This window comes from Streptomyces sp. SID13726, assembly GCF_010548375.1.
In the GTDB taxonomy this organism is placed as follows: Bacteria; Actinomycetota; Actinomycetes; order Streptomycetales; family Streptomycetaceae; genus Streptomyces.
On the sequence record NZ_JAAGLY010000019.1, the window covers coordinates 113,888 to 170,702 of the forward strand.

A 56,815-nucleotide genomic window follows, 5' to 3' on the forward strand; every position below is an offset into this window, starting at 1 on the left:
ACGGCGGCAAGCTCTACCAGCAGTCCTTCCTCGACAAGGGCAACTGGAAGCTCCCGTTCGGCTGGGGCTTCATCGGCACGGCCGAGCCGACCGTGGCCAAGGTGACCGTCTCCTACGGCGGCGCCGACAGCGAGGCGGTCCTGGACCACGGCTGGTTCGTGGCCACGGGCACGCTGACCGAGCAGGTCACCAAGGCGCCGCGCGTCAAGGGGTACGACGCGGGCGGCAAGCTCGTCTACGACTCCGCCGAGGACAAGGCGTACGAGCAGACACTGCCGTAACGGACCCGGGGAAGGGGGCGCCGTACAGGGGTCGGCGCCCCCTCACCCCGCACCCTTCACCCCGCGCCCGCGCCCGCACGCTCACCCGACTCCCCGGGACGCCTGCCGGGCCCGTGCCTCGATGCCCCGGAAGTGCACGCTCATCGCCCGCGCCGCCCCCTCAACGTCCCGCTCCCGCAGGGCGCCCACGATGTCCCGGTGGCGCTGGACGGTGATCTCGGGCGAGGGGTCCTCGGTCCACCCCCGCGCTCCGCCGACCCGCCGGAACACGGTCCAGAACGCGCTCAGCAACTGCGGCACCAGGGCGTTGTCCAGCGAGGCGTACAGCAGCTCGTGGAACTCCCGGTCCAGCTCGGGGAACGGCTCGCCCGCCGTCCCCGCCGCCGCCATCCGGCCCACGACCGCGTCCAGCCGGTCCAGCTCCGCCTCGCCGATCCCGGCGGCGACCCGCCTGACCAGGCCCTCCTCCAGCACCTCGCGCACCTGGAGCAGTTCCCGCAGCGCCCGGGTGTCGTCGTCCGACCGCGCCACCAGGGTGCGGAAGGTGAGCCCGTCGACCAGCGGGGTCAGCGAGGCCTGGCCCACATAGGTGCCGTAGCCGTGCCGGATCTCCACGATGTCCAGGGCCTGGAGCGCCTTCAGCGCCTCGCGTACGGAGTTCCGGCTGACGCCGAGGACTTGCATCAGCTCGGTCTCGGTGGGCAGCGGCGCCCCCGCGCTGAGTCCGCGGTCGAGTATCAGCTGGACGACCGCTCGCCTGACCCGACTGGTCGTAGACATGCGCCGCATAGTACGCGAAGTCAACTCCCGTTCATTTTGCCGTCATTGGTCCGACCTCTGGCAGTTACGCCATTCGTGTGGATTCCCTTGACCCCGCCTTCCCCCATGGTCACGCTGGCCGACAGGACGTAGGACGTCGTACCTCTTGGAGGGAACCGTGCACGACGTGACCCGCGACGCGCCGGACCGCCGGTCGTTCCTGAAGTACTCCGGCGCGCTGGGCGCCGCCGCGGCACTGTCGTCGTCGCTGGCCGCCTGTTCGTCCGGGCCGGAGTCGACCAACGACACCGGCGGCACCGGCGCGGACCGCACCCTGACCGCGGTCATCGGCTACGGCAACGACGGCAGCTGGGACCCCACGCAGACGGCGTCGGCGTTCTGCATGGCCGCCAACAACCATGTCTACGAGGGGCTGCTGGACACCGACCCCATCACCCGCGAGCCCTACCCGGCGCTCGCCACCGCCGTACCGGCGAACCCGAGCGCCACCACCTGGAGGTTCGGGCTGCGCGCGGGCGCGAAGTTCCACGACGGCAAGCCCGTCACCGCCGACGACGTGGTCTTCGTCTTCGACCGGATCCTCGACCCGAAGACCCAGACCCTCGCCAAGGGCTTCTTCGCGAGCTGGCTGAAGGAGGTCCGCAAGGTCGACGCCCGACAGGTGGAGCTGGTCCTGAAGTTCCCCTTCCCCGAGGGGCTCTCGCGGCTCACCCTCGCGAAGATCATGCCGAAGCACGTCTTCTCCAGGCCCGGAGGCTGGGACGACGCGATCAAGGGGCTCGCGGTGGGGTCGGGGCCGTACCGCCAGACCGCCCACCATCCGAAGTCGAACACCACCTTCGCCGCCTTCGACGACTACAACGGCCCCCGCAGGCCCACCTTCCGGAAGATGAACTGGCTGACGATCGTGGACGCCGCCCCGCGCGTCGCCCGGATCTCCGGGGCCGGCGCGGGCGCGCAGATCGCCGACAACATCCCGTACGCCAACATCGGCCGGCTGGAGAGCGACGGGCTGTCGGTCGGCGGCGGGGCCGGGATGAACAACCTGTTCCTGATGTTCAACACCAGGCACAAGCCCTTCGACGACGTCCGGGTGCGGCAGGCGCTGCACTACGCCATCGACACCGGGAAGATGGTCGAGGTGGCGCTGAAGGGCCACGGCAAGCCGTCGTCGTCCTTCCTCAACGAGGGCAATCCGGCTCACCGGCGCGCGAAGACGGTCTACGACTACGACCCCGACAAGGCGAAGGCCCTGCTGAAGGCGGCCGGGGTCAGCGGGCTGCGGATCAACATCCTGTCCGTCAACGTGAGTTGGATCGTCGACTGCCTGCCGACCATCAAGGCGTCCTGGGACGCGATCGGGGTGCGCACGACCCTGGACCCGCAGGAGACGACCGCCGTCTTCACCAAGATGGACCAGAAGCAGGACTACCAGGTCGTCGCCGCCGCCTCGAACCCCAACCAGTTCGGCCTCGACGCCGACCTGATCATGCACTACAACTACGGGCCCGCCAACCTCTGGATGGGCTACACCCGTTGGGCCGACAACGCGGTCGCGAAGAAGCTCTTCAAGGACATGGACCGGGCCACCCGGGAGCCGGACGCCGTCCGGAAGAAGGCGATGATCCAGGACTACATCGACGTGGTCGCCGAACAGGCCGTGCTCTACCCGGTCGTGCACAACGAACTGATGACCGCCTGGGACCCGAGGAAGCTCTCGGGGATAAGGGCGCAGCCGTATCCCGGCATCAACCTCCTCCAGGCCAGGTGGGTCTGACGGCATGACAGCTGTCGTACGGATCCTCGCCCGCCGTCTCGTGCTGCTCGTCCCGCTGGTGCTCGGGATCGTGCTGTTCGTGTTCCTGGTGATGCGCTTCTCGGACGTCGACCCGGCGTCCGCGTTCTTCCAGGGCGCCAACCCCACCCCGCGGCAACTGCACGACTTCCGCGAGCGGAACGGCCTGCTGGACCCGCTGCCGGTGCGCTACGTCGACTTCGTGGGCGACCTCCTGCACGGCGACATGGGCACCAGCGCCCTGACCCGCTCACCGGTGGTCGACCAGGTCGCCACCGCCCTGCCGCTCACCCTCCAGCTGACCTTCCTGGGCCTCGGCATCGCGGTCGTGCTGTCGCTGCTCGGCGGGGTCACCGCGGCGATCTACCGGGACCGGCTGCCCGACCAGGTCATCCGGGTCGTCTCGCTGACCGGCGTCGCGGCCCCCGGCTTCTGGCTGGCGCTGCTGATGATCCAGTACCTGGCGGTGGACCTGGGCTGGTTCCCGGCCGGCGGCTACATCAACCCGGCGGACTCCTTCACCGGCTGGCTGCGGACCATGGCGCTCCCGGCGCTCGCGCTGTCCCTGCCGGTGGCGGCCCAACTCACCCGGATCGTACGGACGTCGGTGGTCGAGGAGCTCGACAAGGACTACGTCCGCACGGCGATCGGCAGCGGGCTGCCGCCGCGCGTGGTGGTGGGCCGCAACGTGCTGCGCAACGCCCTCATCAACCCGCTCACCGTCCTCGGGCTGCGCGTCGGCTATCTCCTCGGCGGCGCGGTCGTCATCGAGACGATCTTCTCGCTGCCCGGCATGGGCAAGCTGATGATCGACGCCGTGCGGAACGGCGACCCGGCCGTCGTCCAGGGTGTCGTCCTGACGACGGCGTTCGGCTTCGTCGTCGTCAACCTCGTGATCGACGTGCTCTATCTGCTGGTCAACCCGCGACTGAGGGAAGCCGCCTGATGTTCACCCGCAAGGGGCTCGCGCGGGCCCTCTCCCGGCCCGGCGTCCGGCTGCGCGGCTGGCGCCGGCTGCCGCTGCTGTCGAAGGTCGCCCTCTGCTTCCTGGCGGTCGTGGTCCTCGTCGCCCTGCTGGCCCCGCTGATCGCCCCCGACGACCCGCTCGACCAGCAGGACCCGGTCGTCGGCACCGGCGCGCCCTCCGCCGCGCACTGGATGGGCCAGGACAGCCTCGGCCGGGACATCCTCAGCCGGCTGATGTACGGGGCGCGCTGGTCGCTGGCGATCGGGCTCGGCGCGACCGCGCTGGCGCTGGTCGTGGGCGCGGTGATCGGTGCCGTCGCGGCGACCTCCCGCAAGGCCGTCGACGAGACGCTGATGCGCTGCCTGGACGTGGTGATGGCGTTCCCGGGGATCGCGCTGGCCGCGGTGCTGGTCGCCGTGTTCGGCGGCGGGATCACCGTGCTGATCTGCGCCATCGCGTTCCTGTTCACCCCGCCGGTGGCCCGGGTGGTCCGGGCGAACGTCCTCGACCAGTACGGCGAGGACTATGTGACGGCCGAGCGGGTGATCGGCGCGCGCACCCCGCACATCGTCTGGCGGCACGTGGCGATCAACTGCGCCGCTCCCGTCCTGGTGTTCTGCACGGTGCAGGTCGCCGAGGCGATCGTGTTCGAGGCGTCGCTGTCCTTCATCGGGGCGGGTGTGCGTCCCCCGGACCCGTCCTGGGGCAGTGTCATCGCCGACGGCAAGAACATGGTGCTGACCGGGGGCTGGTGGGCGACGGTCTTTCCCGGGCTGCTGATGCTGGTGACCGTGCTGTCGCTGAACGTCCTGTCGGAGGGCGTGTCGGACGCGTGGGCCGCGCCGGCGGGACGGGACGTCGAGGTGCGGGGCGAGGACGACCCGGTGGAGGCGCCGGAGCCGGGGAGCGGAGAGGTGCTCCAGCTGCCCGGGCTGACGGCGGCCGCCGCCCGGCTGCGTTTCCGGGCCCGCCCCCGCCCCTCGGAGCACCGGCCGGTACTGGCGGTCGAGAACCTCGCCATCGGCTTCGACGACCGGCACGGCGGTGTCGACATCGTCGACGGGATCAGCTTCGAGGTGCGGGCCGGTGAAGTGGTCGGCCTGGTGGGCGAGTCGGGCTGCGGCAAGTCGCTGACCGCGCTCACCGTGATGGGGCTGCAACCCCGTGGCGCCCGCGTCCGGGGCCAAGTGCGCTTCGACCAGCGCGACTTGACCAACGAGCCCGCCCGCGTCCGGCGCCGGCTCCTCGGGCACGAGATGGCGATGGTCTACCAGGACGCCCTGTCCTCGCTGAACCCGGCGATGACGATCCGCGCCCAGCTGAAGCAGCTCGTACGGCGCGGAGGCCACCGTAGCCCCGCCGACCTGCTGACGATGGTCGGCCTCGACCCCGACCGCACCCTGCGCAGCTATCCGCACGAGCTCTCCGGCGGGCAGCGGCAGCGGGTGCTGATCGCGATGGCGCTCTCCCGGGACCCGAAGCTGATCGTCGCCGACGAGCCGACGACCGCGCTGGACGTGACCGTGCAGGCGCAGGTCATAGAGCTGCTGCTGCGGCTGCGCGAGGAGTTGGGCTTCGCGCTGATCCTCGTCTCGCACGACCTCGCCCTCGTCGCGGACGTCACCGACCGGGTCGTGGTGATGTACGGCGGCCAGATCGTGGAGACCGGCGTGACCGCGGACCTCGTGGAGTCGCCGGCCCACCACTACACGCGCGGGCTGCTCGGCAGTGTGCTGTCGCTGGAGTCCGCCGAGGAGCGGATGACCCAGATCAAGGGGGTCGTCCCGGCGCCCGCGGACTTCCCGGCGGGCTGCCGGTTCGCCGACCGGTGCCCGCTGGCGAGCGAGGTGTGCCGGAGCACCGCCCCGGTCCTCACCGGCCCGCCGACGCACACCGCGGCCTGCCATCACCCGGCGATCGAGCTCGCGACGGCGGAGGTGGCGCGGTGAAGCCCTACACCGACGGGGCGGCCGGCGCGACCGCGGGCGGTGCGGCGGCCCCGGTCGTCGAGGTGTCCGGCGCCCATGTCGTGCACAAGGCCCGCAGCGGCGGCCTGTTCACCCGGGACCGGGTCCACGCCCTGACCGGCGCCGACCTCGTGATCGCCCCCGGTGAGACGGTCGGCGTGGTCGGCGAGTCCGGGTGCGGGAAGTCGACGCTGGCGAAGGTGCTGGTGGGGGTGGAGCGGCCGACCTCGGGGACGGTGACCTTCCAGGGCCGCGACCTGTGGTCGATGCCGGCCGCCGAGCGCCGGACGACCGTGGGAGCGGGCACCGGCATGATCTTCCAGGACCCGTCGACCGCGCTCAACCGCCGGCTTCCCGTACGGCAGATCCTGCGCGACCCGCTGGACGTGCACGACCGGGGTACGAAGGCGCAACGCGAGGACCGGGTAAGGGAGTTGATGTCCCTGGTCGGTCTGCCCCGCGCACTGGCCGACGCGCTGCCGGGCCGGCTCTCCGGCGGCCAGCGCCAACGCGTGGCGATCGCACGGGCGTTGGCGCTGGAGCCCCGGCTGGTGGTGGCCGACGAACCGACGAGCGCCCTGGACGTGTCGGTGCGCGCGCAGATCCTGAACCTGCTGCTCGACCTGAAGGAACGCCTGGGCCTGGCCCTGGTGTTCGTCTCGCACGACATCCAGACGGTACGGCGGATGAGCGACCGGGTGATCACCATGTACCTGGGCCGGATCGTCGAGGAGTCCCCGGCCGGCATCGTCACGGACCGGGCCCGGCACCCGTACACCCGGGCCCTGTTCTCCGCGACCCCGGGACTGCTGCACCCGATCGACCCGATCCCGCTGGTGGGCCCGGTCCCGTCGGCGACCCGGCCGCCGAGTGGCTGTCCCTTCCGCACCCGCTGCTGGAAGGCGGACGAGGTCTGCGCGTCGGACATGCCGGACTTTTCGGCCGCGTCGGCCCCAGGACACCGTTTCCGGTGTCACCATCCGGTGCAGGAGGACCAGTCGACGGGCGATCTCGTCCGTCAGAGCCACCGCACCACCGAGGAGCCCCGATGACCCTGCCCACCCCGCTGACCGGTGTCGTCCCGCCCGTCTGCACGCCCCTGACACCGGACCGCGAGGTGGACGTCCCCTCACTGCTCAGGCTCGTCGACCATCTGGTCACCGGCGGGGTGCACGGACTGTTCGTGCTCGGCACGACGTCCGAGGTGGCGTTCCTGACCGACGCCCAGCGCAGACTGGTCGTCGAGACGGTGGCCGGGCACGTCGGAGGCCAGCTCCCGGTGCTGGCCGGGGTGATCGACATGACGACGGCCCGGGTCCTGGACCATGTCCGGGCGGTCGCGGCGGCGAGGGCCGACGCGGTGGTCGTCACCGCGCCCTTCTACACGAGCACCCACCCGGCGGAGATCGCCCGCCACTACCGTGTCGTCGCGGCAGGCAGCCCGGTCCCGGTCATCGCCTACGACCTGCCGAGCGGCGTCCACAGCAAGCTCCCCGGCGATGTCGTGCTGGACCTGGCCGCCGAGGGCGTCCTGGCCGGCCTCAAGGACTCCAGCGGCGACCTCGCCGGCTTCCGCACGGTGGTCTCCGGCGCCCGCACCCGCCCCGACATCAGCGGCTTCAGCGTCCTGACCGGCTCCGAGCTCATCATCGACGCGGCCCTCGCGGTGGGCGCGGACGGCGCGGTGCCCGGCCTCGCCAACGTCGACCCCGAGGGCTACGTCCGCCTCGACCGGCTGTGCCGCGCGGGCGACTGGGACGCGGCCCGCGCCGAACAGGAGCGGCTGTGCACCCTGTTCGGCATGGTCCGGGTGGGCGACCCGGCCCGCATGGGCGGCTCCTCCTCGGCCCTCGGCGCCTTCAAGGCGGCCCTGCACCTGCGAGGTGTGATCGCCTGCCCGGCCACGGCCGAGCCGCAGGTGCCGCTGTCGGAGGCGGAGGTGGAGCAGGTGGGCAAGTTCCTGGCGGGGGCGGGGCTGCTGTAGGGCATGTCCGGCGTCGCGGGGCGTGGCACGTGCTCAACTGGCTGAAACCGCCGGGGAGTTGGACCTAGAGCGCGTCCACCGGGACCCGCCGGAACTCGACGGTCTCGTACGTCCCCGTCACGCCCGTCTCGTAGAGGATGCCGACCTGTCGGAGCCCGACCGGCACCAGATCGGAGTACCCGGCGCGCTGCTCCGACAGGGTCAGCGCCTTCCGGAAGGTCGCTCCGCCGTCCCGGCTGCTCCAGATCGCCATCGCGTAGCGGGCCGTCGGCACGGAGGGTCCGGAGAAGAGCAACGGGGCTTTATCTGCGGCGAGTTGGAGGACGCTCCCCTGCACCACGGGCACGTCGTTCAGCGTGGGCTGGACGGCGTAGGGGCGGTCGAGGGTCTCGGCTCCGTCGCTGGAGTAGCTGTCCAGCCGGTTGCCGGGGCTCGTGCCGTTCTGGTCACGGGAGCTGAAGTAGAGGCGGCCGTCGGGGAGTTGGGCCGCCGTCGACTCGTTGGCGTTGTCCAGGCCGTCGTAGGAGTCGTCGACGAGGCCGAGCCGCCAGCTGCGGCCCCCGTCGTCGCTGAGCAGTGCGTGGGCGCCGTAGTACCGGGCCTCCTGGCCGGTGTCCGGGGAGCCGGGCGGCGGGGCGGCGGAGTGGTTCGCGGGGACGACGAGGCGTCCGGCGTGCGGGCCGTGGGTGAGGGCGACCGCGTGTCCGGGCCCGGTGGCGTACCAGCGCCAGTCCGCGGGCTTCACCTCGGCGGTGATGTCCCGCGGGGCCGTGAAGCTCACCCCGTCGTCCCGGCTGCGCTGCACGAACACCCTGCGGCTCCGCTCGGCACTCACCTCGCCCCGCATGATCTGCGCCTCGGTCACCGCCCCGCTGTTGTACGAGGTCAGCAGCACGACCGTGCCGGTGCGCGGGTCCACCACCGGCGCCGGGTTCCCCCGTGTGTCACCGTCCCCGGCGGCGACGACCTCCAGCGGCCCCCAGGTACAGCCACCGTCGCCGGAACGCCGGAGCACGACATCGATGTTCCCGGTGTCCCCGGCCCCGTCCCGACGCCCCTCGGCGAAGGCGAGAACCGTGCCCCGGCGCGTGGTGACGGCGGCCGGGACGCGGTAGGCGGAGTAGCCGCCGTCGCCGGAGACGTACGGCACGGAGGACGGGCAGTCGGCTGCGGCGGAGGCGGGCGTGGTGGCGGAGGCGGACGTGGTGGCGGTGAGCGCGGTGAGCAGGACGGCGGCGGTGAGGAGGGCGCGGCGGAGGTGGGTGCGGCTGAAGAGGATGCGGCAGGGAAAGGTGAGCGTCACCGTCCCATGGTTCCCGGTGTCCCCGTCCCGGACCCGTACGCCACGACGACCAATGGGACCCGGTCCCGCGCCACCAGCGTGAGCCCCGACTGTCCGGGCAGGTTCCGGTCCTCCGGTGGGAAGAGGCGGAGTCGTCGGGTGGCAGGGCGAGTTACGGGATACTTCCAGGGGTGGCACGGGGGGTGTTTTACTCCCGGTGGAGTACGGGGGAAGCGCCGGGGGCGTGCAGCGTCTCCCGGCGCCATGAGCGCTTCCGGGTCGCCCCGCCGGGACACGAAGGGGCACACGCGTGACAAGGCGTCGCAGATTCGACGAGGTCGAGAGGGGCCTCGTCGCCGACATCGTGACGGTGCTCGACGAGTCCGCCGACGGGCTGACGGACGAGGCGGGGCGCCGGCTGTGGCGCCGGCAGGTGAACGCGCAGGTCGAAGGGGTGCCGCAGGAGATCTACGCCGTGCCCCGCCAGGAGTTCGTCGGCGTCGTCAGCGCCTGTGCCGCACAGGACGAGGGGCTGGCGGAACTGGTCGACGTGACCAGGACCCTCGCTCCGGCACTCGGACTCCGGCTCCAGCCGTTGGTCGACGAATGGCGGGCCCATCGGGTCTACGCGGGCCGCGACTGGCACGCCCTTCGCGACGCGCTCCACCGGCCCTTGGCGGAACCGGGCGACCTGGCAGGCCTGTTCGCCCTGTCGACGGGTGGCCGGCGGATGCTGCCCGCGCACAGCACGACACCCTGGCAGGCCTTCGTGAACCTCGCCGACCTCAACTCCGGGCCCGGTGAGCTGCCATCGAGCATGGTCTTCCTCGAACACCTCGCCCAGCGCCCCGAACTCGCCTCCGCCGTCACCGAGATACGCGCCTGGAACGATCATTTCGCCGCCGAGTGGGAACTGCTGGACGACTCCGGTCTGTCCGGCCTGCGCAAGAGCATGGAGTCGACCGGCCGCGCCGCCCGCTCCGGCCCGGTCAGCGGTGCGACGGGCCGTCAGGAGCCCCGGCCGCCGATCCGCCTCTACATCTGTGTGAGCCCCGACCGCACGCCCCAGCCCGGGGGTACGCGTCGCCGCACCCCGCGCTACCACGTCTCGGCCCGCCTGAACTTCCCGGACTCCGCCACCCTGCACCCGGAGCAGGAACCCGAGGCCCGGGCGCCGGTGACCCGCAGACAACTCAACGCCCGGGTGGCCGAGTTGCTGACGCGGGTCGCGGAGCTGTGCCACCACCGCTCGGACCCTGTCGCGCTGGACTTCTTCCTCCCGCTGGAGCTGCTCGACGAGCCAGTGGAATGGTGGAATCGCGATCCGACACTCGACTACGGCAACCCGCTGTTCCACGCCTACGAGGTGACGGTGCACAGTCTGGAGCGGATGCAGCGGTCGCGGTTCCACAACGCCTGGCGCCGGCGCTGGGCCCGCTGGCAGGAGAACAGGACGAACGGCCGGAGCGTCCCGCACCCGAACGGCGAGGTCCATGTGTGCCTCCCCGATCCCTCGCTCACCGGCGCGAAACACCTGAGCCGCCTGGGCGCGACGGTCGGCGGCAACAACGACGTGGTCGGCCTGCTGCTGTGCGAACCACCTTGGAGACGCGGCACGTTGGGCGAGCGGGAGGTCGGCCTCGCACTGGATCTCGGGCTCGCCGTCCTGATGTACCACCGCCCGGGCGGAGCGGCCGCGCCCTGGCGGGACGCCCTGGCCGAGGCCGGCCTGGCCGGTCTGCCCCGGCTCGCCAACCAGTGGCGGTTCGCCGCCGACATGGAGAAGACCGGTGCGTACGACCCGGCGGTCATCCGCGCGATGGCCATGGTCTACGACGATCCGGAGCAACTGCTCGACGGGGGCCCGACCGCTCCCGTGACCTTCGTGGGGGGAACCGAGTGAACGACTCGACGGACAGCGAAGCGCTCCTCTACCGGGGCACAGGCGTACCGGTGCCCAAGGCGCCCTACGGGAAGCGGAGTTGGCCCGCCGGACCGCCGTGGCGCACCTTCTCCACTCCGGCGACGATGCCGGAGCCGCCTGACGACGAGGAGGCCGACCGCAGACTCGGCCGGCCGGGCGGGACGCGCACCCCGCTGCCGGAAGAGGTGCGCATGGTCAACGCGGCCCTGCTGCTGCGCCGCCCGTTGCTGGTGACCGGGCGTCCGGGCGTCGGCAAGTCGGGCCTCGCCTACCGGATCGCACGCGAGCTACGGCTGGGACGCGTCCTGCACTGGTCCGTCACCAGCCGCACCACCCTCCTGTCGGGGCTCTACGAGTACGACGCGATCGGGCGGGCCCAGGCGGTGCGGGACACCGACCGTCCCGGCACGGGCGCCTTCGTGCAGCTGGGCCCGCTGGGCACCGCCCTGCTGCCCTACCGGCTGCCGCGGGTGCTCCTGATCGACGAACTCGACAAGTGCGACGTCGATCTCCCCAACGACCTGCTCACCCTCTTCGAGGACGGCCACTACGAGATCCCTCCCCTGGTCCGGGTGAAGCCTCAGGAACCCGCGGTGACCGTCCACACGGCGGATCCGGGCGGCACGGCCGAGATCACGGCGGGCGTCGTACGCTGCCACGCGTTTCCCGTCATCGTGATGACCTCGAACGGCGAACGCGAGTTCCCCGAGGCGTTCATGCGCCGGTGCCTCCGCCTGGACGTCCCCGATCCCGGCGCGGCGGCGCTCGGGGAGATGGTCTCCGCCCACTTCGGCGACCGGCTGGGCCCGCCTCAGGAGGCGCTGATCCGCGACTTCCTCCGCAGGAGCGAACAGGTGGGCGGTCTCGCCGCCGACCAACTCCTCAACGCCGTACACCTGGTGACGTCCGGGCACTACGCGCACCAGCCCGAGGAGTGGTCCGAACTCCTGGAAGCCATCTGGCACCGACTGGGCGGTGAAGAGGCGGGCACGGGGTGACGCCCGGCCGGGACACGGCGAGCACGGCCCGCTCGGAGCGGCACCTGCATCCCCGGGAGATCGCGGACGCACTGTGGCTCGCGAGCGAACACGCCTGGCTGGCCGGGGCGTCGGACGGCCCCGACCCCGACTCGGTGGCCGAGAGCGGCAGTTCGGCGTCGGAGGCAGCCCCGGACGAACGTACGACCGACCGCGCGTCCGCCACCGAGGGCAGGGGCCCGGAGCCCGACCTCCCCGAGCCCGCTCCCGTCGGGACCGGCGAGACCGCGCAGCACCGTGCGGACGGGGTGGCCCCGGGGCCCGAGCGGGTCGGCGCGCGGGCGTACGAGGTGGTGTCCCGGACGTCCTCGCCACCCGGCGACCGCGCCCTGGGCCGGGCGCTGCGCGCCTTCCGTACGACCGTCGCGTCGGCGCACACGAGTGAGCTGGACGAGGAGGCCACCGCCGAACTCCTCGCGCCCGCCCCGTTCCTGCCGCCCGTGCTGCGGCCCACGCCGGAGCGGCGCTGGCGGGCTGTGCTGCTGGTGGACTCCGCGCCTCGCATGGCGCTGTGGCAGGACACCGCGGCGCGCTTCGCGCGGATCGTCCGCGCCTTCGGCGGATTCCGCGACGTCACGGAACTCTCGCTGGACACGGCACAGGCCGGACAGGCCACCGTACGGCTGCCCGGCTCCGCCACCGGGTCCCGCTCCGCCGCGCCCCGCGGACTCGTCGATCCGACGGGCCGGTCGGTCGTCTTCGTGCTGACCGACGGGCTGGCCCCCGCCTGGCGTTCGGGCGCCGCCCAGCGGCTGCTGGCCCTGTGGGGACGGCGGCAACCGGTGGCGGTGCTGCACATGCTCCCGCAGCGCCTGTGGCACCGTACGGGCCTGCATCCGTCGCGAGTGGCGCTGCGGGCGTCGGGGCCGTGGACGCCGGGCCGACAGCCCGCCTGGGAGCCCGCCGAGGCGCTCTCCGCGCTGCTGGGCCGTCGCGCGGCGCGGGGCGCGGCCGTACCGGTCCCGGTGCTCGAAGGGCGCCCGGAGTGGCTGGAGCCATGGGCCCGGTTCGTGGGCGGGGAGCAGCCGCGCGAGGTGGAGCTGGCCGCCGTGTTCGCCTCGCCGACCGGACCCGAGCCGGTCCCGTCGGCGCCGCGATCCGACTCCGGAAGCGAGCCCGAACCCGCTGTCCGGGTCGCGACGTTCAGAGGCTGGGCCTCACCCGACGCGTTCCGGCTGGCCACCCGCCTCGCGGCGGTCCCCCTCGGCCTGGGCGGCGTGACCGAGGTCCAGCAGTGTGTGCTGCCCGGCTCCGACCCCCAGCACCTGGCGGAACTCCTGCTCAGCGACCTGCTCACGCTCCGACCACCGGGCTCCCGCGGCCGGTTGGCCTACGCCTTCGTCGACGGGGTGCGGGAGGAACTGCTGGCCTACGGCTCGCGGACCGCCACCGAGCGGGTGATCGAGCGGGCGGCGGAGATCCTCGCCCCGACGAACTCGGCGGCGCGGAGCCTGCTGTCGTATCTGCGGGGCGAGGCGGCGACCGTCGCCCCCGCTCCGGACACGGACCAGGAGTTCAGAAGCGTCGAACGCGCCGTCCTGCACGCGTTGAGCGGCCCTCACGCCCGCCGGGCACGGCAGTTGGACGCTCTGGAGAACACCGGCTCCGTACGCACCGCCGGCCGGACCGCGGTGGCGGCCGAACCGGACGAAGCCGACGACCACCCGTACGACACCGCACGATCGAGACTGGTGTACTCGATCGGACCACTGGAACAGCACACCGTCGTCGCGGCCGACACCGCGCGCGCGGATCCAGGAGAGAACCACATGTCAGTGACTGTGCCCCACGGCCGGCCCGCCGAGAGCGACCGGAACCGGACCAGGCCCATGGTCTGGGGGAACGTCCCGCCCCGCAACGCCAGTTTCACCGGCCGGGAGGAGCTGCTCGAAGCGCTTGAGGAGTCGCTGCTCGCCAACCCGGTGACGGCCGCGCTGCCGCAGGCCCTGCACGGCATGGGCGGCATCGGCAAGTCGCAGCTGGCCCTGGAGTACGTCTACCGGTACGCCACCAACTACGACCTGGTGTGGTGGATCCCGGCGGAACAGCCGGCCCTGATCCGCCAGGCGTTCGTCGAACTCGCCGAGCGACTTCAGGTCTCGGTCTCCTCCATGGCCTCGACGGCGATTCCCGCGGTGCTGGAAGCGCTCCGGACCGGAATCCCCTACGGCAACTGGCTCCTGGTCTTCGACAACGCGGACAGCCCCGAAGCCATCCAGGACTGCTTCCCGAGCCGCTTCGAGGGCGGCCCCGCGGGGGCGGTGCTCGTGACCTCGCGCAACCCTCAATGGAACGCTCTGGCCCATCCGTTGGAGGTCGGCGTCTTCGAACGGCACGAGAGCGTGGCGCTCCTGAGGCGACGCAATCCCGATGTGACCGACGACGAGGCCGAGTTGCTGGCCGAGACCTTGGGAGACCTGCCTCTGGCGGTGGAACAGGCATCGGCCTGGCGCGCCGAGACGGGAATGTCACCGAAGGAATATGTGCGGCTGTTCGAGGAGATCAGCGCGGAGCTGATGCACACCTCCTCAGCGACGCAGTACGGGGACACCATCGCGAGCGCTTGGGGTGTCTCCCTCGGGCGTCTTGAGGAACGGAGCCCGGCGGCCCTGCGCCTGCTGGAGCTGTGCTCCTACCTCGCGCCGAAGCCCGTGCCACGCCATCTCTTCGCCCAGCGCACCGGCGAGCGCATCGACCCGGATCTCGACCGCGTCCTCGGCGACCCCCTCCAGTTCGCCAGGGCTCTCCGGGAGATCAACCGCTACTCCCTCGCCCGGATCGACCACCGCACCGACACGATCACACTGCACCGGCTGGTCCAGGCTCTGTTGCGGTCCCGTATGTCCGAAGAGCAGCGCGTGCGTTATCGGCACGGAGCCCATCTGCTGCTCGCCGGCAGCTGGACCGGCGAACTGCACGACCCGCGCAACTGGCCGCGTTTCGCCCAGCTGTATCCGCACGTCCTCGCCTCGCAGGCGGTGGAGTCCGACCATCGCGCGACGCGCCGGCTGGTGCTGTCGGTGATCTCGTACCTGCTCGCACGGGAGGATCACACGAGCGCTCGGGATCTCGCCGAACGCACCTACGCGCTCTGGCGGGAGAGGTTCGGCGACGGTGATCCGCAGACCCTGACACTCGGCGTCCTCCTGCACATGGCGCTGCGGCGGACGGGACGCTACTCGGAGGCGTCGGCGCTCGGCGATCGGCTGCTCAGCATGGCGGAGGCGGCCGGGCTCCAGGAAGAGGACGAGGAGGTCTATCTGAGCCTCAGGATGCAAGTCGCCGGAGACATCAGGTCCCGCGGCGACTTCCGTGGTGCGCTGGAGGTCAACGAGGACATCCACGCCCGTGCACTGCGGCAGTTCGGACCGGAAGATCCCCTCACTCTGGGGTGCGCGGCCGACCTCGCGATGTGCCTGCGCCTGAACGGGGACTACCGACGGGCCCTGAAGCTGGACGAGGAAACCCTGCGGCGGCGGGAGGAACTGCTCGGTCAGGGCGACCCGCTCTGCCTGTCCGCACGGTCCGCGATCGCGGCGGGCCACCGGGAGCTGGGCCGCCACCGGAAGGCCGTGCATCTGTACGTGGACCTCCTGGAGCAGACCAGGGATCTCTACGGCGCGGACCATCCGAAGACACTGATGTGCCTCGCCAGGCTGGCCGCCGCACAGCGCAGAGCCGGTCTCCACGACGAAGCGGCGGCCAACTCGCGCACCGCCCTGACCGCCCTGACCGCCCGGTACGGCAATCGGGACCCGGAGGTGCTGCGCGCCGCCCTGACCCGCTCGCTCACCCTGCGGGACAACGGGGAGCTCGACGCCGCTCGCTCACTGGGCGAGCGCGTCCGTGAGCAGTATGCGCAACAGCTGGGCGAGCACCATCCGGTCACCCTGTCCGCCGGGGTCGATCTCGCCGTGACGCTCAGGTGGCTGGGCGAGATCGACGCCGCGCGGCAGATCGACGAAGCCGCGCTGGAGCGGTTCAGGGAGACGCTGGGCGACACTCATCCGCGCACCCTGGTCGCCTCCATGACCCTGGCCAACGACCTGTTCGCACAGGAGGACGTGGGCGGCGCGCACACGCTGGACGACTGGGCCCTCGACGCGATGCGGGAGACCCTGGGCGGCTCCCATCCCACCACGCTGGTCCTGCGCACCCATATCGCGATGGACCTGCGCGCCCTGGGGCAGGACGACGAGGCCGCGGCGCTGCACTCGGTGGCCCTCGGAGAGCTGAGGGAACGACTCGGCCCCGACCACTCGACGTACGTGAAAGCTGCGGCCTGGCGCCGCGTCGACTGCGACCTGGGCCCAATGCCCATCTGACCCCGAGTCTGACCCCGAGTCTGACGCCGAGCGGGCACCGGTCCCTCATCCGTCCCAGGACGGCGCCCGTGCCGCCCTAGGACGGCGTCCGTGCCGCTCTAGGACGGCGTCCGCGCCGCCGCCAGCAACCTGGTCACATCGTCCGCGCAGATCGTCAGCGCCGTCCCCACCGTCGAGAGCACGTCCCGTTCCGCCGGTGTGTACGGCCCGTCCGCGAGGGCGATGCGGGCGGCCTGGAGGAGGATCGATTCGCGGCCGGGTGGGGCGAGGTGGGGGGCCAGGGGATCCAGGGCCTCGTGGAGCTCTATGGCTAGGCCGGCGCCGCAGGGGCGGTCGTGGACGCGGCCGGTGTCCTCGGCGACGGCCTCGACGAGGGCGTCGAGCTGGTCCTCGGTGCAGTCCTCGAAGCCGGCCGCGCGGACCGTGGCGGCGGCAACCTCCAGGGAGGTGCGGGAGCAGGTGCCGCCCGCCGCGAGGACCGCGAGGGCGACCGTGTGGACGGCGTCGCGGAGCATCGCCGAGAAGCGGGTGGTGGTGGGGTGGTCCAACACGTCCAGGGCGAAGTGGCGTTGGCAGGACGCGCATTCGACCACCGGTGCGGTGTCGCCGCGCGGCAGGACCGGGACGCCCAGCACGACGATACGGCGGCGGCCGCTCAGGCGCTGGTAGTTGCGGTCGCCCCCGCAGCCGGGGCAGAAGAATTCGCCGTCGCCGACGGTCGTCCACGCGGTACGGGTGCCCAGGAGGCGCGCAGGCCTGGTAGCACGGCCGTTTCGTCCCCGTCCTGGCAGCACGTCACACCTCCGCGTAACCCCGCGGCAACATCGCCGCGCTTGCGTGATGTTAGCCACATCTGCGAGGCGGAGTCAGCACCCCCGACGAGACCTGCTCGTGACCTCCACGTGCCGATGGCCGATAAACGACGGGGCCTTGATCGCCGTATACAGCGACCAAGGCCCCGAAACCGCCGGTCAGAGGGGTTATCGAGCGGCTCGGTTGACGGCGGAGACGACCGCCTTCAGCGACGCACGCGTCGTGTTCGCGTCGATGCCGATTCCCCACAGAACCTTGCCGTCGATCGCGCATTCGATGTAGGACGCGGCCTGCGCGGAGGCGCCCTCGCTCATCGTGTGCTCCTGGTAGTCCAGCAGCCGCGCGTCCACGTCCACCTTCTGCAGCGCGTCGAAGAAGGCCGAGATCGGGCCGTTGCCCGAGCCGGTCAGAACGGTGTCCTCGCCGTCGACCGTGGCCTCGACGCGCAGGGTGTCCACGCCGTCGGTGTCGGTCGTCGACTGGCCGTTGCGGACCTGGATACGGCCCCACGGGTTCTCGGGGTTGGGCAGGTACTCGTCCTGGAAGGTCGCCCAGATGTCGGACCCGGTGACCTCGCCGCCCTCGGCGTCCGTCTTGGCCTGGATGATCTTCGAGAACTCGATCTGCATCCGGCGGGGCAGGTCCAGCTTGTGGTCGTTCTTCAGGACGTACGCGATACCGCCCTTGCCGGACTGCGAGTTGACCCGGATCACTGCCTCGTAGGAGCGGCCGACGTCCTTCGGGTCGATCGGCAGGTACGGCACCGCCCACTCGATGTCGTCGACGGTGACCCCGCGAGCCGCCGCGTCGGCCTCCATCGCGTCGAAGCCCTTCTTGATGGCGTCCTGGTGGGAGCCGGAGAAGGACGTGTAGACCAGGTCGCCCACGTACGGGTGGCGCGGGTGGACCTCCATCTGGTTGCAGTACTCCCACGTACGACGGATCTCGTCGATGTCGGAGAAGTCGATCTGCGGGTCGACGCCCTGCGAGAACAGGTTCATGCCCAGGGTCACCAGGTCGACGTTGCCGGTGCGCTCGCCCTGTCCGAACAGACAGCCCTCGACACGGTCGGCGCCGGCCATCAGCGCCAGTTCGGCGGCGGCGACGGCGGTGCCGCGGTCGTTGTGCGGGTGGATCGAGATGACCACGTGCTCACGGCGGGAGATGTTGCGGCTCATCCACTCGAAGCGGTCCGCGTGCGTGGACGGGGTCGAACGCTCCACCGTGGCAGGCAGGTTGAGGATGATCTCGCGGCCCGGACCCGGCTGGTAGACGTCCATCACCGCCTCGCAGACCTCCAGCGCGAAGTCCAGCTCGGTGTCGGTGAAGATCTCCGGCGAGTACTGGTAGCCGAACTCCGTCTCCGGGCCCAGCAGCTTCTCCGCGTACTCCATCACCAGACGGGTGCCGTCCACGGCGATCTGCTTGATGTCGTCCTTGGAGCCCCGGAAGACGACCCGGCGGAAGACGGGGGCGGTGGCGTTGTACAGGTGGACGGTGGCGCGCTTGGCGCCCTTCAGGGACTCCACCGTGCGCTCGATCAGGTCCTCGCGGGCCTGGGTCAGTACGGAGATCGTCACGTCGTCCGGGATCGCACCCGGCTCCTGGATGATCGACCGCACGAAATCGAAGTCCGTCTGCCCGGACGCCGGGAACCCGACCTCGATCTCCTTGTAGCCCATCTTGACCAGCTGGTCGAACATCCGGCGCTTGCGCTCGGGCGACATCGGGTCGATCAGGGACTGGTTGCCGTCGCGCAGATCGGTGGAGAGCCAGCGGGGAGCGGCGGTGATCCGCTGCTCGGGCCAGGTGCGGTCGGGGATGTCGACCTGCTCGTACTGGCCGTACTTGTGGATCGGCATGGTGCTGGGCTGCTGGCGGTTCGCCATGATTGCGGGGCTCCTATGGATGTCCGGAAAGGACGGCCGACACGCAACACGAAGCTCCGCGGGGAGGGAGTCGACCTGGACTACAGGCCCTCGCCGCGGCAGCTAAGAAGAAGCAGCCCGAAACGCATGATGCGAAGCATGCTAGCCGAGCCGGTTCGGGTGCGGGGCGCCGTATCAGTATGCGGGACCCGAGAGGTAAACGGGACAAAAAGTGCGCCATACCACTTCGTCACGGAGCGTGCGCATCTCTGTCCGTATATTTCACCAATCATGGTTGCGGCTAGTGACACGGTCATGACTCAGTGCAAGGGTGCCGCACATGACGACCAACGGGGGCTTCGAGCCCGTCTTCTGTACCGTCATTCCGCCGCATGTCCTCGACAAGCTGGCCCGGAACGACGACCCCGCACTCTCCGGTCCCGCCCAGCGCACCTTGATGCGCGACAGCGAACTGCGCGGCCGCCGCCGCGTCACGACCGAGTTCGGCCTCGCCGCCACACCACCGGCGAAGGCCTCATCGGACCAACCTCTCCGCACGATCTACGACGCCGGGCACAGGACCGACCTGCCGGGCACGAAGGTCCGCGCCGAGGGCTCCGACCCCGGCCAGGACGCCACCGTCAACCGCGCCTACGCCGGCCTCGGCGCCACCTTCGAGCTGTACCTGAAGGCATACACCCGCCATTCCATCGACGGCGACGGCCTCCCGCTCGACGCGACCGTGCACTTCGACGAGAACTACAACAACGCCTTCTGGAACGGCGAGCAGATGGTGTTCGGCGACGGCGACGGCGAGATCTTCCTCGACTTCACCATCCCGATCGACGTCATCGGCCACGAACTCACCCACGGCGTCACGCAGTACACGGCGAACCTCACGTACTACGGCCAGCCGGGCGCCCTCAACGAGTCGATGTCCGACGTCTTCGGCTCGCTCATCAAGCAGTACACGCTCGGCCAGACCGCCGCCGAGGCCGACTGGCTGATCGGCGCGGGCCTCCTCGCCCCCAGCGTCACCGGCAAGGCCCTGCGCTCGATGAAGGAGCCGGGCAGCGCGTACGACGACGACGTGCTCGGCAAGGACCCGCAGCCCGCGACCATGGACGACTACGTCCGCACCGGCCGCGACAACGGCGGCGTGCACATCAACTCCGGTATCCCGAACCACGCGTTCTACCTGGTCGCGACCGCCCTCGGCGGCAACGCCTGGGAGCGCGCCGGCCAGATCTGGTACGACGTCCTGACCGGCGGCGAGTTGAGCGACCGCGCCCTGTTCAACGACTTCGCCAAGCTGACCGTCAAGGCCGCGCGCGAGCGCTTCGGCGACGGCGGCGAGGAACTCCAGGCCGTGTCGAAGGCCTGGGAGCAGGTCGGGGTGCGGATCCTCTGAGTCCGTACTAGACAGGGACCCATGCGTATTCAGGTGAGGCGCACGGGCGGGTTCGCGGGCATCGAGCGGCACAAGGTGGTCGACACCTCGGGGCTGCCCGATGCCCACGAATGGCAGGCCCTGGCCGAGAAGGCTCTCGCGGCCGGCCGGACCACCCGGCCCATCGGCGTTCCGGACGGCTTCAGTTACGAGATCACCGTGGACGGCAGGACGGTGTACGCGGCCGATCCCCGACTGACGGAAGAACAGCGCAGACTGATCTCGAAAGTACTCAAAGAGGGCGCGTAACTCGTTCTTCCCGCCCGCCCGTTGACTTCCCTACCCGCCGGTACCGATGATCCGGCGCATGGCGACTCAAGAGCATCCGATCCCCCCGTTCCCGGCCGGCTTCCTGTGGGGCGTCTCGACCTCGGCCCATCAGATCGAGGGCGCGGCGGACGAGCGCGAACGCTCCGTGTGGGACGCGTTCACGGCCGAGCCCGGCCGGGTGAAGGACGGCTCGACGGCGGACGTGGCCTGCGACCACTACCACCGCTACCGCGAGGACGTCTCCCTCCTGGCGGGCCTGGGCGTGGACGCGTACCGCTTCTCGATCTCCTGGCCGCGGGTCCGCACCGACAAGGGCCTCGACTTCTACGACCGTCTCGTGGACGAACTGGTCGCCGCGGGCGTACGTCCGGTCCCGACCCTCTTCCACTGGGACCTGCCGGAGTCCCTTCAGGAGGAGGGCGGCTGGCTGAACCGGGACACCGCCTCCCGCTTCGCCGAGTACGTCTCCGTCGTCGCCGACCGTCTCGGCGACCGCGTCAAGAAGTGGATCACCATCAACGAACCCGCCGAACACACCTTGTTCGGCCACGCGTTGGGCGCCCACGCCCCCGGCAAGCAGCTGATGTTCGACGCGCTGCCCGCCGCCCACCACCAACTCCTGGGCCACGGCCTGGCCGTACAGGCCCTGCGCGCGGCCGGCGCCACGGACATCGGGATCGCCAACTCGCACGGCCCGACCTGGCCGGCCTCCCAGGACCAACCGGACCTGGAGGCGGCCGACTTCTACGACCTGCTCCTGAACCGCCTGTTCGCCGACCCCGTCCTGCTCGGCGAATACCCCTCAGGGCTCGGCGACTTGATGCCGGGCGACGTGGCCGCGGACCTCAAGGTCATCAGCGAGCCCCTCGACTTCTACGGCGTCAACTACTACGCCCCGACCCGCGTGGGCGCCCCGCAGGGCGAGGACATCGAGTTCGGCGGCCTGACGATCCCCGCCGAACTCCCCTTCTCCGTCCAGGAGATCGAGGGCGTCCCGGTGACGGACTTCGGCTGGCCGGTGGTCCCGGAGGGGCTCACCGAACTCCTCACCGCCTTCCACGAGCGCTACGGCGACCGGCTCCCGCCCGTCGTCATCACCGAGAACGGCTGCTCCTACGACGGTCTCGACGACCGGAACCGGATCGCCTACCTGGACGGCCACATCCGCGCGCTGCACAAGGCGGTCGAGGCGGGCGTGGACGTACGCGGCTACTTCGTGTGGTCGCTGATGGACAACTTCGAGTGGGCGGAGGGGTACGCGCAGCGCTTCGGGCTGGTGCACGTCGACTTCGACACCCGGGCCAGGACCCCGAAGGCGTCGTACGACTGGTACCGCGACCTGCTCAGGGCCCAGCGGTGAGCACGGCTCTCGCCGAGCCCGTCGAGCGGGTCGGCAAGGGCTGGACCGCGTCCCTGTCGCTGGCCAACGTGGCGATCTGGGTGGGCTGGTACGGCCCGCTCCAGATCCTGCTGGCCCGGCAGGCGGAGGACTTCGCGCCCGGCACCGGGATGTCGAAGGAGACGCTGCTGGCCTGGGTGACCGGGGTGGGCGCGGTGGTGTCGCTGGCGGCCAACCCGTTCTTCGGCGCCCTGTCGGACCGGACCACGGCCCGCTGGGGCCGCCGTAGCCCCTGGATCGTGGCCGGTGCGGCGGGCGGCGCGCTGTCGTTGCTGGTGCTCGCCGGGGCGGGCGGGCTGTGGCTCATGATGCTCGGCTGGTGCCTGGTCCAACTCACCCTGAACGCGGCCTTCGCGGCGGTCACGGCCGCCGTGCCGGACCGGGTGCCACGGCTCCAGCGGGGCGCGGTGGGCGGCTGGATCGGGGCCGCGCAGATCCTCGGCGCGGTCGTCGGCACCGGCCTCGCCACGGCGGCGGGCGGGATCGCGGCGGGCTATGCGGCGTGCGCGGTGTTCACGCTGGCGGGTGTGCTGCCGTACGTGCTCCGCCACCGCGACCTGACCCTGCCGGCCACGGACCGACCGCCCTGGTCCTGGCGCGGGTTCACGCGCGGTTTCTGGCTGAGCCCGCGCGCGTATCCGGACTTCGCGTGGGCCTGGCTGACCCGCTTCCTGATCAACCTCAGCAACGCGCTGGTGATCCTCTACCTCCTCTACTACCTGCGCGACCGCCTCCACCGCGACGACCCCGAACAGGGCGTGCTGATCCTCACGGCGGTGGACAGCGTGGCCCTGCTGGCGACCGTCGTGGTGGGCGGCGTCTGGTCGGACCGGGTGGGCCGCCGCAAGCCGTTCGTGCGCTGGTCGGGTCTGCTGATGGCGGTGGCCACGGGACTGCTGGCCGTCTGGCAGACCTGGCCGAGCGCGATCATCGTGGCGGCGCTGCTGGGGGTGGGCCTGGGCGTCTTCATGTCGGTCGACTTCGCCCTGATGACGGATGTCCTGCCGAAGGCGGCGGACCGCGGAAAGGACCTGGGCGTCATCAACGTGGCCAACGCCCTCCCCCAGGTGGCCGCCCCCGCACTGGCCGCACCGATCGTGACGCACCTGGGGGGATACAGGGTGCTGTACGGACTGGCGGCAGCGGTGGGTTTGGCGGGGGCGGTACTGGTCGGCCGTATTAGAGGCGTCGACTAGATCTACCCAGGGGCGCGGGGCTGCATCGATATGCGGCTCCGCCGCGTGGGCGCGACCAGCCCCCACCGGCCGGCAGACGACAATCGGCCTGCTTTTCAGAGCGCCCCCGCCTCCCGCGCGGCATAAACAGACGGATACACAGGCCGATACCCCAGTTCCCTACGAATCCGCTCCGTGGACATGATCACCAGCCACGGATCCGGATCGACCCGCTCGTACAACTCCCCCGGAATCTCCACCCCGTTGAGCTGATGCAACTCCACCGCCGTCACCGGCGCGTCGTCGGCGATGTTGTACACCCGCCCCGCGATCCCCGGCGCGTGCAGAATCCGCAGCAACCCCTGGGCCACATCGGCGTGGTGGCCCACGTGCAGCCGCTGGGCCGACGCCCAGTTCTTCGCCCACATCAGCGACTGCGCGAGATGCGGATCCCCCTCGCCGTACACGAAGGGCAGCCGGGCGATCCTTACGTCGAGCCCCTCCAGCCCGAGCAACGACCGCTCGGCCTCCGCCTTCGACTCCGGGTAGGCACCCCACATCGACCCGCCCGGAAGGGACTCGTCGTCCTCGGTGAGCGGTCGCCCGCGCCCGGTGCCGTAGACAAGACCGGTACTGACCTGCACGAACCGCCGAACGCCTGAGGCCGCCGCGGCCCGCCCCAGCTCCACCGCCGCGTCCCGGTTCACGGCCCGCGCCTCCTCGTCCGGCACGCCCCGGAAGGCCGCGGCGACGTTCACGACGGCGTCGGCCCCTGCGACCGCCTTGCCGAGCGCCTCCGTGTCCCGCAGATCTCCTACGACGACCTCGGCGCCGAGTTCCGCGAAGGGCTCGGCGCGGGCCGCGTCCCGTACCAGCACCCGTACCTGCTCCCCGGGCCGGGACTGCGCGAGCAACCTCGGGACGAAGCGCCGGCCGACCTGTCCTGTCGTACCTGTCACCAAAGTGAGCATGTTTGCGTTCCTCTCGTCCGGACCAGCGTGGAACGGCCCGGCACGGACCGGGAGAGACCTCTTGATCGGGGGATCGGGAGTCCCTGGATAAGCCGGGCGGGGTGGCGCACGCTGGAGGGGTGAACCGAGCCGAACTCGCCGACTTCCTGCGCCGTGGCCGCGCCCGGCTGAACCCGTCCGACGTGGGCCTCGCGCCGGGCGCCCGGCGTCGTACGCCCGGACTGCGCAGGGAGGAGGTGGCGCAGCTGGCCGGGATGTCGGTGGACTACTACACGCGTCTTGAGCAGTCCCGGGGCCCGCGCCCGTCCCGCCAGATGCTGACGGCGCTGGCCCGTGCGCTACGGCTGACGGACGTCGAGCAGGACCATCTGTTCCACCTGGTCGGCGAGGAGCCGCCGCGCCGGGAGACGGCGTCGGCGCATGTCCGGCCGGGACTGCTGCTGATCCTGGACCGGCTGCACGACACCCCGGCGCAGGTGGTGAACGACTGCGGGGAGGTGCTGGCGCAGAACGCGATGGCCAAGGCGCTGGTCGGGGACGCGATGTCGCGTCCGCGGCGGGAGCGCAACCTGACCCGGCGCTTCTTCCTGGATCCGACCGCGCGCACGCTCTTCCCCGAGGAGGATCTCGCGGACCACGCGCGCACCCAGGTGGCCACCCTGCGCGCGGTGACCGCGGCCCGCCCGGACGATCCGGAACCGGCCGCGCTGGTCGCCGAACTCCGGGCGGCCAGTGAGGAGTTCGCGCGCCTGTGGGACGAGCACGAGGTGTCCCGGCGCAACAAGGCCACGAAACGCTTCGTGCACCCCGTGGTAGGCCTGCTGGAACTCGACTGCGAGGTCATGGTCAGCCACGAACACCACCACCTCCTGGTCGTCCACACGGCCCGCCCGGGGACGGAGGCGTACGAGCGGCTGCAACTGCTGCGAGTGGTGGGCTTCCAGGACCTGTCCCCGCAGGAGACAGCCCCCTAGAACCCCAGCTTCCGCAACTGCCGGGGATCCCGCTGCCAGTCCTTCGCCACCTTCACATGGAGGTCGAGGAAGACCGGCGTCCCCAGCAGCGCCTCGATCTGCTTGCGCGACTTGATGCCGACCTCCTTCAGGCGCTTGCCCTTGGGGCCGATGATGATGCCCTTCTGGCTGGGGCGCTCGATGTAGACGAAGGCGTGGATGTCGAGGAGGGGCTTGTCGGCGGGGCGGTCCTCGCGGGGGAGCATCTCCTCGACGACGACGGCGATGGAGTGCGGGAGCTCGTCGCGGACGCCCTCCAGCGCGGCCTCGCGGATCAGTTCCGCGATCATGACCTGCTCGGGCTCGTCGGTGAGGTCGCCCTCGGGGTAGAGGGCCGGGCCCTCCGGCAGGAGCGGGACGATCAGGTCGGCCAGCAGACCCACCTGCTTGTCACCGACCGCCGAGACCGGCACGATCTCCGCCCACTCGAAGCCCAGCTCCTTGCTGAGCTGGTCGATCGCGATGAGCTGCTCGGCGAGGGTCTTGGAGTCGACGAGGTCCGTCTTCGTGACGATCGCGATCTTCGGCGTCTTCTTGATCGACGCCAGCTCCTTCGCGATGAAGCGGTCACCGGGACCGAGCTTCTCGTTCGCCGGCAGACAGAAGCCGATCACGTCGACCTCGGCCCACGTCGTGCGGACGATGTCGTTGAGCCGCTCCCCCAGCAGCGTGCGCGGCTTGTGCAGCCCAGGGGTGTCGACCAGGATCAGCTGGGCGTCCTCCCGGTGCACGATCCCCCGTACCGTGTGCCGCGTGGTCTGCGGCTGGTTCGCGGTGATCGCCACCTTCTGGCCGACCAGAGCGTTCGTGAGGGTGGACTTGCCCGCGTTGGGGCGGCCCACGAAGCAGGCGAAGCCGGCGCGGTGGGGTGCCTGCGACGAGGCCGACGGCTCGGATGACTGACTGCGAACGCTCATGCGCCCCATTCTCCCTGATCCACAGAGCGCCGCCGCACCGTGAGGTTTCGGTAACCCCAAGGCAACGAAACGTCACGGAAACACGGCCGTACGCGTCCGGAAACGCACGCCGGTGACCCTCTGACGAGCCCCCACCTCGTTGGAGACCTCCATGCCTCTCGCCGCGCAAGGCATCGACACCGGTGACACCGCCTGGCTGCTCGCCGCCACCGCCCTCGTCCTGCTGATGACCCCGGGCCTCGCCCTCTTCTACGGCGGCATGGTCCGCACGAAGAGCGTCCTCAACATGCTGATGATGAGCTTCGTGTCGATCGCCCTGGTCACGGTGGTGTGGCTGGCGGCCGGCTACTCCCTGGCCTTCGGGGACGACGTCGGCGCCGGGCTCATCGGCGGGCTGGAGCACGCGGGCATGAGCGGTCTCGGCCCGGACAGCGTCCAGGGCACCGTGCCGACCCTCCTCTTCGCCACCTTCCAGCTGACCTTCGCGATCATCACGGCCGCGCTGGTCAGCGGTGCCATCGCGGACCGCGCGAAGTTCGGCGCCTGGCTGGTGTTCGTCCCGGTCTGGGCACTGCTCGTATACGTTCCCGTCGCCCACTGGGTGTGGGGCCCGGGCGGCTGGGTGCTGGACAAGCTCGGCGCGCTGGACTTCGCGGGCGGTCTGCCGGTGGAGATCACCTCCGGCGCCTCCGGTCTGGCGCTCGCGCTGGTCCTCGGCCCGCGGCTCGGCTTCAAGAAGGACGCCATGCGCCCGCACAACCTGCCCATGGTGATGCTGGGCGCCGGTCTCCTCTGGTTCGGCTGGTTCGGCTTCAACGCGGGCTCGGCGCTCGGCGCCAACGGCCTCGCCGCCGCGGCCTTCCTCAACACCCTCGCCGCCGGCTGCACGGGCCTGCTCGGCTGGCTCTTCGTCGAGCAGCGGCGCGACGGCCACCCCACCACCCTGGGCGCGGCGTCCGGCGCGGTCGCGGGCCTGGTCGCGATCACCCCGTCCTGCGGCTCGGTCTCCCTGCTGGGCGCGCTGGTCGTCGGCCTCGCCGCGGGTGTCGTCTGCTCGTACGCGGTGGGCTGGAAGTTCAAGCTGAACTACGACGACTCGCTCGACGTCGTCGGCGTCCACCTGGTCGGCGGCGTCATCGGCACGCTCCTGATCGGTGTCTTCGCGGAGAAGGCGATGACCGGCGGCGCCGAGGGCCTGCTGTACGGCGGCGGGCTCGCCCAGCTCGGCAAGCAGCTGGTGGCCGTGGTCGCCGTGGGGACGTACGCCTTCCTGATGACGTACGGCATCGGGAAGCTGATCGACAAGGTGATGGGCTTCCGGGCCGACGAGGAGCACGAGCACACCGGCCTCGACCTTACGGTGCACGCCGAGACCGCATACGATCACGGCGTCCTGGGCCATGGTGCCCCGGTCGGCGCGTCCTCCGTCCCCTCCGCTCAGAAGGCCAAGACCCAGGCATGAAGCTCATCACCGCGATCGTCAAGCCGTACCGCCTCGACGAGGTCAAGACCGCGCTCCAGGAGATCGGCGTCCACGGCCTGACCGTGACGGAGGCCAGCGGCTACGGCCGTCAGCGCGGCCACACCGAGGTCTACCGCGGCGCCGAGTACCAGGTCGACCTCGTCCCCAAGGTCCGCATCGAGGTGGTCGTCGACGACGCCGACTCGGAGACGGTCATCGAGGCGATCGTCAAGGCCGCCCACACCGGCAAGATCGGCGACGGCAAGGTGTGGGCCCTGCCGGTCGAGACGGTCGTACGGGTGCGGACGGGCGAGCGCGGGCCGGACGCCCTCTGATGGGCGGTGGGTGGTACGTACTCGTCGAGGCGAACAAGGGCTACGGCGACGACACCTGGCTCCTGAAGGACAAGGTCCACGTGGAGGGCGGCCGGGAGCAGGCGCTCGCGCGCGCCGAGGAGTTGAGCCTCACCTACCCGGAGGGGCCGGGGCACGCCCAGGAGTACGGCCGTCTCGTGTTCCGGACCTCCGAGACGAGCTGGCTGATCGAGTTCAAGAGAGAGGCGTGGCAATCGGGCTGGGACGCACCCCACGTCTTCACCGGGCACGCCCGACTGACCGTCGCCGAGCTCGTCGCGTCGAAGGAGCCCCCTCCCGCGAAGCGCCCCGAGCCGAAGAAGGGCACCCTGCGCCGAGCCCTGGGCCGTGACTAGACGACCGGTGTCCGTGCTCGCCGTGCCCTGATGAACAGCACCGTCCCGGCGGCGGCCCCCGCCCCCAGCACCACCGCGACCAGCCACGGCAGCGCGAAGAAGGACGCGCTCGCCGACTCCCGGGTGTCCTGCGCGCTCGCCGTCAACTTCACGTCGCCCCAGTCGAGTTGCGGCGAGCCCCGCCACGGCTCGGTCAGCCGCACCCGCTGCCCGGGCAGCAACTCACCGGGAATCCGCGCCAGTTCACGGGAGAGCAGTGTCCGTCCGAACAACCCCGTCGCCCTCAGCTCCACCTTCGGGTTCAACGTGACGTTGCCGGTGTTGCGCAGGGTGTACGAGATCGTCGCCCCGCTGTCCCCCAACCCCGGTACCAGCGGCTGGTGATGGCTGACGCGGACGTCCTCGACGGTGATCGCCGGAAGGGTGGGCCCGCCGACGCGCAGGTAGATCCGCGCGGCCACGGCCCGCTGCACACCGAGCGCCACCGCACCGTCGCCCTTGTCGATCCGTTCGTCCAGGGCGACCAACGCGCCCGGGTGGTCGCCCGGTTCGGCGCCCTCGGGCACGGTGAGCGTGAAGGGCACGGTGACCTTGCCGTGTGCGGGGACGGTCACCCGGGACTTCGCGGGCTTCGCCCACGCCCCCACCCCGCGCTGCTTCTCCGCGGCCGTGCGCACGGCGAAACCGCCGTCGCGGGCGGTGTTGTAGGCGTCGGCGGCGTAGAGCCGGAAGGTCAGCGGCTCGGCGGTCTTGTTGGTGACGACCACCTTGTCGTCGATGGACTGCCCGGGATCGACGGAGAGATAGAAGTAGGGGCGCGCGGCGATCTGGGAGGCGGCCGGATAGACGGACCAGCTGCCGTTGTCGGCGGCGTGCGCGGGCGCGGCCTGCACCGCGAGGAACAGGCCGAGCAGGAGGGCGTACAGCTTGCGCATGGGTGCGGACCCCCACGAGTTGGACGGGCGGGTGCGGGCGCCCGTACGGTCGGTCAGCTGAGCGTGAGGGTGAGAACGCCGGAGTACGTGCCCACGGGCGTGAACGCCGGTACGTTCAGGGAGAGTCCGGCGTCCACGGTGAACTCACCGCCGGTGAGCGTGCCGTTGGGGGTGGACGCGAGAGTCGCTCCCGAGGCGCCGACCGTGCCGGCGGAACCGGCCTGGCAGGTGCTCGGGCTGCCCGCCTTGGTGGCGCAGGCGGGACTCCAGCTCAGCGCACCGGCGTCGATCTTGGCGCCGGGTCCGGTGAAGTCGGTGACCTTGCCGGTGAGGGACCAGCCGGCCGGGCCGCCGCGGAAGTCCTGGACCGTCACCTTGTTGAGGTCACCGGTCGAGGCCCCGCCCTTGCCGTAGTCCACCGCCGAGAGGCTGACGGCGTCCCCGGCCTGGGACATGGACAGGGTGCCGGCCTTCACCGTGGTGGTGACCTTCTGGCTGCCGGCCGGGACGGGTGTGTCGTCGATGACGGTGTAGGCGGCGGGACCGGCCCCGAGGTCGTCGCTCCAACTGGCCCCCTCGTACGCCACGATGCCCGTCGTCGACTTGTCGTTGACGGTCAGCGTGCCGCTGAAGGAACCCGTGGAGTTCGCCGTCACGGTGGCGGTGTCCCCGGTCTGGGTGCCGCCCGCGCGTCCGGCGAGGGTGACGGTGGCGCCGGGCGTGAAGTTGCTGCCGCCGACGGTCACCCCGGCACCGGGGCTGCCGGAGGCCGAACCCAGCTGGATGGCACGGGTGTTGGGCACGGGCACATCGGTCGCCGTGACGGTCTCGGAGACCGGTGCGGGCGGGTTGGTGACCGTGCAGGGGGTGTCCAGCTCCAGGATGTAGCTGGTGTGGATGTTGTAGTCGCCGGGCGAGAGGGTGATCGCCCCCGGCGCGGTGACCGTGAAGGTGCCGGTCATCGAGAACGACGGGAAGGCGCCGTTGCCCGGGACCGGGTCGTTCTTCTTCGGCCCCGCGACCGTCACGGAACCGGTCTGCGCTCCGCCGAGGGTGACCTTTCCGGTGGGCGTCATGATGTCGGCCGGCAGTGCGAGGGCCGTGGGGTTGCTGGCGGCGGGCTTGACCACCTTGTAGGTCACGGTGACGGTGTCACCGACCTCGGGGGTGGTGTCGCTCACCGAGATGTTGGCGGTGGTGGTCCCGTCGATCGGCGGGATGCCCGCGACGGCGGGCGGGATGCAGTGCGTGGCGAAGTCCACGTCGGTGGCGGCGCCGGCCGGACAGGCCAGCGCACCGCCCGTCGTGACCGCGAGCGCGGTCGCCCCGAGCAGCGAAGCCCAGCGGCGTCTTCGGGTTGTCGAACCCATGGGTGTGCCCCCTCTCTTCTGCGCTCACTGGGGGCATTGATGTGTGGATCGCGTGAGAAGTCAATGGAGCCGCCGCAGAAAACTGACGATTCATCAGTTTCCGCGGCGGCCAAGGGCGTTGCCCGATCAGTTGCCCAGTCGGTTGCTCAACCGGTTGCTCAGTCGAACACGAACGGCCCCGGCGACTGCGCCCCGGTCGCCGTGCAGGTGACGGTGATCCCGAAGACGACGATCTTCAGCGAACCGCCGTAGGACTCCAGGCTGTCGCCGGAGTTCACGGTGCCGCTGAGCGGACCGACGGTGACGGGGTCACCGGCCGCGATGGCCGGGTTCTCCGTGCCGCTGAAGGTGGTGGTGCCACCGTTCGCGTTCACGAAGGTGAGGGTCGAGGTGATCGAGTCGGCGGAGAGCGCGAGCGGTGCGTTGATCGCCGAGGTGACGGTGACGGTGGCGGCGGTGCCGTCCTGGGTGGCGGTGAGGGTGGCCTGCCCGCTGCCGTAGATGCCACAGTCCGCGTCGATGGTCGCGGTGTCCGGGGTGACGGCGAGGGCGGCGGGCGCGAACGCGAGCCCGACGGCCGCGAGTGTGCCGACCGCCAGTGCCGCACCGGTGCCTATGCGCTTGCCTTTCATGGAATCCGGTTCCCTTCCCGTGGTGGGGACTGCCATGTGGGGATGGACGGGGGGTGCATTCCGACGGGCGGCCGGCCTTCACGGGGCGTGGTGCGGGACGCCGCGCGAGCTGGAATCTGACGGTCCGTCGGAATTTCCGGTTCCATTGATACGCGTGGGACGGGGAACGGCAAGCCGGAAATCCGGCCAAGTGTTACCGCGGGTATCAGCCAGCGGTCACCGTACTGCGCACGGTGCCGTCGGCCCCCGCCACCAGCACCGGAGTCTCCGGCCCGCCCAGCTCCCGCACCGCGGCCCGGTCCAGCTCCGAGGCCGATTCGGCCTCCGTCACCACGGCCGCCGCCTCCAGCGACCTCGCCCCGGACGCCACCGCCATGGCCACCGCCGTCTGCAAAGCACTCAACCGCAACGAGGGAAGGTCCACCGTCCCGGCCACATACGTCCGCCCGGTGTCGTCCCGTACGGCCGCCCCCTCGGGCACCCCGTTCCGGGCCCGAGCCGAACGGGCCAGGGTCACGATCTTGCGGTCCTCGGGGTCAAGCGCGCTGTTGTCGGTCATGGCAGGAGCATACGAAGCGCACCGCGGATCACCGCGCCACGGGGTACGGGGTACGTCACCCCGCCACCGGATACATCGCCCCGCGCCGCCCCTCCGGCGAGGCCAGCCACTCCAGCTTGGCCGCGGTGTTCGCCTCGTCCAGCGGGGTGTGCAGGACGACCGTCAGATCGGGGCGGGCCGGCACCTTCATCGCCGTCGACTCCACGCACAGCAGCCCGACCAGCGGATGGTCGAGCTCCTTGCGGATCACCCCGGCGTCCTCGATGTCCCGCCGCTCCCACAGCTCGGTGAACTCGGCGCTCGCCTCCTTCAGCCGGGCCAGCACCTCCGGGAAACCCTCGTCGTGCGGGCGCGCGGAGGAGGCCGCCCGGAACTGGGCGACGACCGTGCGCGCGTTCTGTTCCCAGCTGTGCGATCGCGACCGGTACAGCGGGTCGGTGAAGAAGTCGACGATGCAGTTCTGGGTGTTCTCCGGCCGCATCCCGAGCACCCAGCCGGCGGCGTCGTTGTACATCACGCAGTTGTAGTACGGGTCCATGATGTGCGCCGGATACGGCATCCACGCGTCGATCAGCCGCCGCAGCCCCTCACAGCCGTGCTCGGCGGCCGGCTCGGGCGCGGGCGGGTTCAGCCCGGCAAGGACGTACAGATGCCGCCGCTCCGCGTTGCTGAGCCGCAGCACCCGCCCGACCGAGTCCAGGACCTGCGGGGAGACGGAGATGTCCCGCCCCTGCTCCAGCCACTGGTACCAGGACGCGCCCACCCCCGCGAGCACCGCGACCTCCTCGCGCCGCAGCCCCGGCGTCCGCCGCCGCGCCCCGCCGTCCGGCAGCCCGGCCTCGGCGGGCGAGACCCGGGCCCGCCGGCTCATCAGGAACTCCCGCAGCTCACTGTGCCGTTCACTCCTGGGTACGGCCTCGGGCACGAACGCATCCCCCTCGTTGTCGCCAACCGGTGTCACCCCGTTGCCTGGTGGTGCCACCACCAGCACAACCTGCCGCTCCCCACGGCTATTCCGACGCGCGCAGGCTCTTGCCCATGGCGATCGACACCCAGAGCCCCACCACCGACCCGCTCGACACCCCCCGGTTGTCGACGCGCGACAAACTCGTCCTGTTCGTCCTGTGCGCGGCCCAGTTCATGGTCGCGCTGGACTTCTCCGTCCTGAACGTCGCCCTGCCCGTCCTGGGCACCGACCTCGGCATGAACCAGTCCGCCCTCCAGTGGGCGGTCACCGCGTTCGCGCTCCCGTCGGGCGGCTTCCTGCTCCTGTTCGGCCGCATCGGCGACCTCTACGGCCGCCGGAAGCTGTTCCTCACCGGCCTCGCCCTGTTCGGCGCGGCCTCCCTCCTCGCGACCCTCGCCTGGGACCCGGCGTCCTTCCTCGCCGGACGCGCCCTCCAGGGCCTCGGCGCGGCGGCCATCGTGCCGACCGGCATGTCCCTGCTGACCACGACCTTCCCCGAGGGCCCGGCCCGCGACCGCGCCCTGGGCATCTCCGGCACCCTGCTCTCGCTCGGCTTCACCATCGGCATGGTGGCCGGCGGCACCCTGACCGACACCCTCGGCTGGCGCTCCACGATGGGCCTGCTCACCCTGTTCGCCCTGATCGTGCTCCCGCTGGCCCCCGGCCTGCTCCCGGAGTCCCGCACCCCTCACCGCCCCCGCCTGGACATCCCCGGCGCGACCACCGTCACCGGCGGACTGCTCTCCCTGATCTACGCCCTCTCGACCGCCGCCGACCACGGCTTCGCCCGCCCCGACGTCATCACGACCCTGATCACGGGCGTCCTGCTCCTCGCGGCCTTCATCAGGATCGAGTCCCGTACCGCACAACCCCTGGTGTCCCTCCCCATGCTGCGCCGCCGCACGGTGGCCTGGGGCAACATCGGCGGCCTGGTCACCTTCTCGATGATGTCGACGGTCGTCTTCGCCCTGACCCTCTACCTCCAGGAGATCCTGCACCTGTCCGCCTTCGAGACCGGCCTGGTCTTCGGCGTCCAGGGCGTCCTCTCCGCGGTCGCCGGCACCTACGCCCCGAAGGTCATCGGCCGCCTCGGCGCCCACCGCACACTGGTCGCCTCGCTCGCCGGCCAGGGCGCCCTGATCGCCGCCCTGCTGGGCCTGGACACCGGGAGCTGGTCGGTCTGGCTCGCCACGGCCGCCGTCTCCCTGGCCAGCATGTGCCACCTCGGCGCGATCATCTCGTACGGCATCACGGTGACCTCCGGCGTCCCCGACGCGGAACAGGGCCTGGCCACCGGCCTGGTCACCTCCACCCAGCAGGTCGGCATCACCGTGGGCATCCCCCTGCTCGGCGTCCTCGCCACCACCTCGCACGACCTGCTGACCGGCGTCCACACGGTCCTCGCCCTGGACGCGGTGATCGTCCTCGCGGCGGCCGTGCTGGTCGGAGTGGGGCTGCGGGTGCGCTCAGGGGCGGTCGAGACGCAGCCGCTCGGCGCGCGGTAGACCGGCCACCACCAGGTCGTACGAGTCCTCCACGAGCTCCCGGATCATACGGTCCGGGAGCTCGCCGTCGACCGTGACGGTGTTCCAGTGGCGCTTGTTCATGTGATAGCCGGGGATGATCAGCCCCGGGTGGTCGGCGCGCAGCCGGATCGCGTCCTCCGGGTCGCACTTGAGGTTGACCTTCAGGGGCCGCGCGTCGATCCAGCTCAGGGCGAACAGCTTGCCGAGCACCTTGAAGACCGAGATCTCCGGGCTGAACGGGAAGTCCTCCACCGAAGCGTTGAAGGACAGGCACAGGGCGCGCAGCTCCTCGGGGGTCACTCTTCCTCCGTCTCCTTCTCGGCCGCGGAGTCCACCGGCTCCACCAGCACGGTCACGATCTTGTTCCGGCGCCCGGCGGCGGCCTCCGCGGTCAGCCGCAGCGCACGCCCGTCCGGGAGTTCCACGACGGAGGACGCCCCGGCGATGGGTACCCGCCCCAGCGCCTTCGCGAGCAGCCCGCCGACGGTCTCCACATCCTCGTCGTCGTACTCGTCGAGGCCGTACAGCTCACCGAGGTCGGTGATGTCGAGGCGCGCGGTGACCCGGAAGCGGTCGTCGCCCAGCTCCTCCACCGGCGGGAGTTCACGGTCGTACTCGTCGGTGATCTCCCCGACGATCTCCTCCAGGATGTCCTCGATCGTCACGATCCCGGCCGTGCCGCCGTACTCGTCGATCACGACGGCCACGTGGTTGCGGTCCTGCTGCATCTCGCGCAGCAGATCACCGGCGTTCTTCGTGTCCGGCACGAACGCGGCGGGCCGCATCGCCGTGGACACAAGCTCGCTCTCCGCGTCCCGGCTGATGTGCGTCTTGCGGACCAGGTCCTTCAGATACACGATCCCGACGATGTCGTCCTCGCTCTCCCCGGTCACCGGGATACGCGAGAAACCCGACCTGAGCGCCAGGGTCAGCGCCTGACGGATCGTCTTGTAGCGCTCGATGACGACGAGATCGGTGCGCGGCACCATGACCTCCCGCACCAGCGTGTCCCCCAGCTCGAAGACCGAGTGCACCATCCGGCGCTCGTCGTCCTCGATCAGGGACTCCTTCTCGGCGAGGTCGACCAGCGCGCGCAGCTCCGCCTCGGAGGCGAAGGGACCACGCCGGAAGCCCTTGCCGGGAGTCAGCGCGTTGCCGATGAGAATCAGCAACGACGGGATCGGGCCCATGACCCGGGCCAGCGGAAGCAGGATGTACGCCGCCGCGGTCGCCGTGTTGAGCGGATGCTGACGCCCGATGGTGCGCGGCGAGACCCCCACCGCGACGTACGACACCAGCACCATCACCCCGATCGCGACCAGCAGGGCACGGGTGGTGCCGGGGAACTCCTGGAGGCAGGCGTAGGTGACCAGCGCGGCGGCCGCCATCTCGCAGGCGACGCGCACCAGCAGCGCCACATTGAGATAGCGGGTCGGGTCGGCGGCGATCTGGGCGAGCTTGGCACTGCCCCGACGGCCGTTCCGTACGGCCTCCTCGGCACGGAAGCTGGAGACCCGCGCGAGGCCCGCCTCCGCACAGGCGGCGAGCCACGCGACCACGACCAGGGCGATGGCGCCGGAGACGAGGGGCAGACTCATGAGACGGTCGGCGCGGGAGACGGACCGGTGAGCCCCTTCTCCGACCTCCACCCGTCCACGATGGCCGCCTGGAGACCGAACATCTCGGCCTTCTCGTCCGGCTCCTCGTGGTCGTACCCGAGCAGGTGCAGCACCCCGTGCACGGTGAGCAGTTGAAGCTCCTCGTCCATGGAGTGCTGCGTCTCGGCCTCCTCGCCCTGCCGCTTGGCGACCTCGGGACAGAGCACGATGTCACCGAGGAGGCCCTGCGGGGGCTCGTCGTCGTCCTTGCTGGGCGGCCGCAGCTCGTCCATCGGGAACGACATGACGTCGGTGGGCCCCGGCAGGTCCATCCACTGGATGTGCAGCTGCTCCATGGCGTCGTCGTCCACGACGATCACCGAGAGCTCGGAGAGCGGGTGGATGCGCATCCGCGCGAGCGCGTAGCGGGCGATGTCGAGGATCGCCTGCTCGTCGACCTCGGTTCCGGACTCGTTGTTGACGTCGATCGACATGGTGCTGGCTTGTCTACTTCCGCTTGTTCCGGCCGCCCTTGTGGGTGCCGTTCTCCGTGCCGTTCTGGCTGTCGTACTTCTCGTACGCATCGACGATACGGCCGACCAGCTTGTGCCGTACGACGTCCTGCGACGACAGCCGCGAGAAGTGCACGTCGTCGAGCCCCTCCAGAATGTCCTGCACCTGCCGCAGCCCCGACTTCGTCCCGTTGGGCAGGTCCACCTGCGTCACATCACCCGTGATCACGATCTTCGACTCGAACCCGAGCCGGGTGAGGAACATCTTCATCTGCTCGGGGCTCGTGTTCTGAGCCTCGTCCAGGATGATGAAGGCGTCATTCAGGGTGTTGTGCGTGAGCAGGTAGTCCTGCGTGACGTACAACGAGTCCTCGGCCGCCACCTGGATGCAGACGGTCTCCTCCCGGCCCGCGGGCTCGATGCTGTCGATGAACCGCATCGGGCGCCCGCCTCCTCCGGCCGCGTGGTACTTGTCGCGCTTGCGGGCGAGACGGAAGGGTTCGATTCCTTCGGGGAGGCGGATGTCGACGACGTGGGTGTCGTGGCGATGAGCACCCAGAGCAGTGCCCTGCTTCCGGTCTTCGGCAAGCCGACGGCGCGCGTAGGCGACGCCACCGAGCGACTGGACCAGGGCGATGATGTCGTCACGCAGGAGAATCGACGTGGTCGAGAACTGAACCCGGCACGTGCGGTCCTTCTGCGTGACCGGTCCGCCGTCGGAGTCGAGGAGACCCTGGAGCACGGACAGTCGTACGTCGGCCGAGTTGTACAGGTAGTCGTCCGGGACGAACTTGGTGTGCGAACGCGTACGCAGCAGATCCAGCTCACGCATGACCCGCGTGACGGGATTCTCCAGGGTGACGACGTCTCCAGGAGACTTGATCCGGTTGAGAACGTAGTCAGGACCGCTCTTGTGCCTGACCGCGACACCGGGCAGCGCGGCTTCCAGAGCCACGGCCAGCTCACGGTCCTCGGTCGCGAAGGACGGAGTGGTGGATCCGGTCAGGCAGCCATCGCCCAGGAGCAGTCCCAGCGCGTACGGATCCATGGGAACGTCACGCTCGGGGAAGCTGACCGGCGCCGTGAGCATCGGCAGTTCGTACCGGCGCGCATGGGCCGCCCGCAGGTTGCCGATCATCTCCTGGGTCTCCAGGACCCGCCACGGCTTGTCACGACGCTTGTCGTCGCGCGTCCTGACCGTCCACAAGTGCTCACCGCACGCCAGGGTCCAGGAGCCGTCCTGGGCGGTGACGCGGTAGATGTCACGCTCGCCCTGCGGATAGACACCGAGAACCGGGGTCGGCTCACCGTTCGAGCCAATGACCAGGTCACCGACCTGGAGGTCGCCAATGGGGCGCCAGCCATCCGGTGTGAGGACGTTCGTGAAGAGCGGTTGTGAACGACCCCGCATATACGCCAGCGGCGCCACCTCGATCGTCCCCGCCGCCATCAGCTTCGGGATCGAGTCCGGGTCCAGCATGTCGTGCAGGGCGTCGTACAGCGGGCGCAGGTAGGGGTCGATCTTCTCGTAGAGGGTGCCGGGCAGGAAGCCCAGGCGCTCTCCGGCCTCCACCGCGGGGCGGGTCAGGATGATGCGGTTGACCTGCTTGGACTGGAGGGCCTGGACCGCCTTGGCCATGGCGAGGTAGGTCTTGCCGGTGCCGGCGGGGCCGATGCCGAAGACGATCGTGTGCTTGTCGATCGCGTCGACGTACCGCTTCTGGTTGAGGGTCTTGGGGCGGATGGTGCGGCCGCGCGAGGACAGGATGTTCTGTGTGAGCACCTCGGCCGGGGTCTCCTGGCCGTCGCTCGTCCCGTTCTCACTCGCTCGCAGCATGGCGATCGAGCGTTCCACTGCGTCCTCCGTCATCGGCTGTCCGGTGCGGAGCACCAGCATCATCTCGTCGAACAGGCGCTGGACCAGGGCGACGTCCGCCGCCCCACCGGTCGCGCTGATCTCGTTGCCCCGGACATGGATGTCGGCCGCCGGGAAGGCCTTCTCGATCACGCGCAGGAGCGAGTCGCCGGACCCCAGGACCGAGACCATGGGGTGCTGGGCGGGGACGGTGAAGTGTGCACTCGCCTGCCCCTGCGCGGGGCTGTGACCTGTGGGTGTCTGAGTCATGGGCCGGCGCTGAAGGCCTGCGGTTCCTCCTCGTCACGGCCGCACAGCGGAAGGCGGCCTCGCGGTTCAAGAGTACGACGGTGCACTGACAACGCCGTAGGACTTTTCTGCGGTGAGGGCGCCCTGAATGAAGCGGTGAGCCCTGCATGCTCCCCCAGTACTCGGGGGAAGACTGCGCTTGCTGCCACGCGTGTTCGAAGACCTCGAAGGCGGCGGTGGCCACGAGTCCGTACGGAGAAAGCAGGAAGACCGTGCTGTTGCGTCTGCCCACGACCCTGCCCGAGGCACAGGAGTGTCTGACCGACGGGGCGATACCCGTCGGCGGCGCCACGCTCGTGTGGGCCGCGTGGCAACGCGACGGCTTCCCCGAGCAGGCCGTGTCGCTGCGCGAGGTGCCGGAGGCGAACGTCCTGGGTGCCGGTGAGCTCGGTGCGGCGGTGCTGCTGCACCGGATCGACGAGCGGGTGCCGGAGGTGCTGCGCCGGGCCGCGTCCGGCATCGGCACCGGGGCCGTGCGGCGCACCGCGACGGTCGGCGGGAACGTCGTCGGCAGCACCCTGCGCTGTCTGCTGCCCGCGGCGCTCGTCCTGGATGCCCGCGCCCGGGTGCTGGCGGCGGAGGGGCCGTTCGAGACCGACCTCTCCGAACTGCTCGCGAAGAAGCCCCTGCTGCTGAGCCTGCGCTGGAACGACCCGCTCGTCAGCGGCTACCGCAAGGTGACCGAGGCCCCGGGCGGACCGCCGCCGCTGGTCGTCGCCACGGCCGTGCACGCGACCGAGGAGGGCGGCCAGGTGCTGCGCGTCGCCGTCCGTGACGGCTACGAGTTCCTGAGCGAGAGCGTGCCCTGCGGAACCGGAACCGGAACCGACCCCGACCCCGGCACCGACTCCGACGCCGTCCTCGACGCACTGTGGGCCACAAGCATCGGCGCCCTCCCCGAAGAAGCCCGCGAGGTGGTCCGCGAGCAGGTGGTCTCCGTGCTGGAGCGGGCCGCCGAGCGCTGAGGTCAGGCCGACCCGCCGAACCCGATCGTCGGGACCGCGCGGCGCAGCGGCCAGGGCCTCGCGTCCGTCTCCGGCACCAGGCCCGCGAGGAACGCGTACCGCCTGAGCGCCGCCGGTTCCTGTCCGTCGACCGACTGGACCTTGCGCCACCAGGCGCCGATCTCGGACCAGCCCGGCGCGGAGAGCGAGCCGCCGAACTCCTGGACGGAGAGCGCGGCGGTCAGTCCGGCGAAGGCGAGCCGGTCCGCGAGCGGCCAGCCGGCGAGGGTGCCGGTGACGAATCCGGCGACGAAGACGTCCCCGGCGCCGGTCGGGTCCAGCGCCTCGACCTCGATCGCCGGGACCTCGGCGGTCTCCCCGGTCCGCCGGTCCACGGCGTACGCGCCCTCCGCGCCCAGGGTCACGACGGCGAGCGGCACGTGCTCGGTCAGTGCGTGCGCGGCCTCGCGGGGGCAGCGGGCGCCGGTGTAGCGCATGGCCTCCTCGGCGTTCGGCAGGAAGGCCTCGCAGTGTTCGAGGTCGGCGAGGCCGGCCAGGTCCCACGCCCCGGTCTCGTCCCAGCCGACGTCGGCGAAGATCCGGGTGCCGTGGCTCGCGGCCTGGGCGATCCAGGGGGCGCGCTTGCCGGGCTCCAGGGACGCGACGGCGGCACGCGCGCGTGGGGGGCAGTCCGGGGCGGGCTCCTCCGGGGGCGGTTCGTGGCCGTGGGAGACCATGGTGCGCTCGCCCTCGTAGGCCATGGAGACGGTGACCGGGGAGTGCCAGCCGGGCGCTGTGCGCGAGGGTGAGAGGTCGATGCCCTCGCCCTGCTCCAGGGCGTCCCAGCAGTACTCGCCGTAGTGGTCGTCGCCGAAGGCCGCGGCGAGCGAGGTGCGCAGCCCGAGGCGCGCGAGGGCGGTCGCCATGTTCGCCACGCCGCCGGGGCTCGACCCCATGCCGCGGGCCCAGGACTCGGTCCCGCGCACCGGGGCGGAGCCGAGCCCGGTGAAGACGATGTCGAGGAAGACGGTGCCGGTGAGATAGACGTCCCAGGGCGGATCGCCGGGTGCGCGCACGGCGGCCAGGGGGTCGACCTGGGCCTGGCACTGCCCGGTCCTCCCGATGTACGACGGTCCCTTTCCGCTGGACACGGCGGGCGCGTTGGACGCGATCACGGTGAGCTCCCTGCACGTGGTGCCGATCAGGCCAGTCTGCACCACGTCACCGACAACGGGTCGGCGCTCACCGCCGACCCGCCCGTCACGTCAGCCTGTCGCAGGTCCGGGGCGTGCCGTCCGGGCCGCGCCGGGTGTGGCCCGCGGGGCCGGAGCGACGGCGGCGACCTTCTCCGGCCGCGTCCGGATCCGGTCGTTGCGGCCGGCGAGGAACCCGACGACCGTCAGCCCGTGGAGTCGATCAGCTCGATGCCGGGCACGGCCGCCCGTGCGTCGGGACAGTTCTGCGGGATGGTCCAGAAAGATCAGTGAGGCCGGCTTGAACCCCGTGGCGGCCGGGCACAGCGCCCCCCAGCCCGGCCGACCCGTAGCCCCGGCCCCCGGTCACCAGCAGGGCACGGCTCCGAGCCGCCGCTGGCAAGATCCGCGAGCTCCCCGGTCACCAGCGGGGCACCCCCGGCGTGACCCACCCCGGCTCGGCGACCCGCATCGCCGCAGCGTCGTCCCGCTCCCGCAGTGACCCGTCGTCGTCGAGCCAGCGCTGGTGCAGGAACCGCAGCTTCTCGCGGTCGAGTTCGACTCCGAGGCCGGGCGCGTCGGGCACGGTGACCTTGCCGCCCGAGAACGTCAGCCGCTCGGTGAGCACGTCCTCGGACTGCCACGGGTAGTGGGAGTCGCAGGCGTGGTGGAGGTCGGGCACGGTGGCGGCGACGTGGGTCATCGCGGCCAGGCTGATCCCGAGGTGGGTGTTGGAGTGCATGGAGACGCCGACGCCGAACGTCCGGCAGATCGCGGCGAGTTGCTGGGTGTTGCGCAGCCCGCCCCAGTAGTGGTGGTCCGAGAGCACCACCTGGACCGCGTCCCGCCCGAACGCCTCCTTGATCTCGGCGAAGGTCGTCACGCACATGTTGGTGGCCAGCGGGACGTCGGTCCCGGCGGACACCTCGGCCATCGCGGCGGTGCCGAGCGCGGGATCCTCCAGGTACTCCAGGACGTCCCCGAGTTCCTGGGCCACCTTCAGCGAAGTGGCCACGCTCCAGGCCCCGTTGGGATCGAGGCGCAGCGGATGTCCGGGGAACGCCTCGGCGAGGGCCCGTACCGCCGCGATCTCCTCGTCCGGCGGAAACACCCCGCCCTTGAGCTTGAAGGAGGTGAACCCGTACCGCTCGGTGAACAGTCGGGCCTGCGCCACGATCCCCGCGGGGTCGACGGCCGTTCCCCAGTCGTCCTTCTCGGCGGTGACCCCCTCGGGGTGGGAGCCCCACTTGTAGAACAGGTACGCGCTGTACTCCACGGCGTCGCGCACCTTGCCGCCGAGCAGCGCGTGCACCGGCAGTCCGAGTGCCTTGCCCAGGGCGTCGAGGCAGGCGACCTCGAACCCGGAGACGACGGACAGCCGCAGCTTGTCGGCGGTCTGCACGCCCCGCAGGCCCCCGACGTCGACCTGTCCGGAGACCCGGGAGGAGTCGACGGCCACCTGGTCGGCGACCGTGAACAGCCCGTTCAGATCGCCGACCTGACGACCGATCAGCCGGGAGGCGAAAGGCCGGGCCAGTTCGAGGTACTTGGTGTCGCCGTACGTCTCCCCGACCCCGGTGATCCCGTCGGCGGTCTCCACCTCGACGATCAGCCGGGGCGTGTACGGCTGGTGCACGCCCTGCGTGTTCAGCAGCGGCGGGTCGGCGACCAGGATCGGCGTCAGGCGGACGTCGGTGATCGTGAGGTTCACAGCGAAGCTCCTACGAGGTCGAGACCGGTGGTCAACAGCGCGCGCAGATCCGCCAGATCGGCGTCCGACGGGTCGGTGAGCGGCGCCCGTACGGGTCCCACGGGCCGCCCCCGCAGCCGGGCCGCGGCCTTCACCAGGGACACGGCGTACCCGGGCACCCGGTCCCTGAGTTCGACGAGCGGGACGTAGAACTCGCGCAGGAGTTTCTCGACGGTGCCGTCGTCGCCGTCGTGCAGGGCGGTGAAGAAGGCGTCGGCGATCTCGGGGGCGAAGGCGTGCACGGCCGAGGAGTAGGCGGGGACGCCGACGGTGGCGTAGGCGCGGGCCTGGATCTCGGCGGTGGAGGCGCCGTTGAAGAACAGGAAGCCTTCGGGCGCGGCGAGGGTGAGCCGCTGGAGCCGGTCGAGGTCGCTGTGTCCGTCCTTGAGCCCGATGACCCCGGGGATGGCGGCGACCCGCCTGAACGCGTCGGCGCCGAAGGCGACTTGGCCGCGCTGGTAGGCGATGAGCGGCAGCGGGGTGCGGGCCGTGATCTGCTCCAGCTGGGCGACGAGCCCGTCCTGCGGGACGGCGACCAGGTAGTGCGGGAGGACCAGCAGGGCGTCGGCGCCCGCCTCCTCGGCGATCCGGGCGAAGCGGACGGCCTGTGCCCAGCCGTAGCCGATCCCGGCGACGACGGGCACCCGGCCGCCGGCCTCCTCGACCGCGACGGTGACGACCTGGCGGTACTCGTCCTCGTCGAGGGAGAAGAACTCGCCGGTGCCGCAGGCGGGGAAGACCGCGCCGGGGCCGGTGGCGATCTGTGCGGCGAGGTGTGCGCGGAGGCCGTCGGGGTCGAGGGTGCCGTCGTCGTGGAAGCTCGTGAGCGGGAACGACAGGACACCGCGCGCCATGCCGTCCCGCAGCCGCCGGGCCGTGTCGGCCGTGTCGGCCGTTTCCGGGTCGAGGGTCACCCTCACTCATCTCCCCATGTAGACGTTATCTACGTATGGAGATGGAGACTAGATATGCGAACGTAACCCGTCAATGGGTCGGCGCGAGGTTTGGTGGGCCGATTACGATCGGCGCATGTCGGAGACAGGGGGCGAGCGCCCGGAGACCGGTGGCGTCCGCGAGGTGAAGTCGGCGGCCCGTACGGTCGAGCTCCTCGAACTGCTCGCCGCGCGCGGCGACCGCCCGGCCCGCCTCCAGGAGCTGGCGGACGAGCTCGGGGTGCCCCGCAGCTCGATGTACGCGCTGCTCCAGACCCTGATCTCGCGCGGCTGGGTCCGCACCGACATCACGGGCTCGCTCTACGGCATCGGCATCCACGCCCTGCTCACCGGCACCAGCTATCTGGACTCCGACCCGCGCGTGCGGGTCGTACGGCCGTATCTCGACGAGGCGTCCGAGGCGCTGGGCGAGACGATCCACCTGGGCCGGCTCGACGGCCGGGGCGTGGCGTACCTGGCGACCCGGGAGTCGCACGAATACCTGCGCACGATCAGCCGCGTCGGGCGCCGGCTGCCCGCGCACGTCGGCGCGCTGGGCAAGGCGCTGCTGGCCGAGCACGCCGACGCCGACGTCCCCGACGAGCCGTACGAAGCCCTCACCCCGAACTCCCACACCACCCGCGCCGCCCTCCTGGCCGACCTCGCCGAGGTCCGCGCCCGCGGCTACTCGGTCGACCGCGAGGAGGGCGTCCTCGGGATCGCCGGCTTCGGCTTCGCGCTCCGCTACGACTCCCCCGCCCAGGACGCCATCAGCTGCTCGGTGCCGGTGGCCCGGCTGACGCCGGAGCACGAGCAGCAGATCGTCGCGGTGATGCGGGAGATCAGGCACAAGATCGAGGCGACGGCACCGGGTGCGGGCGGCGCCCCGAACTGGCGCTAGGCGCACCGAAAAGGCGCTCGTCTACCCGACATCCCCGGGCCCAAACAGAACGTGATTCAGATCACGCCACCCGGGCTGTTTTCCGCAACCGCGTGCTTGATACAAATTCCTCGCGCGTTCCTGTCCGTCGACGGCCTGCGCCCAACCCCCTTCTTGAGCCGCTCCTTTCGCATGCCCTGGGAACGCCCGTGTTCGCCCGTCGCTCCACCCTGCCCTGGCCCCTGATCGCCCTCTTCACGGCCGGGTACCTCGCCCCGTACCTCCTCCCGACCACGGTCGGCAGACTCGACTCGGGGCTTCCGCTCACCGCCACCGAGGCGGGCGCCGTAGGCAGTGCGCTGCTCCTGAGTTCGGCCGCGGCGGGCTTCCTGCTCGCCTCCCGCGTCGACCGCATCGGCCCCCGCGTCCTCGCCCGCATCGGCCTCACCCTCGCCGTCCTCGGCTACGGCGGTGCCGCCCTCGCCCACGCCGTCCCCGCGGTCGTCCTGGGCGCGCTGATCGGCGGCTTCGGATCCGGTACGTCGACCGCGGTGGCCGCCACCGGCATCGCCGCCCAGCCGGACCCGCACCGCACCACCACGGCCGGCCTCCTCGGCGTCTCCGCCCTCGCCGGAGCCGTCTACCTGACCGTCCCGCACCTGGGCCAGGGCCACGGCCAGCCCCTCGCCGCCATCGCCCTCACGGCACTGGCGGTCTGGCCCCTCACCGGCCGCCTCCCCCTCCGTACGGCACCCGCCCGCGGCCTGGACACCGCCACCCCGCTCCCCCACCTCCGCGCCGGCCTGCTCCTCGCCGTCACGCTCCCCTGCTGGTCCCTCGCCCAGAACGCCCTCTGGGGCGTCAGCGGCCGCATCGGCCTCACCCAGGCCCACCTCTCCGAGACCACGGTCGGCGCGGTCTTCGCCATCGCCCTCGGCGCGGGCCTGCTGGGCGTGGTCGGCGCGGGCGCACTCGGCCCCCGCCTGGGCCGCGCCCTCCCCATCGGCGGCGGCACGGTCCTGATCGCCGCCTGCATCACCCTCAGCGCCTCGGCGACCGACCTCACGTCCTTCGCGACCGGCGAGATCGCCTGGAACACCCTCTACCCGATCGTCCTGTCGTACGTCATCGGCCTGGCCGCCTCCCTGGACCCCCGCGGCCGCTGGGCGGTCCTGGTCGGCTCGGCCTCCTCCCTGGGCACAGCAGCAGGCCCCCTGACCGGCAGCCTCCTGGCCACCGAGACCGGCTTCCCGACGATGGGCACGGTCCTGGCGGCGGGCCTGCTGCTGATCGCCGTACCGATGACGGCGGTGGCGATGGGCGCGGGCAGGCGCACGCTCCCGGTGGTCGAGATCCAGGTGGAAACCCAGGCCTACGACAAAGCAACGGCGGCATGAGCGCTTCTGGCTTTTAGGGGCGCGGGGAACTGCGCGACAAGCCCCCACCGGCCCGCACCCGACAACGCACCTCAGAACACGTAAGCATCAACTTCCGCAAGATACCGACCCCGAAGCCCCTCATCGTGCTCCAAGAAGGCCGCGAGGAAGGAGTTCCGGGCAAGCTCCCGCAACCGCTCCTCGCTCAACCCAAGAGCCTTCTGAACGGCAGCAAAGTTGTCCCCCGCATACCCCCCGAAGTAAGCCGGGTCATCGGAGTTCACCGTGCACATCAACCCGGCGTCCAGCATCGCCGGCAACGGATGATCCGCCAGCACATCAACCGTCCGCAGCCGCACGTTGGACAAGGGACACAAGGTCAACGGCACCCGCTCCCGCACCAGACGATCCACCAGCTCCGGAGACTCCATGCACCGCAGCCCATGATCGACCCGCTCCACCCCCAGCACATCCAGCGCCTCGACGATGTACGACGGCGGCCCCTCCTCCCCGGCATGAGCCACCCGCCGCAGCCCCAGAGCCGCCGCGGCCTCGTACACCTCGCGGAACTTCACCGGCGGATGCCCCACCTCGGCGGAGTCGAGCCCGACACCCACGATCCGGTCGAGATACGGCTTCGCGGCATCGAGCGTCTCCAGCGCGGACTCCGCGGACTCGTCCCGCAGGAAGCACATGATCAGCTGCGTGGAGACACCATGCACAGCCGCGCTGCGCCCCAGCGCCCGCCACAGCCCCTCGACGACCGTCCCCATCCCCACGCCCCGCGCGAGGTGCGCCTGCGGGTCGAAGAAGATCTCCGCGTGCCGCACTCCCTGCGCCGCGGCCCGGGCGAGATACGCGTTCGCCAGATCCTCGAAGTCCCGCTCGGTGCGCAGGACGGCCATGAGTTCGTAGTAGAGGTTCAGGAAGGACTGGAGGTCCTCGAAGTCGTACGCCTTGCGGAGCTCGTCCGTGGAGGCGTACGGCAGCTCGACGCCGTTGCGCGCGGCCAGCTCGAACGCCAGCTCCGGCTCCAGGGTGCCTTCGATGTGCAGGTGCAGTTCAGCTTTGGGGAGGGGCATCAAAGTATCGTACGGCTGTTTTATCGCCGTTTCGGAACCGGTACCCGCAGGAGGTCATGGGCGACGGTCAGCTCGCCCTCGTACCCGGCGGCCCGCGCCTGCCGCTCGAACTCGTCCGGGTCGGAGTAGCGCTGGCTGAAGTGCGTGAGCACGAGATGCCGTACACCGGCGTCACGGGCCACCCGCGCCGCCTGACCCGCCGTCAGGTGACCGTGCTCCACTGCGAGTTGCTCGTCCTCGTCGAGGAAGGTCGACTCGATGACGAGCATGTCGGCGCCGTCCGCGAGGGCGTGGACGCCGTCGCAGAGGCGGGTGTCCATGACGAAGGCGAACCGCTGGCCCCGGCGGACCTCGCTGATGTCGTCGAGGGAGACGCCGTTCAGGGAGCCCTCGCGCTGGATCCGTCCCACGTCCGGGCCCTTGATGCCGTGCGCGGCGAGGCGGTCGGGGAGCATGCGGCGGCCGTCGGGTTCGGTGAGGAGGTAGCCGTAGGACTCGACGGGGTGGGAGAGCTTGCGCGCCTCCAGGGTGTAGCCGGCGGTCCGCGCGATCACCCCGTCCTCGGCGACCGGTGCCTCGGTGAGCGCGACCGTCTCCCGGTAGGCCGTGGCGTAGCGCAGGCGGTCGAAGAAGCGCTGGCCGGACTTCGGGTAGTGCGCGGTGATCTCGTGCGGGACCCGGTCGAGGTTGATGCGCTGGATGACGCCCGCGAGGCCGAGGGAGTGGTCGCCGTGGAAGTGGGTGACGCAGAGGCGGTTGAGGTCGTGGGCGGCGACCCCGGCGCGCAGCATCTGGCGCTGGGTGCCCTCGCCGGGGTCGAAGAGGAGGCCCTCGCCGTCCCAGCGCAGCAGGTAGCCGTTGTGGTTGCGGTGCCGGGTCGGGACCTGGCTGGCGGTGCCGAGGACGACCAACTCACGTACGGACACGGTGAGTTATCCGGGAGGCCACTGGAGGCCGCGGCCGCCGATCACATGGGCGTGGGCGTGCCATACGGTCTGGCCCGCGCCGCTGCCGGTGTTGAAGATCGTGCGGTAGCTCTCCAGCTTCTCGTCCTCCGCGACGGCCTGGGTCTCGCGCAGGACGTCGGCGGCGAGTTCCGGAGCGGCGGAGGCGAGGGCCGCGGCGTTCTCGTAGTGGGCCTTGGGGATCACCAGGACGTGGGTGGGGGCCTGGGGGTTGATGTCACGGAAGGCGACGGTGGTGTCCGTCTCGCGGACGATGGTCGCCGGGATGTGGCCTTCGACGATCTTGCAGAACAGGCAGTCGTCCTGGGGTTCCCCTGCCATGGTGTTCCTTCCGTATGAGGTCCTGAGGCATCTTAACGAGGCAGGACCGGCGGAATCTTCGCAGGAGTGGACTCCAGCCCCTCCAGCGCGATCCGTACCGCCTCGTCCAGCTGGGTGTCCCGGCCCGCCGCGTGGTCCTGCGGCCGCTGGACGACCTCCACGTCCGGGTCGACGCCGTGGTTCTCGACGCCCCACTCGTAACCCTCCAGCCAGAACGCGTACTTCGGCTGGGTGATCAGGGTGCCGTCGACCAGGCGGTAGCGGCTGTCGATGCCGATGACACCGCCCCAGGTGCGGGTGCCGACCACCGGGCCGATGCCGAGGGCCTTGATCGCCGCGTTGACGATGTCGCCGTCGGAGCCGGAGAACTCGTTCGCGACCGCCACGACCGGGCCCCTGGGGGCGTCGCTGGGATAGCTGTAGGGGCGCATGCCTCTCGGGACGCCCCAGCCGACGATCCTGCGGGCCAGCTTCTCCACGACCAGCTGGGAGGTGTGGCCGCCGCGGTTCTCGCGGACGTCGACGACCAGTCCCTCGCGGGCCACCTCGACGCGCAGGTCGCGGTGGATCTGGGCCCAGCCGGGGGCCTGCATGTCCGGGACGTGGAGGTAGCCGAGGCGGCCGCCGGACTTCTCGTGGACGTAGGCGCGCCGGTCGGCGACCCAGGCGTGGTAGCGCAGGGGTTCCTCGTCGGCGATCGGTACGACGACCGCGTGCCGCGGGTCGCCGCCGCCGGACGGGGAGATGGTCAGCTCGACGGCCTTGCCCGCCGTGCCGACGAGGAGCGGGCCGGGTCCGGTGACCGGGTCGACCGGGTGGCCGCCGACGGCGACGACGGCGTCCCCGGCCCGGACGGCCACGCCGGGCGCGGCGAGCGGGGAGCGGGCGGCCGGGTCGGAGGTCTCGGTGGGCAGGATGCGGTCGATCCGCCAACTGCCGTCCTCGTGGCGGGAGATGTCGGCGCCGAGCAGCCCCTGGCGGTGTCCGGAGCCGTGGCCGCCGCGCGGGGTGACGTAGGCGTGGGAGGTGCCGAGTTCGCCGTGCACCTCCCAGAGCAGGTCGACGAGGTCGTCGTGGGTGGCGACCCGGTCCAGGACCGGGCGGTAGCGGTCGAGCACGCCGTCCCAGTCGACGCCGCTCATGTCCGGCCGCCAGAACTGGTCGCGCATGATGCGGCCGGTCTCGTCGTACATCTGGCGCCACTCGGCGGCCGGGTCGACGGTCTGGCGGACCCGGCCGAGGTCGACGGTGATGTTGGTGTCGCTGTCGTCGTCGGAGGAAGCCCGGCGGTCGCTCGGTACGACCTTCAGGCGGCCGTCGGTCCACAGCAGGACGCGCTTGCCGTCGCCGCTGACGGCGAAGTGGTCGGCGTCGGCCGCGAGGTGTTCGAGACGCTGCTGGGCGAGGTCGTAGCGCTCCAGCTCGGTCTTGGGGTCCGGGTCGTCCGGGGTGGCCCGGGAGGAGCCGAGGACGCCCTGGACGGGGTGGCGCAGCCACAGGACGCCGTCCTTGGCCGCGCGCAGGTTGGAGTAGCGGCCCGCCTCGACGGGGAAGGGCACGATCCGGTCGGCGAGCCCTTCGAGGTCGATGCGGGTGGTCGGGGTGCCCTCGCTGTCGGGGGTCTCGTCCTTGTCGGGGGTCTCGAAGGGGCGGCCGTGGCGCTGCGGTCCGAACGGGGACGGGGTGGTCGCGGCGAGGGTGATCAGGTGCGGGCGGTCGCCGACCACGAAGGCCAGGTCGAAGACGTGCTCGTCGTAGACCGGGTCGAAGGAGCGGTTGGAGAGGAACGCCAGGTGCTTGCCGTCGAGGGTGAAGGCGGGGGCGTAGTCCTGGAAGCGCAGCGGGGTGGCCTCGGTGACCGAGAGGTCGGTGGTGTTGGCGAGGCGGAGCTGGGCGAGCGGGCCGGGGCCGGGGTGCGACCAGGCGAGCCAGGCGGAGTCGGGCGAGAAGGTCAGGCCGCGGGCGTCGCCGTCCTCGCTGCGGTCGACCTCGCGGACCTCGCCGGTCTCCCGCTCGACGAGCAGCACACGGCCGTCGTGCGCGGCGACCGCGGCCCGCTTGCCGTCGGGGGCCATGGCGAGGCCCAGGACCCGGCCGAGCTGTCCGGCGGCGAGGCGGCGCGGGGTGGCGCCGGGGGCGGTGCCGGTGGCGGGCGCGAACTCCAGGGCGTCGTCGCCCTCCGCGTCCGTCACCCACACCACCCACTCCTCGCCGTCGGCGCGGAAGGTGCGGGGCAGCCGGGCGCGGACGCCTGGTGCGACGGCGAGCGCGCGGGCCGGGCCGGAGCGGTGGGTGACCCAGTGGACGGCTCCGCGCACGGCGACCGCGCTGCCGCGCGCGGTGTGGTCGGGGGCGGCCGAGCCGAACCAGTGGGCGGCGTTCACCGGGAACGGCTGGCGGTCGGCGCGCTGGCCGCCGAGCCGGACGTCCAGGCGGCGGGGTTCGGCGCCTTCGAGGTCGTCGAGGATCCACAGCTCACCGGCGGAGGAGTAGACGATCCGGGTGCCGTCGCCGGAGGCGTGCCGGGCGTAGTAGCCGTCGAGGGGGGTGTGCCGGCGCAGGTCGGAGCCGTCGGCGAGGGAGGAGTAGAGGGCTCCGGTGCCTTCGTGGTCGGAGAGGAAGGCGATCCGGTCGCCCGCCCACACCGGGTACTCGAGGTTTCCGTCCAGGTCTTCGTGGAGCCGTACGAACTCGCCGTCGCCCTCGCGGTCGATCCACAGCTTGCCCGCGGTGCCGCCCCGGTAGCGCTTCCACCAGGCGGCCTCGCGGCCCATGGGCGCGGACAGGAGCACGGTCGCGGGGCCCTGCGCGACATGGCCGACGGGCCCGTACGGCAGGGTGGTGCCGGGGCCGCCGTCCAGCGGGACGGTCCGTGCCCAGCTGCGGCGCAGGCTCGCCTGGCCGTGGGTGGTGATGGCGAGGACCTCGCCGTCCGGGGTCCAGCCGCGCACCTGGGTGCGGATGCTGCCCCAGTGGGTCAGTCTCCTGGCCGGTCCGCCGTCGGCCGGGGCGATGTGCACCTCGGGGGCGCCGTCGCGGGTGGAGGTCCAGGCGACGGTGGTGCCGTCGGGTGAGATCCGGGGGTGGGTGACCGGGACGTTGTCGGCGCTGACCCGCCAGGCACGGCCGCCGTCGAGCGGCGCGAGCCACACGTCGTCCTCGGCGGTGAAGGCCACCAACTCGCCCTGCAGATGCGGAAACCGGAGATACGCAGACGTCGCAGGCTGTGTCACCCGGTCACCCTACGCACCGGCGGTCGCCGTGCACAGGGGTTTGGATCACTTGCCGTCGGGCCAGCACTGCGGGTCCTTCTGGCACCAGATGGTCTTGGTGACCGTCACGGTGACCGTGGGACCGGGCCGTTGACCGGGATTGTTCGCCTGCGGGGTAGGGGTGGCGTTGCAGTTCCCGAGCCCCTCGACGTGGAACCACTGCTTGCCGCCGACGGTGGCGGTGAGGTTCCCGCGCACGCACGCGCCGCTGACGGTCCGGGTCACCTTGCCCTTGACGGTGATGTCCTGCCCGTCCTTGGTCTTGCCCTCGCAGTCGACGGTGGCGACGGTGTTCACCGTGGCGCTGGGCGTCTGGTCCCCGTCGTCGTAGGAGGCGTTGCAGGTCAGCCAACTCACGTCGGCCTTCTGCCGGTCCAGCTCCTTGGTGACCAGCTGGTCGGTGGTGTAGGAGACGGTCGCGGAACTGACCACGCCGTTCGGATCGCAGGCGGCGACCCCGCCCACAGCCAGCACGACACCCCCGACCACGCCCGCCACGCGCACCCCGCGCGGCCGACGCCAGTCCCGTCTCAACGCCACCATGGAGGGCAGCCTGCCACTGTCCCGCCCCGGAGGGTAGGGCGCATACGGCCACCCGCGCGCCGGGGGCGGACTACGGTGGGCGGATGCCCAGAACCCGTGCGCCGCGAAGGCTCGTCGTGGCCGACCGGACCTACTTGTGGAGTTTCCGGCACAAGCACCGGGACGGTGACGTCTGCCGTGACGTGGTCCATCTGGTCCTCGACGGGGTCCGCACCCGGATCGTCTTCCGCAAGGGCGAAGGCCGGGGCATCTCCTGCTGCCACGCGCACGACGGCTTCGTGGCGACGGGCCCCGGCAAGTCGCTCAACCTGAACGAGCCGGGCACCGTACGCCGTCTCGTCGACGAGGCGGCAGAGCGCGGACTCCTGGCGGGCGGCGGGGAGTTGGACGGGTGGGAGCTGTTCGACGCGGTTCTCAGCCGCGCAGCAGCAACCACTCCTGGAGTTCCACCAGGTTGCCCTCCGGGTCCTTGAGGTGGGCCACGCGCATGCGGTCCGTCATGGGGGACGGGCCGTGCAGCAGGGTGGCGCCTCGGGACGTGAGCTGGTCGCAGTAGGTGTCCAGGTCGTCGACGCGGAGCACCACCAGGGAGCGGTGGCCGGTGGCCGTGTCGCCGAGTTCGTCCAGGATCTCGGCCATCATCGAACGGTCCTGGAGGGCGATGCCCGCCGATCCGGTGGCGGGACTGAACTTCTCGTACGGTCCCTGCGCCGCCCCCGACTGGGGCTTGAGGCCCAGGACTTCGGCGTAGAAGCGGTAGCAGGCGGCGAAGTCGGTGACGAGGAGCCGGACCTGGGCGAGTTCCACGGTGTTCCCCTTCGGGCTCAGGACCAGCGGCCGGTACGGCCGAGCAGCAGGGCCGTGGCCGCCGTCCCGGCGGTCGATGTGCGCAACACGGTAGGCCCGAGGAGGTAGGCGCGCGCACCCGCCTCCTCGAAGAGCGCCAACTCGTCCTTGGCGACGCCCCCTTCGGGGCCCACGACCAGCACGATCTCACCCTCGGCGGGGAGTTCGGCGGTGGCCAGCGATGCGCTGCCGCGCTCGAAGTCGGAGTGCAGCACGGCGGCGAAGTCGGCTTTGGCGAGAAGTGCCGCAACCTGTCGGGTCGTCGCCGCGTCCGCGACCTCGGGGAAGCGGACCCGGCGGGACTGCTTGCCGGCCTCGCGGGCGGTGGCCCGCCACTTGCCGAGCGCCTTCAGTCCCCGGTCGCCCTTCCACTGGGTGATGCAGCGGGCGGCCTGCCAGGGCACCACGGCGTCGACGCCGACCTCGGTCATGGTCTCGACGGCGAGTTCGCCGCGGTCCCCCTTGGGGAGGGCCTGGACGACGGTGATGCGGGGCCGCGCCGGAGGTTCCACGGCGACCGAGTCCAGCTGGACGATCAGCCGGTCCTTGCCCTCGGCGGCGAGCACCACGCAGTCCGCCCAGCGCCCGGCGCCGTCGGTGAGGATGACGTCCTCGCCGGCCTGGAGCCGCTTCACGGACACCGCGTGGCGGCCTTCGGGGCCGTCGAGGACGTACCGTCCGCCGTCGCCCGCGTCGAAGTGCTCGACCACGAACACCGGGGCCGTCATCGCAGTCCTCCCTTGGCCGACAACGCTGTCCGGGCTTCCGCGAGTTCGGCCGCGAGGACCTCCACGAGCTGTCCCGCGGGCAGTTCGCGGGCCATCCGGTGACCCTGGCCCGCCCACAGCGCCATGCCCTGCGCGTCCTTGGCCTTGGCGGCGGCCTTGCGCAGCGGGGAGGTGAGGTGGTGGACCTCGGGGTAGGCGGCGGGGGCGTAGGGGCCGTGCTCACGCAGGAAGCGGTTGACCAGGCCGCGGGCGGGGCGGCCGGAGAAGGCGCGGGTCAGCTCGGTGCGGACGTAGAGCGGGTTGGTCAGCGCCTGCTTGTGCACGTCGTGGGCGCCGGACTCGGGGGTGGCGAGGAACGCGGTGCCGAGCTGGGCCGCGCTCGCGCCGGCGGCGAGGACGGCGGCGATCTGGCTGCCGCGCATGATGCCTCCGGCGGCGACGATCGGGACGGTGACCGTCTCGCGGATCTGGGCGACGAGGGAGAGCAGTCCGAGGCCGGAGCCGTCGTGCTCGGGGATGTCCCGGTGGGTGCCCTGGTGGCCGCCGGCCTCCACGCCCTGGGCGATCACCGCGTCGGCGCCCGCGTACTGCACCGCGAGGGCCTCTTCCGGGGTGGTCGCGGTGACGAGGGTGAAGGTGCCGGCCCGGCGCAGCGACTCCAGTGCCTCGCCGCTCGGGATGCCGAAGTGGAAGGAGACCACGGGGACCGGGTTGTCGAGGAGTACGGCGAGCTTGGCGTCGTAGCCGTCGTCCCGTCCGCTGTCGGGGTCCCCGAGCTCGGTCTCGTACCAGGAGGCCTCACCGGCGAGCTGGTGGGCGTAGACCTCCACGGCCGCCGGGTCGGCGTACTCCGGCTGCGGCATGAAGAGGTTGATCCCGAACGGCCGTCCGGTCAGCCCGCGCAGCTGCTTGATCTCCTGGTACATCCCGTCGGCCGTCTTGTACCCGGCGGCGAGGAAGCCCAGCCCGCCCGCGTCGGCCGTCGCGGCGGCGAGCTGCGGCACGGAGACGCCGCCCGCCATGGGGGCCTGCACGATCGGATGAGGGAAGAGATCGGTCAGCGCGGAGGACATGACGGCATGTTGTCACGTCCTCCGAACAAGTCCGAATCCGACCTTCGCCTGGCAGCCGAGAGCTCAGGTACGGCCGTTGAACGCGTCCTTCAACCGAGAGAACAACCCCTGCTGCCCAGGCTGGAACTGCCCGGTCGGCCGTTCCTCGCCCCGCAGCTTCGCCAGCTCGCGCAGCAGTCGCTCCTGCTCCGGGTCCAGCTTGGTCGGGGTCTGGACCTCGACGTGGACGATGAGGTCGCCCCGGCCGCCGCCGCGCAGGTGTGTGACGCCCCGGCCGTGCAGGGGGATCGACTGGCCGGACTGCGTGCCCGGACGGATGTCGACCTCCTCCATGCCGTCGAGCGTCTCCAGCGGGACCTTGGTGCCGAGGGACGCCGCCGTCATCGGGATGGTGACCGTGCAGTGCAGGTCGTCCCCACGGCGCTGGAACGTCGAGTGCGGGAGTTCGTGGATCTCGACGTAGAGGTCACCGGCGGGACCGCCACCGGGCCCGACCTCGCCCTCACCCGCGAGCTGGATCCGCGTGCCGTTGTCGACACCGGCCGGGATCTTGACCGTGAGGGTCCGCCGGGACCGTACACGGCCGTCGCCGGCGCACTCGGGGCACGGCGTCGGAACGACCGTGCCGAAGCCCTGGCACTGCGGACACGGCCGCGAGGTCATGACCTGGCCCAGGAAGGACCGCGTCACCTGCGACACCTCACCGCGACCGCGGCACATGTCACACGTCTGCGCGGAGGTCCCCGGCGCCGCGCCCTCACCACTACAGGTGGAGCAGACGATCGCCGTGTCGACCTGGATGTCCTTCGTGGTGCCGAAGGCCGCCTCGTCGAGCTCGATCTCCAGACGGATCATCGCGTCCTGGCCGCGCCGGGTGCGCGAACGCGGACCCCGCTGCGACGCCGTACCGAAGAACGCGTCCATGATGTCCGAGAAGTTCCCGAACCCACCGGCCCCGAAGCCGCCCGCGCCTCCGCCGCCCGCCTGCGAGAGGGGGTCGCCGCCGAGGTCGTAGACCTGCTTCTTCTGCGGGTCCGAGAGCACCTCGTAAGCGGCGTTGATCTCCTTGAACCGCTCCTGGGTCTTCGGATCCGGGTTGACGTCCGGGTGCAGCTCGCGAGCGAGCCGGCGGAACGCCTTCTTGATCTCATCCTGCGACGCGTCGCGGCGCACGCCGAGAACGGCGTAGTAGTCCGTGGCCACTTACGACTCCGCCAGGATCTGTCCGACGTACCGTGCCACTGCGCGTACCGCTCCCATCGTTCCCGGGTAATCCATGCGGGTCGGTCCGACCACGCCGAGCTTGGCGACTGCCTCGTTGCTGCCCGAACCGTAGCCGACCGACACCACGGAAGTGGAGTTGAGTCCCTCGTAGGCGTTCTCATGACCGATACGGACGGTCATGCCCGAATCCCCGGCCTCACCAAGGAGTTTGAGGAGGACGACCTGCTCCTCCAGGGCCTCCAGGACGGGCCGGATGGTGAGGGGAAAGTCATGTCCGAAGCGGGTGAGATTGGCGGTGCCGCCGATCATCAGCCGCTCCTCGTTCTCCTCGACGAGCGTCTCCAGGAGAGTGGAGAGCACTGTCGCGACCGTACCCCGGTCCTCGACGTCGAATGCCTCGGGCAGGTCCTCGACCAGCCGCGGCACATCGGCGAACCGGCGGCCCGCGACCCGGCTGTTGAGCCGCGCCCGCAGATCGGCCAGCGAGGACTCCCCGAAGGGCGCCGGGCAGTCGACGAGGCGCTGCTCGACCCGGCCGGTGTCCGTGATCAGCACGAGCATCAGACGGGCGGGCGCGAGCGAGAGCAGTTCGACGTGCCGCACGGTCGAGCGGGTGAGCGACGGATACTGCACCACCGCCACCTGCCGCGTGAGCTGCGCGAGCAGCCGCACGGTCCGCGCCACGACGTCGTCGAGATCGACCGCGCCGTCGAGGAAGTTCTGGATGGCCCGCCGCTCCGGGGCGGTCATCGGCTTGACGCCCGCGAGCTTGTCGACGAACAGCCGGTAGCCCTTGTCGGTGGGGATCCGCCCGGCACTGGTGTGCGGCTGGGCGATGAACCCCTCGTCCTCCAGGGCGGCCATGTCATTGCGAACGGTCGCCGGGGAGACTCCGAGGTTGTGCCGCTCGGTCAGGGCCTTCGACCCGACGGGCTCCTCGGTGCCGACGTAGTCCTGGACGATGGCGCGCAGCACCTGAAGCCGTCGTTCACTCAGCATGCGCACACCTCCAGAAGTCGGTCCCTCGGCGCCCC

Annotated in this window: 50 protein-coding genes (1 of these 50 only partly in view); 22 read left to right on the forward strand and 28 right to left on the reverse strand. The window is 71.3% G+C overall.

The window, feature by feature from the left end; genetic code table 11:
- A protein-coding gene (locus G3I78_RS35760) for a hypothetical protein (RefSeq protein ID WP_164432496.1) crosses the window boundary here: on the forward strand, positions 1–281 show its end. The gene continues 637 nt to the left of window position 1, outside the view; only the last 281 of its 918 coding nucleotides appear in the window; the start codon falls outside the window, past its left edge; the stop codon is at positions 279–281.
- Between the two features lie 81 nt (positions 282–362).
- Here G3I78_RS35760 and G3I78_RS35765 read toward each other — a convergent pair whose 3' ends face one another.
- Positions 363–1,070: a FadR/GntR family transcriptional regulator gene (locus G3I78_RS35765; RefSeq protein WP_164432607.1), complete on the reverse strand. Its 708-nt coding sequence runs from the start codon at positions 1,068–1,070 to the stop codon at positions 363–365.
- A 148-nt stretch (positions 1,071–1,218) separates the two neighbouring features.
- Between G3I78_RS35765 and G3I78_RS35770 the strand changes: the two genes are divergently transcribed.
- Genes G3I78_RS35770 through G3I78_RS35790 form a run of 5 tightly spaced genes read left to right on the forward strand, consistent with a single transcriptional unit; the run spans position 1,219 to position 7,774 of the window.
- Positions 1,219–2,838 carry an ABC transporter substrate-binding protein gene (locus G3I78_RS35770; RefSeq protein ID WP_164432497.1) on the forward strand — a complete coding sequence of 540 codons (1,620 nt, stop codon included), beginning with the start codon at positions 1,219–1,221 and terminating at the stop codon, positions 2,836–2,838.
- A 4-nt stretch (positions 2,839–2,842) separates the two neighbouring features.
- Positions 2,843–3,802, forward strand: coding sequence for an ABC transporter permease (locus tag G3I78_RS35775; protein WP_164432498.1), 960 nt, complete (start codon positions 2,843–2,845; stop codon positions 3,800–3,802).
- Positions 3,802–5,772 carry a dipeptide/oligopeptide/nickel ABC transporter permease/ATP-binding protein gene (locus tag G3I78_RS35780; RefSeq protein WP_164432499.1) on the forward strand — a complete coding sequence of 657 codons (1,971 nt, stop codon included), beginning with the start codon at positions 3,802–3,804 and terminating at the stop codon, positions 5,770–5,772. Before G3I78_RS35775 ends, G3I78_RS35780 begins: the two co-directional genes overlap by 1 nt.
- A complete protein-coding gene (locus G3I78_RS35785) occupies positions 5,769–6,842 on the forward strand; it encodes an ABC transporter ATP-binding protein (RefSeq protein WP_164432500.1) in 1,074 nt (357 codons plus the stop codon). The genes G3I78_RS35780 and G3I78_RS35785 overlap by 4 nt, the downstream gene beginning before the upstream one ends.
- Positions 6,839–7,774: a dihydrodipicolinate synthase family protein gene (locus G3I78_RS35790; protein ID WP_164432501.1), complete on the forward strand. Its 936-nt coding sequence runs from the start codon at positions 6,839–6,841 to the stop codon at positions 7,772–7,774. The genes G3I78_RS35785 and G3I78_RS35790 overlap by 4 nt, the downstream gene beginning before the upstream one ends.
- 64 nt (positions 7,775–7,838) lie before the next feature.
- On the opposite strand, the gene G3I78_RS35795 is transcribed toward G3I78_RS35790, so the two are convergent.
- On the reverse strand, positions 7,839–9,002 hold the full coding sequence (locus G3I78_RS35795) for a sialidase family protein (RefSeq protein WP_239158272.1): 1,164 nt from the start codon (positions 9,000–9,002) through the stop codon (positions 7,839–7,841).
- A 364-nt stretch (positions 9,003–9,366) separates the two neighbouring features.
- On the opposite strand from G3I78_RS35795, the gene G3I78_RS53300 reads away from it, so the two are divergent.
- From G3I78_RS53300 to fxsT, 3 genes are read left to right on the forward strand one after another with little or no spacing between them, the layout of a single operon-like run.
- On the forward strand, positions 9,367–10,959 hold the full coding sequence (locus G3I78_RS53300) for a hypothetical protein (RefSeq protein ID WP_164432503.1): 1,593 nt from the start codon (positions 9,367–9,369) through the stop codon (positions 10,957–10,959).
- Positions 10,956–11,978: a MoxR family ATPase gene (locus tag G3I78_RS35805; protein ID WP_164432504.1), complete on the forward strand. Its 1,023-nt coding sequence runs from the start codon at positions 10,956–10,958 to the stop codon at positions 11,976–11,978. Before G3I78_RS53300 ends, G3I78_RS35805 begins: the two co-directional genes overlap by 4 nt.
- On the forward strand, positions 11,975–16,342 hold the full coding sequence (gene fxsT, locus G3I78_RS35810; protein WP_343243945.1) for an FxSxx-COOH system tetratricopeptide repeat protein: 4,368 nt from the start codon (positions 11,975–11,977) through the stop codon (positions 16,340–16,342). Before G3I78_RS35805 ends, fxsT begins: the two co-directional genes overlap by 4 nt.
- 98 nt (positions 16,343–16,440) lie before the next feature.
- Here the strand turns inward: fxsT and G3I78_RS35815 are convergent, their stop codons facing one another.
- Positions 16,441–17,136, reverse strand: coding sequence for a TerB family tellurite resistance protein (locus tag G3I78_RS35815; RefSeq protein ID WP_164432506.1), 696 nt, complete (start codon positions 17,134–17,136; stop codon positions 16,441–16,443).
- A 186-nt stretch (positions 17,137–17,322) separates the two neighbouring features.
- The gene (gene leuA / locus G3I78_RS35820) at positions 17,323–19,044 is read right to left on the reverse strand and encodes a 2-isopropylmalate synthase (RefSeq protein WP_164432508.1); all 1,722 of its coding nucleotides are present in this window, start codon (positions 19,042–19,044) and stop codon (positions 17,323–17,325) included.
- A gap of 319 nt (positions 19,045–19,363) precedes the next feature.
- On the opposite strand from leuA, the gene G3I78_RS35825 reads away from it, so the two are divergent.
- From G3I78_RS35825 to G3I78_RS35840, 4 genes are read left to right on the forward strand one after another with little or no spacing between them, the layout of a single operon-like run.
- Positions 19,364–20,434: a M4 family metallopeptidase gene (locus G3I78_RS35825; protein WP_164432510.1), complete on the forward strand. Its 1,071-nt coding sequence runs from the start codon at positions 19,364–19,366 to the stop codon at positions 20,432–20,434.
- A gap of 21 nt (positions 20,435–20,455) precedes the next feature.
- Positions 20,456–20,722, forward strand: a complete 267-nt coding sequence (locus G3I78_RS35830) for a protealysin inhibitor emfourin (protein WP_164432511.1) — start codon at positions 20,456–20,458, stop codon at positions 20,720–20,722.
- Between the two features lie 58 nt (positions 20,723–20,780).
- The gene (locus G3I78_RS35835) at positions 20,781–22,103 is read left to right on the forward strand and encodes a GH1 family beta-glucosidase (RefSeq protein ID WP_164432513.1); all 1,323 of its coding nucleotides are present in this window, start codon (positions 20,781–20,783) and stop codon (positions 22,101–22,103) included.
- A complete protein-coding gene (locus G3I78_RS35840; protein ID WP_164432515.1) occupies positions 22,100–23,338 on the forward strand; it encodes an MFS transporter in 1,239 nt (412 codons plus the stop codon). The genes G3I78_RS35835 and G3I78_RS35840 overlap by 4 nt, the downstream gene beginning before the upstream one ends.
- 95 nt (positions 23,339–23,433) lie before the next feature.
- On the opposite strand, the gene G3I78_RS35845 is transcribed toward G3I78_RS35840, so the two are convergent.
- Positions 23,434–24,288 (reverse strand): NAD(P)-dependent oxidoreductase, encoded by an 855-nt coding sequence (locus G3I78_RS35845; RefSeq protein ID WP_164432517.1) that lies wholly within the window; start codon positions 24,286–24,288, stop codon positions 23,434–23,436.
- Positions 24,289–24,407: 119 nt separating this feature from the next.
- Between G3I78_RS35845 and G3I78_RS35850 the strand changes: the two genes are divergently transcribed.
- Entirely contained in the window at positions 24,408–25,262 is an 855-nt protein-coding gene (locus G3I78_RS35850) for a helix-turn-helix transcriptional regulator (protein ID WP_164432519.1), read from the forward strand.
- Here G3I78_RS35850 and era read toward each other — a convergent pair.
- Positions 25,259–26,227 (reverse strand): GTPase Era, encoded by a 969-nt coding sequence (gene era, locus G3I78_RS35855; protein WP_164432521.1) that lies wholly within the window; start codon positions 26,225–26,227, stop codon positions 25,259–25,261. The genes G3I78_RS35850 and era overlap by 4 nt on opposite strands.
- 142 nt (positions 26,228–26,369) lie before the next feature.
- On the opposite strand from era, the gene G3I78_RS35860 reads away from it, so the two are divergent.
- From G3I78_RS35860 to G3I78_RS35870, 3 genes are read left to right on the forward strand one after another with little or no spacing between them, the layout of a single operon-like run.
- Positions 26,370–27,680 carry an ammonium transporter gene (locus G3I78_RS35860; protein ID WP_164432523.1) on the forward strand — a complete coding sequence of 437 codons (1,311 nt, stop codon included), beginning with the start codon at positions 26,370–26,372 and terminating at the stop codon, positions 27,678–27,680.
- Entirely contained in the window at positions 27,677–28,015 is a 339-nt protein-coding gene (locus G3I78_RS35865) for a P-II family nitrogen regulator (protein WP_164432525.1), read from the forward strand. The genes G3I78_RS35860 and G3I78_RS35865 overlap by 4 nt, the downstream gene beginning before the upstream one ends.
- On the forward strand, positions 28,015–28,389 hold the full coding sequence (locus tag G3I78_RS35870; RefSeq protein WP_164432527.1) for a hypothetical protein: 375 nt from the start codon (positions 28,015–28,017) through the stop codon (positions 28,387–28,389). The genes G3I78_RS35865 and G3I78_RS35870 overlap by 1 nt, the downstream gene beginning before the upstream one ends.
- Here the strand turns inward: G3I78_RS35870 and G3I78_RS35875 are convergent.
- From G3I78_RS35875 to G3I78_RS35895, 5 genes are all read right to left on the reverse strand, one after another.
- Positions 28,386–29,324, reverse strand: a complete 939-nt coding sequence (locus tag G3I78_RS35875) for a DUF916 domain-containing protein (protein WP_164432529.1) — start codon at positions 29,322–29,324, stop codon at positions 28,386–28,388. The genes G3I78_RS35870 and G3I78_RS35875 overlap by 4 nt on opposite strands.
- Before the next feature lie 53 nt (positions 29,325–29,377).
- On the reverse strand, positions 29,378–30,694 hold the full coding sequence (locus G3I78_RS35880) for a beta-xylosidase (RefSeq protein WP_164432531.1): 1,317 nt from the start codon (positions 30,692–30,694) through the stop codon (positions 29,378–29,380).
- Between the two features lie 158 nt (positions 30,695–30,852).
- The gene (locus tag G3I78_RS35885) at positions 30,853–31,326 is read right to left on the reverse strand and encodes a DUF3570 domain-containing protein (protein ID WP_164432533.1); all 474 of its coding nucleotides are present in this window, start codon (positions 31,324–31,326) and stop codon (positions 30,853–30,855) included.
- Positions 31,327–31,531: 205 nt separating this feature from the next.
- Positions 31,532–31,885, reverse strand: a complete 354-nt coding sequence (locus tag G3I78_RS35890; protein WP_164432535.1) for a cytidine deaminase — start codon at positions 31,883–31,885, stop codon at positions 31,532–31,534.
- A gap of 55 nt (positions 31,886–31,940) precedes the next feature.
- Positions 31,941–32,756 (reverse strand): helix-turn-helix transcriptional regulator, encoded by an 816-nt coding sequence (locus G3I78_RS35895; protein ID WP_239158275.1) that lies wholly within the window; start codon positions 32,754–32,756, stop codon positions 31,941–31,943.
- A gap of 167 nt (positions 32,757–32,923) precedes the next feature.
- On the opposite strand from G3I78_RS35895, the gene G3I78_RS35900 reads away from it, so the two are divergent.
- Positions 32,924–34,357, forward strand: a complete 1,434-nt coding sequence (locus G3I78_RS35900) for an MFS transporter (protein ID WP_164432539.1) — start codon at positions 32,924–32,926, stop codon at positions 34,355–34,357.
- Here G3I78_RS35900 and G3I78_RS35905 read toward each other — a convergent pair.
- Genes G3I78_RS35905 through G3I78_RS35920 form a run of 4 tightly spaced genes read right to left on the reverse strand, consistent with a single transcriptional unit; the run spans position 34,319 to position 38,613 of the window.
- A complete protein-coding gene (locus tag G3I78_RS35905; protein WP_164432541.1) occupies positions 34,319–34,678 on the reverse strand; it encodes an MmcQ/YjbR family DNA-binding protein in 360 nt (119 codons plus the stop codon). The two genes, G3I78_RS35900 and G3I78_RS35905, sit on opposite strands and share 39 nt — an antisense overlap.
- Complete coding sequence (locus G3I78_RS35910; protein ID WP_164432543.1) at positions 34,675–35,976, reverse strand: hemolysin family protein; 1,302 nt, start codon at positions 35,974–35,976, stop codon at positions 34,675–34,677. The genes G3I78_RS35905 and G3I78_RS35910 overlap by 4 nt, the downstream gene beginning before the upstream one ends.
- Entirely contained in the window at positions 35,973–36,470 is a 498-nt protein-coding gene (gene ybeY, locus G3I78_RS35915) for an rRNA maturation RNase YbeY (protein WP_164432545.1), read from the reverse strand. Before ybeY ends, G3I78_RS35910 begins: the two co-directional genes overlap by 4 nt.
- Positions 36,471–36,483: 13 nt before the next feature.
- Entirely contained in the window at positions 36,484–38,613 is a 2,130-nt protein-coding gene (locus G3I78_RS35920) for a PhoH family protein (RefSeq protein WP_164432547.1), read from the reverse strand.
- A 251-nt stretch (positions 38,614–38,864) separates the two neighbouring features.
- Between G3I78_RS35920 and G3I78_RS35925 the strand changes: the two genes are divergently transcribed.
- A complete protein-coding gene (locus G3I78_RS35925) occupies positions 38,865–39,617 on the forward strand; it encodes an FAD binding domain-containing protein (RefSeq protein WP_164432549.1) in 753 nt (250 codons plus the stop codon).
- 2 nt (positions 39,618–39,619) lie between these two features.
- Here G3I78_RS35925 and G3I78_RS35930 read toward each other — a convergent pair whose 3' ends face one another.
- The 3 genes from G3I78_RS35930 to G3I78_RS35945 all read right to left on the reverse strand — a co-directional run bounded on the left by G3I78_RS35930 (position 39,620) and on the right by G3I78_RS35945 (position 43,393).
- Positions 39,620–40,771 (reverse strand): PfkB family carbohydrate kinase, encoded by a 1,152-nt coding sequence (locus tag G3I78_RS35930; RefSeq protein ID WP_164432551.1) that lies wholly within the window; start codon positions 40,769–40,771, stop codon positions 39,620–39,622.
- A gap of 439 nt (positions 40,772–41,210) precedes the next feature.
- Positions 41,211–42,500 (reverse strand): glucarate dehydratase family protein, encoded by a 1,290-nt coding sequence (locus G3I78_RS35940; protein WP_164432553.1) that lies wholly within the window; start codon positions 42,498–42,500, stop codon positions 41,211–41,213.
- Positions 42,497–43,393 (reverse strand): 5-dehydro-4-deoxyglucarate dehydratase, encoded by an 897-nt coding sequence (locus G3I78_RS35945; protein ID WP_164432611.1) that lies wholly within the window; start codon positions 43,391–43,393, stop codon positions 42,497–42,499. The genes G3I78_RS35940 and G3I78_RS35945 overlap by 4 nt, the downstream gene beginning before the upstream one ends.
- Before the next feature lie 175 nt (positions 43,394–43,568).
- Here G3I78_RS35945 and G3I78_RS35950 point away from each other — a divergent pair, with 175 nt between their 5' ends.
- Both G3I78_RS35950 and G3I78_RS35955 read left to right on the forward strand, forming a co-directional pair.
- Entirely contained in the window at positions 43,569–44,372 is an 804-nt protein-coding gene (locus G3I78_RS35950; protein ID WP_164432555.1) for an IclR family transcriptional regulator, read from the forward strand.
- A gap of 188 nt (positions 44,373–44,560) precedes the next feature.
- Positions 44,561–45,748, forward strand: coding sequence for an MFS transporter (locus G3I78_RS35955; protein WP_164432556.1), 1,188 nt, complete (start codon positions 44,561–44,563; stop codon positions 45,746–45,748).
- 71 nt (positions 45,749–45,819) lie between these two features.
- Here G3I78_RS35955 and G3I78_RS35960 read toward each other — a convergent pair whose 3' ends face one another.
- From G3I78_RS35960 to G3I78_RS35980, 5 genes are read right to left on the reverse strand one after another with little or no spacing between them, the layout of a single operon-like run.
- Positions 45,820–46,809: an adenosine deaminase gene (locus G3I78_RS35960; protein WP_164432558.1), complete on the reverse strand. Its 990-nt coding sequence runs from the start codon at positions 46,807–46,809 to the stop codon at positions 45,820–45,822.
- 20 nt (positions 46,810–46,829) lie between these two features.
- Positions 46,830–47,735, reverse strand: coding sequence for a ribonuclease Z (locus G3I78_RS35965; protein WP_164432560.1), 906 nt, complete (start codon positions 47,733–47,735; stop codon positions 46,830–46,832).
- A gap of 6 nt (positions 47,736–47,741) precedes the next feature.
- Positions 47,742–48,095, reverse strand: coding sequence for a histidine triad nucleotide-binding protein (locus G3I78_RS35970; RefSeq protein WP_164432562.1), 354 nt, complete (start codon positions 48,093–48,095; stop codon positions 47,742–47,744).
- Between the two features lie 32 nt (positions 48,096–48,127).
- Positions 48,128–51,328 (reverse strand): S41 family peptidase, encoded by a 3,201-nt coding sequence (locus G3I78_RS35975; RefSeq protein ID WP_164432564.1) that lies wholly within the window; start codon positions 51,326–51,328, stop codon positions 48,128–48,130.
- Between the two features lie 45 nt (positions 51,329–51,373).
- A complete protein-coding gene (locus G3I78_RS35980) occupies positions 51,374–51,910 on the reverse strand; it encodes a hypothetical protein (RefSeq protein ID WP_203615953.1) in 537 nt (178 codons plus the stop codon).
- Between the two features lie 83 nt (positions 51,911–51,993).
- Here G3I78_RS35980 and G3I78_RS35985 point away from each other — a divergent pair, with 83 nt between their 5' ends.
- Positions 51,994–52,383, forward strand: a complete 390-nt coding sequence (locus G3I78_RS35985; protein WP_164432565.1) for a hypothetical protein — start codon at positions 51,994–51,996, stop codon at positions 52,381–52,383.
- Here G3I78_RS35985 and G3I78_RS35990 read toward each other — a convergent pair.
- The 5 genes from G3I78_RS35990 to hrcA form a co-directional block, all read right to left on the reverse strand.
- A complete protein-coding gene (locus G3I78_RS35990) occupies positions 52,325–52,717 on the reverse strand; it encodes a VOC family protein (RefSeq protein WP_164432567.1) in 393 nt (130 codons plus the stop codon). The genes G3I78_RS35985 and G3I78_RS35990 overlap by 59 nt on opposite strands.
- A gap of 17 nt (positions 52,718–52,734) precedes the next feature.
- A complete protein-coding gene (locus tag G3I78_RS35995) occupies positions 52,735–53,484 on the reverse strand; it encodes a 16S rRNA (uracil(1498)-N(3))-methyltransferase (RefSeq protein ID WP_164432569.1) in 750 nt (249 codons plus the stop codon).
- Positions 53,481–54,557, reverse strand: coding sequence for a nitronate monooxygenase (locus G3I78_RS36000; protein WP_164432571.1), 1,077 nt, complete (start codon positions 54,555–54,557; stop codon positions 53,481–53,483). The genes G3I78_RS35995 and G3I78_RS36000 overlap by 4 nt, the downstream gene beginning before the upstream one ends.
- Before the next feature lie 63 nt (positions 54,558–54,620).
- Positions 54,621–55,760 carry a molecular chaperone DnaJ gene (gene dnaJ / locus G3I78_RS36005; protein WP_164432573.1) on the reverse strand — a complete coding sequence of 380 codons (1,140 nt, stop codon included), beginning with the start codon at positions 55,758–55,760 and terminating at the stop codon, positions 54,621–54,623.
- Positions 55,761–56,780, reverse strand: a complete 1,020-nt coding sequence (hrcA, locus tag G3I78_RS36010) for a heat-inducible transcriptional repressor HrcA (RefSeq protein ID WP_164432576.1) — start codon at positions 56,778–56,780, stop codon at positions 55,761–55,763.
- Positions 56,781–56,815 lie beyond the last annotated feature (35 nt).

Bases quoted from the DNA above. Each gene is read 5' to 3' on its own strand.
- G3I78_RS35765 (WP_164432607.1), bottom strand. From the start codon at position 1,070: ATGCGGCGCATGTCTACGACCAGTCGGGTCAGGCGAGCGGTCGTCCAG.
- G3I78_RS35775 (WP_164432498.1), top strand. From the start codon at position 2,843: ATGACAGCTGTCGTACGGATCCTCGCCCGCCGTCTCGTGCTGCTCGTC.
- G3I78_RS35780 (WP_164432499.1), top strand. From the start codon at position 3,802: ATGTTCACCCGCAAGGGGCTCGCGCGGGCCCTCTCCCGGCCCGGCGTC.
- G3I78_RS35790 (WP_164432501.1), top strand. From the start codon at position 6,839: ATGACCCTGCCCACCCCGCTGACCGGTGTCGTCCCGCCCGTCTGCACG.
- leuA (WP_164432508.1), bottom strand. From the start codon at position 19,044: ATGGCGAACCGCCAGCAGCCCAGCACCATGCCGATCCACAAGTACGGC.
- G3I78_RS35825 (WP_164432510.1), top strand. From the start codon at position 19,364: ATGACGACCAACGGGGGCTTCGAGCCCGTCTTCTGTACCGTCATTCCG.
- G3I78_RS35830 (WP_164432511.1), top strand. From the start codon at position 20,456: ATGCGTATTCAGGTGAGGCGCACGGGCGGGTTCGCGGGCATCGAGCGG.
- G3I78_RS35835 (WP_164432513.1), top strand. From the start codon at position 20,781: ATGGCGACTCAAGAGCATCCGATCCCCCCGTTCCCGGCCGGCTTCCTG.
- G3I78_RS35845 (WP_164432517.1), bottom strand. From the start codon at position 24,288: ATGCTCACTTTGGTGACAGGTACGACAGGACAGGTCGGCCGGCGCTTC.
- era (WP_164432521.1), bottom strand. From the start codon at position 26,227: ATGGGGCGCATGAGCGTTCGCAGTCAGTCATCCGAGCCGTCGGCCTCG.
- G3I78_RS35860 (WP_164432523.1), top strand. From the start codon at position 26,370: ATGCCTCTCGCCGCGCAAGGCATCGACACCGGTGACACCGCCTGGCTG.
- G3I78_RS35865 (WP_164432525.1), top strand. From the start codon at position 27,677: ATGAAGCTCATCACCGCGATCGTCAAGCCGTACCGCCTCGACGAGGTC.
- G3I78_RS35870 (WP_164432527.1), top strand. From the start codon at position 28,015: ATGGGCGGTGGGTGGTACGTACTCGTCGAGGCGAACAAGGGCTACGGC.
- G3I78_RS35875 (WP_164432529.1), bottom strand. From the start codon at position 29,324: ATGCGCAAGCTGTACGCCCTCCTGCTCGGCCTGTTCCTCGCGGTGCAG.
- G3I78_RS35880 (WP_164432531.1), bottom strand. From the start codon at position 30,694: ATGGGTTCGACAACCCGAAGACGCCGCTGGGCTTCGCTGCTCGGGGCG.
- G3I78_RS35885 (WP_164432533.1), bottom strand. From the start codon at position 31,326: ATGAAAGGCAAGCGCATAGGCACCGGTGCGGCACTGGCGGTCGGCACA.
- G3I78_RS35890 (WP_164432535.1), bottom strand. From the start codon at position 31,885: ATGACCGACAACAGCGCGCTTGACCCCGAGGACCGCAAGATCGTGACC.
- G3I78_RS35895 (WP_239158275.1), bottom strand. From the start codon at position 32,756: ATGAGCCGGCGGGCCCGGGTCTCGCCCGCCGAGGCCGGGCTGCCGGAC.
- G3I78_RS35900 (WP_164432539.1), top strand. From the start codon at position 32,924: ATGGCGATCGACACCCAGAGCCCCACCACCGACCCGCTCGACACCCCC.
- G3I78_RS35910 (WP_164432543.1), bottom strand. From the start codon at position 35,976: ATGAGTCTGCCCCTCGTCTCCGGCGCCATCGCCCTGGTCGTGGTCGCG.
- ybeY (WP_164432545.1), bottom strand. From the start codon at position 36,470: ATGTCGATCGACGTCAACAACGAGTCCGGAACCGAGGTCGACGAGCAG.
- G3I78_RS35920 (WP_164432547.1), bottom strand. From the start codon at position 38,613: ATGACTCAGACACCCACAGGTCACAGCCCCGCGCAGGGGCAGGCGAGT.
- G3I78_RS35945 (WP_164432611.1), bottom strand. From the start codon at position 43,393: ATGGCGCGCGGTGTCCTGTCGTTCCCGCTCACGAGCTTCCACGACGAC.
- G3I78_RS35950 (WP_164432555.1), top strand. From the start codon at position 43,569: ATGTCGGAGACAGGGGGCGAGCGCCCGGAGACCGGTGGCGTCCGCGAG.
- G3I78_RS35960 (WP_164432558.1), bottom strand. From the start codon at position 46,809: ATGCCCCTCCCCAAAGCTGAACTGCACCTGCACATCGAAGGCACCCTG.
- G3I78_RS35970 (WP_164432562.1), bottom strand. From the start codon at position 48,095: ATGGCAGGGGAACCCCAGGACGACTGCCTGTTCTGCAAGATCGTCGAA.
- G3I78_RS35980 (WP_203615953.1), bottom strand. From the start codon at position 51,910: ATGGTGGCGTTGAGACGGGACTGGCGTCGGCCGCGCGGGGTGCGCGTG.
- G3I78_RS35985 (WP_164432565.1), top strand. From the start codon at position 51,994: ATGCCCAGAACCCGTGCGCCGCGAAGGCTCGTCGTGGCCGACCGGACC.
- G3I78_RS35995 (WP_164432569.1), bottom strand. From the start codon at position 53,484: ATGACGGCCCCGGTGTTCGTGGTCGAGCACTTCGACGCGGGCGACGGC.
- G3I78_RS36000 (WP_164432571.1), bottom strand. From the start codon at position 54,557: ATGTCCTCCGCGCTGACCGATCTCTTCCCTCATCCGATCGTGCAGGCC.
- hrcA (WP_164432576.1), bottom strand. From the start codon at position 56,780: ATGCTGAGTGAACGACGGCTTCAGGTGCTGCGCGCCATCGTCCAGGAC.